Consider the following 57671-nt stretch of genomic DNA (forward strand, 5'->3'; position numbering starts at 1 on the left):
GCAGCCCGAGCCCGAGCCCGAGCCCGAGCCCGAGCCCGCGCCCAGCGAGGACGGACAGCCCTCGCCGGTCGGGATCGCGACCGACGGCCAGCGCCCGCCCGACTACGCCGATGGCTTTCACTTTGGATCCTACGGTCGCGTGGTCGCGGCTGGTGACGCCCGCGGTCGCCCAGGCCGCGACGCTGACATTGTGGGTCGCGGCTCGCGGTTTGACGAGTCGACCTACGCCGAGCTCGAGCTGCGCCGCGAAGATTACTGGAAGCAGACCGGCGCCTACACGCGGGTGGTCGCCACGGTCGCGTTTCGCCACCCGATCTTTCACTACAACGGTGAATTCGACGCTGCGATCGCGCTGCGCAACCTCTATATCGAAGAGACCGATCTCGGCCTGAAGGGCCTGTCGTTCTGGGCCGGGTCCCGCATGTACCGGGGCGACGACATCTACGTGCTCGACTGGTGGCCGCTCGACAACCTCAACACGATCGGTGGCGGCGCCGGGTACCAATTCAAAGGCGGCACCTTCATCAAGGTCCACGCCGGCGTCAACCAACCCCAGACCCGCTTCTACACCCAGCTGGTCCCGCGCCCGCTGCCCCTCAACCAGCCCGGCGCGGCCGAGGTTGCGATCCTCGATCGCCAGCAGATCGTGACCAGCTACAAAGTTGGCCACGTGTTCGACATTGGCCAGAGCGGCGGCGGCGTCAAGCTGGTTGGCTACGGCGAGACCCACCACGTGCGCGCGGGCCAGCGCGAGCTGCTTGGTGAGTTCCGCGAATTCGAGCAGGTCCCACCGGACAACGGCTATGTCGCTGGCGGCGAGCTCAGCTTGTTCACGGGCAAGCGCAGCACCCACCTCAACATGTGGGTCCGCCACGCGTGGGACCTCGCGGCGTACGGCGAGTTCGCCCGACCGACCCAGCTGGCCCCAGACGGCACGGCCAAGGGCGCGCGCGAGCTGATCGTCGCGCTGGGTGGCAACTATGAGGTCAGCTTCTTTGGCCTGATGATGGGCGCGTACTTTCGCCGCTATCGCAACGCCAGCCCGGACCTGGATCTGCATGATCTCAACGAGGGCATCGTGCTGGTCCGGCCGCAATTTTGGTTCGGCGACGTGGCCGGCACCGCGATCGAGGCCAGCTACCAAGCCCAGCAACGCGCGGTCCTGCCGGGCCTCGAGCAAGACGCCAGCGGGCCGCTGTTCGCCAGCTTGTGGCGCGTGGGCGTGATGCCATTTTGGGCCCCCGCCGGGCGGGGCTCGTACGCGCGGCCACACATTCGCGCGTGGTACATGGTCACGATCCGCGACGACGGCGCCCAGTCGCTCTACGCCCTCGACGACGTGTTCTCGCAGCGCGGCGTCGATCACCTGATCGGCTTCGGCGCCGAGTGGTGGTTTGGCAGCACCTCCTACTTCCGTGACTGACATGCAGCGGCCTCGCCTCCTCCCCCCCCTCTCCCGCGCGTTACTGCTGTGCGCCGCCCTGCTGCCGGTTGGCAGCTGCCTGGACTTCCAAGGCTACGAGCAGACCCCCACGCTCACGACCGAGGTCGAGGACTGGCGCGACGAGGTCATCTATCAGGTCCTCGTCGATCGCTTCGCCAACGGCGACAACGCCAACGACTACCGCGTCCAGCTCGGGGCCCCGGCCCGCTATCACGGCGGCGACTGGCAAGGGCTCGAGGATCAGCTGCCCTACTTGCAAGAGCTCGGGGTCACCACGCTGTGGATCTCGCCGGTCGTCAAGAACGTGGAGACCGACGCCAACGTCGACGGCTATCACGGCTATTGGGCCCAAGACTTCACCGAGCTCAACCCCCACTTTGGTGATCTCGTCGCGCTGCGGCGCTTGGTCGACGTCGCCCACGAGCGCGACATGTTGGTGATCATCGACATCGTCGCCAATCACGTTGGCCAGCTATTTTATTACGACATCAACCTCAACGGCCACGCCGACGAGCAGCTGCAAGGCAACGGCGTCGACTCGCCGGTGATGTACATCAACGAGTACGACCCCGACTTCGACGAGCGCGGGATCCAGTCGTTCACCTCGCTGGGCGAGGCCGGCCCGGCGCCAATCATCTTTGGCAATGATCCGGCGACCAACCACATGCCGCCAAACCCAGCGGTGTTTCGCAACCCGGCGATCTACAACCGCAAGGGCCGAACCTTGAACTTCGACGTGGAGGATCAGCTGCTCCACGGCGACTTCCCCGGCGGGCTCAAGGACGTCGACACCAGCCGCTGCGACGTCAAGCAGGCGTTCGTGGATGTGTACGCGCGGATCATCGAGCAGACCAACGCCGACGGGTTCCGCATCGACACGATCAAGCACGTCGAGCACGAGTTTTGGCGCTACTTCTCGCAGCGCGTGCGCCAGCGCCTGGCCGCGAAGGGCAAGCGCAACTTCTTCATGTTTGGCGAGGCGTTCGACGGCCGCGACGATCTTGTTGGTTCGTTCACGCAGAAGCTCGCGCCCGATCCAAGCGAGCACGACTGCGCGGCCGAGGCGACTGGGGCCCCGGCGCTCACGGGTGATCAGCTCGACAGCGCCTTTTACTTTCCGCAGTACTTCCAGGCGGTGCGCGACGTGTTCCAGCAGGGCCAATCCACCGATCGCATCCAGGCGCTGTGGGAGCAGCGCCCGACCACCTGGGGCACCGAGGCGCCCGAAGGTGGGATCGGCATCGCGCCGTCCGACATCCCCGTCAATTTCCTCGACAACCACGACGTGCCGCGGTTTTTGTACGGCGTGAAAGACCTGTCGCTCGAGGTTCAGCGCAGGCTGCTGCGCAACGCGTTGGTGTTTCTCTACACCGCGCCCGGCGTGCCCTGCCTGTACTACGGGACCGAACAAGAGCTGCGCGGCGGCAATGATCCCGCCAACCGCGAGGATCTGTGGGACACCGGCTACGACCGCAGCGGCGGGACGTTTCGGTGGATCGCGCGCCTGGCCAAGATCCGCAAGGCCTACGCGTCCCTGCGGCGCGGCGACGTGGCCGTGACCTGGGCCAGCGCCCGCGTGGGCGACGAAGAAGACGCCGGGCTGTTCGCGTTTGAGCGCACTGGCGGGACCAACAAGAACAGCTACTCGCTAGTTGTGCTCAACTCGAACCAAGTCCACGCCAGCCACACCGGGTTCGAGGGCGCCGCGATGCCCGTGAGCGCGCCGCCTGGGCTCGTGCTCGAGGACGCGCTGTCGGGCAACAGCTTCACGGTCGCGGGCGACGGCACGATCGACGTCACGGTCGAGGCCATGTCGGCGGTGATCTTGGTGCCCGCGGGCGACATCGTGAACCTGGACTGAGCGCGCTCACTCGGTAGCAGCACCGAAGCCAAAGTAGGCCAAGCCGTCTGTGTCCCGCAGCTGAAGCAGGCGCAGGCGGATCAGCTCGCGCTCGGGCGCAGCGAGCCGAGCCACGACGTGGCGCGCCGATTTACAGCGCAGCCATTCGAGCCCGAGAGGGTCGGCGCCAAGGTTGTCGCGCAGCCGCTGCGCCAGCCGAGCCAGCGGGGCCAGCGGGCGCCGGGCGGCCAGCCATGCATACATGCCGAGCCGAAGCGTCACGCCGAAGTCGCCCGCGCCGCATGTCACTTGGGTCACTCGAATTGTTTGGGTGGGTTGGATCTGCAGCGCCACCGGGTCGAGGCCGACGCCGATCGTCAGTAGGTCCAAGGTCAGGTACGCCAACAGGTGCCGGATACCCGAGCCGACCCCACCACCGGCTGGCGTGGGCGCGCTGTGGGGCAGCGCGACGCTGGCCTGGCTCATGAATTCGAGCACCCACGCCGCCGCCGCGCGCGAGGCTTCGGTCTGGGGCTGCGTCGTGGGGTCTGGGTTGTCGAGCTGGGCGCAGCACCAGGCCCGCACCAACACTTGCCTGATTGGCGCAGCCACGCCCGCGAACGCAGCGCTCGTGTGGGCGTTGGGCAACCCCACGCCCGCGAGCGCGCGGCGATGCCAGGCGAGATCGATGCGGCGCACGAGCTCGCTCGTTTCGCTGGAGCCGGTGCGGGCTCGCTCGATCGCGGCCTCGAGCAGCGCCCCGGGGCTCGCCACCGAAGCCATGGGTGGGTCGAGCGCTGGCGGCGGGGCGCCAGCGTCGTGCGCGGTCGAGTACCCTACCCTGGCCCCGATCCGCGGATAGGTGGTGGGCGGCGGCCCAGGATCGTCGGCGAACCACTCGCGGGTGGCCGCAGCCAAGCGATTTAGCTCGCGCTGCTTGTCCGCCCCGGCCCACGCGAGGCGAGCCAGCGGATCCGCCAATTCATAGAAGCGCTCGCGCCCAAGCTCGAGCTGGACGACCCAACCATCGCCCCGCAAGTGCCGGATCGAACCCGAGGTGGACCCGTGCGAGGTGAAGGTGCGCTCGGCGATCTCGCCGACCGACAGCGGCCGCCAGTGCTCGGCCAGCAGCTCCATGATGTTGCGCTGGGCGGGCGAGAGCCGGTCGAGCTGCGCTCGGAAGTAGGGCGCCTGCTGCTCGCTCAGCTGGACCAGCGCAGCGGCCAGGGCCGTGTCGAACGGGTCGAGCGGGTCGAGCGGGTCGAGCGGATCGAGCCAGTCGGGCTGGTCGTGCCCGTCGTGCCCGTCGTGCCCGTCGTGCCCGTCGTGCTCGACCCGCTGCGGGACCAGCTGCTGGAACACCAACGCCATCGCCCGCGGGCTGCCACCAAGCAGCAAGCGCAAGCCCTTCACCCGCGCGAGCCCCAGCGGCCCCGCCAACGTCTGCGCCAGGCTTGGCTGGTGGTGGGCCGTGGCCAGCACAACGAGCAAGTCGCGGCATTGCTCGGCGGACAGCGGCGCGAGCTGCTGAATGTTGAAGGTGCCGTGAAACGGCGCCTCGTACTTGGTGAACGCTGGCAGCAACACCCGCGCGCCCGCGAGGATCGACCAGCTGCGCTCGGTCTGAAGGATGTTGCGCAGGCGCTGCTGGCCGGCCCGCCCGAGCGCGTTGAACAGATCATCGAGATGTTCGAGCACCACGACCATCGAGCGCCCGGCCAGCCGCGCCCGGATCAACGCGACCGCGCGCCGCTCTTGATCGCCGTCGGTCTGGCGCTGCAACGACTCGAGCGCGGGCGCGACCGGTCCCGCGTCGGGATCATCTGGGAACTCGCGCAGCAACAGCGCCAGCAGCTGAACCAACGAGGTTGGGCGTCGCTGCTCGGGCGGCGCGATCACCAAGGCTCGATCGGCCAGCTGCGCCGACCCACGCAGGCGGTGTTCGAGCACGCCCAGCAAGTGACTCTTGCCCGACCCAGGCGGGCCGATCAGCAGATCAAAGCGCGCCTGGCCGCCCGCGACCGCTCCAACGATCGAGTCTTGCAGGTGACGCAGCAGCGGCCCCCGGGCAACGGTCAGCTGCTCGAGCTGCGCCCCGCCGAGCCGGCGCGGCGAGTAGGGTGACGAGCGCAGCACCGTCACAGGCCACGCTCCGCGATCCAGAACCGACGCACGAACTGAAGCATGAATTCCAGCTGTTCGTGCTGGTTGCGACGCAGGTAGAAGTCGTCCTCGAGGATCCGGATCGTTGCCAACACGCGATCGCGTGGGTGGCCGGGGAGCGCCGCACACACGCCCGCCCGGTCGAGGCTGTCTGGACTCGCGGCCACGGTGTCGAGCACCACGCGAGCGAGCGCCGCCGCCTGGTTGTCGAGCTCGCGCTCGAGCCGATCCAGGTAGTGGTTGAGATCCAGCGGATCGCCGGGCGGGGTCATGAGGGTGGCGAGGCAAGCACGGAGATCCACGCGGCTTGGCACCAGCTGTTGGAGTACGCGATCGACGAGCAGCTGGATCACGAACGGGTGCCCCTCGCTGACCTGCACGAGCTCGTTGATGAACGCAGGCTCGAGCGCCTGGTCAGCGTGACGCAGGAGCGCGCAGATCAGCGCCTCGGCGCCGCCTGCCTGCAGCAGCGGGACCGAGCGCTGCGCGACGTCGTTGAGCGGCCGGTTGCGGTAGCCGTGCTCGCGTCGGAGCCGACGCAGGAGCTCGCCAAACCCGATGGAGCCCGTCAGCACCATGCGCACGCGCGGGTGGCTCTGTCTGATCGCGCGCAGGACATCGAGGAGCAACATCGCGTCGCCAGCCTGGCCCGAGTTGATCAGCTGCGCGATGAACAGCGTGACCTCGTCCCACATCAACACCAGGGTCTGATCGTGCTGCTCGAGCTGCTCTTCGAGATCGTCAAACAGGCGCTCGAGCAGCCGCTTCCAGCCAACCCCGCGCAGCTCGAGCTTGATCTTGTGCAGCTCGACGACGCCGAGCTTGGCCAGGAACTCACGCGCGCGCAGGGCCTTGGTCTTCCAGGTGCTCAGCAGCTGCTCGATGTCTTCGAGCAGGACCTGGGCGAACTCCGACGTGGACTCGAGGCCCTCGAGGTTGCGCCGCACGACGACGAAGCCTTCGGGCGCGAGCAGCTCCATGCGGACCATGATCGAGGTCTTCCCGATCCGCCGCGGGGCCAGCAGCGCGAGGCTCTGGACCTGCAGCGTCCGCCAGTAGTCGGCGATGAGCTGGTCCCGCCCGAGGACGTGATCCGGCCGCAGGGCGCCACCCGGGTTGGGCTGCATCGAGCGGGCTGGAAGTGGATCAACATCCTCCGGGATCGACATGTGTCATTTTTAGCGGATACAATCTGTTGCGTCAAGCTGTTGATCAGGGAAATCGCGCGATTGCCACCAGTCGCGACAAGGCGCCGTCCCGCTCGCGCGGTCGGCACCTTCGACTTCGTGAGCGGCCCAGCCCAGCCCAGCCCAACTAAGCCAAGCTAAGCGTCGGCTTCGCCAGTGACCGCTTCGATCAGATCATCGAAGTCCAGCGGCTTCTCCAAGAAGCGCTGGACCAGCCCGGGATCCAAAAAGTTGGCGAGGTCCATGTACGAGTGCCCCGACACCAACATCCGCTCGGTGTCCGGGTACTTGTCCCGGACTTGGCGCAGCAGCCACGCACCGTTTGGCCCCTTCATGGTGAAGTCGACGATCACGGTGTCGTAGATGATGCCCTCGAGCTTGGCCTTGTCGAGGTGCTCGAGCGCAGCCTCGGCCCCGAGCGCGACCTTGACCGTGGCATGGCCATCGAGCAGTCGCATCATCGCCTTTAGAACATCGATGTCGTCATCGACGACGATGACTCGCTTGCGTCCTTCTTCGTCCACAGTTCCTCTGTCCGCGAGTATATGCGATCGAGCCCCGCGCGGGGCACATAGATGAGGGGGGGCGGACTCGCGCCAAGATCGAAGCTTGGCCCTGTGAAGACCCATCGCTCTGGGCGGCCTCCGGGCTCTGCGCGATCGAGCGTACGCCCGACGAGATCGTCCAGAGAAGCCCAAGGGCGTGGATCGCCCACAGTCGACGAGGACGATCTGGGTGATCGTTTTGGGGATGGACTCGACACCGAGGATATGCCGCTCGTGCCGGCGAGCTTGTGGCAGACTCTGTCAGCCCCCTTCCGCATGGTCAGTGTTCAAGCCAAGCAATTGATCAAGCGCTTCGGCGACACGACGGTGCTGTCCGGTGTCGACCTCGACATCCCCGACGGCGAGTTCGCGGTGCTGGTTGGGCCAAGCGGCTGCGGCAAGTCGACGCTGCTGCGCTTGCTCGCCGGGCTCGAGCGCGTCAGCGAAGGCACGATCCACTTCGGTGAGCGCGACGTCACCACGCTCGAGCCACGCGAGCGCGACATCGCCATGGTGTTCCAGTCCTACGCTCTGTACCCGCACATGAGCGTGCGCAAGAACCTCGAGTTCGGGCTGCGCCTGCGCAAGACCGACGCCGCGACCATGGCCGCGCGCGTCGAGGAGGTCGCGAAGATGCTGGACATCTCGCACCTGCTCGAGCGACTGCCGCGCGCGCTCTCGGGTGGGCAACGCCAGCGGGTGGCCATGGGCCGGGCGATCGTCCGCCGACCCGCGCTGTTCTTGTTCGACGAGCCGCTGTCCAACCTCGACCCGGCCTTGCGCGCGCAAGTTCGCGTCGAGATCCGCAGGCTCCACGACCAGCTCGGGGTCACGAGCGTGTACGTGACCCACGATCAGGTCGAGGCCATGACCCTCGCCGATGTCCTGTATGTGCTCGAGGGCGGCGAGGTTCAGCAGCGTGGGCGGCCGATCGACATCTACCGCGAGCCGGCCAACTGCTTCGTCGCCAAGTTCTTGGGCAGCCCGGCGATGAACCTGAGCGAGGTCGAGCTGCGCCGCGAGTCGGTTGCGCAGCAGCCCGAACGCCCGTGGTTCGCGGGACAATTTCCGGTGGCCACGCCCGCCGCGTTCGCGCAGCTCGAGCCTGGGCGCCGAGTGTTCGCGGGGGTTCGGCCCCACGATCTCACCCTCGCAACGGATGGCGCCGGAGATCTCGAGTTGCAGGTGGAGGTCGTCGAGACGCTTGGGCCCGAGCTCACCGTGCACGGCAAGCTGCGCGCGGGGACTAGCCCGAACAGCGGGCCGGACCAGGCCTACGTGGCGGTGCTCCCAGCCGAGCATCGGGTCGCGCGCGGGGACACGCTGGCGCTCAAGGTCGAGCACCTGCACCTGTTCGACGCCGTCACCCAGCGGACCTTGCGATGCTGAAGATCCTCCGCGCATGGACGGCGCCCGTGATCGCGCTGCTCGCCGTGGTGTTGCTCAGCACCCTCGCCCACGCCGAGCAGCCGATTCGGCTGTGGCACGCCTACCGCGGCGCCGAGCAGCAGGCCCTCGAGCAGATCGTCGCTGGCTTCGACGGCCGGGTCGAGCTGCTCGCGGTCCCGTATGACGCGTTCGCGTCCAAGCTCGAGTCCACGGTCCCGCTTGGCAAGGGACCGCACGTGTACATCGATGCCCACGAGCGGCTTGGGGACTACGCCGAGCGGGGCATCGTCGCGGGCGTGCCCTTCGAGCTCGAGCCGGGGGCCTACGCAAGCAAGACCGTCGCCGCGGTCACGATCAACGGACAGCTGCTCGCGGTCCCGCTCTCGCAAAAGTGCCTGGCGCTGTACATCAACACGGATCTGGTGGGTACCGCGCCCACCACCCTCGAGGAGATCGCCGCGCTCGCGCCTGCCCTGCCAGCCGGCTCGTTCGCGCTCGCCTACGAAGCGCGCGGCGCCTACGCCCACGCCGCCGTGCTCGCGGCCTTTGGCGGCGCGCTGCTCGACGTCGAGACCAACGACTTTGGCTTTGAAGGCCCGGCCGCCGCGCGCTCGCTGGAGTTCGTGGCTTCGCTGATCTCGACGGGCGTCGTGCCCGAGGACGCCGACGGGGCGCTCGTCACCAACTTGTTCGCGGCTGGCCAAGCGGCGACTGCGATCAGCGGACCCTGGCTCGCGGCCGACCTTGGCGACGCGGTCCCCTATCGCGTCACGCTGCTGCCCACGATCGCCGCTGGCGAGCAAGGGGCGGGCGAGCGAATGCGTCCGTTGTTGACCGTCGAGGCCGTGATGCTCTCGCCCAAGGGCGCGGCGGATCCCGACGCGCTGCGCTTGGTTCAGCACCTGAGCAGCGCAGCTTCGGCGCAGGTCCGGGCCGAGGTCGCGCGCAGCGTGAGCGCCCGCGCGGATCTGCCAACCAGCGAGGATCCAGTGCTCGCCGCCTTCGCTGCCCAAGCCAAGCTGGCCGAGCCCACCCCCTCGACCGCAGCGATGCGCGCGGTGTGGGAGCCAGCCAACCGCGCGATCCGCAAATACCTGCGTGGGGACGTCAGCGCCGACGCGGCCCTGGCCGAAGCGCGCCGTCGCTTCGATGACGTTCGCCGCCCGCCGCCACCGCCCGCGGATCCGGCCCCCCTGTTGATCGCGCTGGGACTGCTCAGCTTGGTTGGCGCGGGCTTGCTGGTCCACCGGGCCCGCACCCGCGACGGCTGGGCGGCCCTCCAGCGCTCGCTGCCTGCGTACCGCTACGTCGCGTTTGGGGTGATCGCGGTCGGGATCCTCGTGATCCTGCCGATCGTGTTTGGGGCCGGCGCCGCGCTGTTCGCTGGCAAGCCGCACGACATGTACTTCGTGGGGCTGGCCAACTTCCGCGAGATCCTGACCGCGCGCGGCGGCCCGCTGCTCTCGACTGGTTCGTTTTATGTGGTCCTGGCCGTGACGGTGCTGTGGACGATCGTCAACGTCGGGTTTCACCTGGGCATTGGGGTGGCGTTGGGCTTGGTGCTGTCGCGCCCGGTCATGCGCCTGCGGGGGCTGTATCGGGTGCTGCTCATCGTCCCGTGGGCGGTGCCGAGCTACGTGACCGCGCTGGCCTGGCGCGGCATGTTTCACCGGCAATTTGGCGCCGTCACGGGCTTGATCCACGCGATCAACGATCTACTCGGCACCAGCATTGAACCAATCGCGTGGTTCGCCCGGTTCTCGACCGCGTTCGCGGCCAACGTCGCGACCAACGTGTGGCTGGGCTTTCCGTTCATGATGGTCGTGACCCTGGGCGCGCTCGCGGCCGTGCCCAAGGACGTGCTCGAGGCCGCCGAGGTCGACGGGGCCTCGCGCTGGCAACGGCTCAGTCGGGTGACCTTGCCGATCATCGCCCCGAGCATGGTCCCGGCCGTCACGCTTGGCGCGATCTGGACCTTCAACATGTTCAACGTGGTGTTCTTGGTCTCGGGCGGCGACCCCGACGGGACCACCGACATCTTGGTGTCCGAGGCCTACCGCTGGGCGTTCACCCGTGAGGCCCAGTATGGCTACGCGGCTGCCTACGCGGTGCTGATCTTCTTGCTGCTGCTGGCGACCAGCCGCGTGACCGACCGGCTGATGAACCGAGGGCGACCGCAATGACCCGCCGCGCGGACCTGCTCGAGTCACTCGCGGCCCACGCCGTCGTCATCCTCGCGGTGTGCTTCTCGCTGTATCCGATCTTGTGGGTCGTGAGCCTGGCGTTCTCCGGCTCGACCAGCCTCGAGCCGCAGGTGCTGCCGATCCCAGTCGAGCCCACGCTCGAGCCCATGCGCGAGGTCGTTGGCGCGACCCGAACCGGGCCCGACGGCGCAGAGATCTGGCTGTTTGGCCGCCAGCTGCTCAACTCGGTGGTGGTGTCGATCGCAACCGCGGTCGTTGGCGTCAGCATTGCAATCCCAACCGCCTACGCGTTCGCGCGCTTCGAGTTTGTCGGCCGCCGCGAGGGCATGCGCTTGCTGCTGGCCACCCAGATGTTCCCCGCCGTGGCCAGCGCGGTGCCGCTGTTCATGATCCTCGAGACCCTCGAGCTGCTCAACACCCGGACGGGCCTGGTCCTGTGCTACGCGAGCACTTCGGTTCCGTTCGCCGTGTTTCAGCTGCGCAGCGCGTTCGAGGCGATCCCGATCGATCTAGAAGAGGCCGCGATGGTCGACGGCGCGACCCGCTTCGAGGCGTTCGTGCGGGTCGTGCTGCCGGTCGCGCGTCCGGCGATCGCGGTGACCTTCTTGTTCGCGTTCATGACCGCGTACAATGAATTCATCCTCGCGGCGACGCTGCTCGACGACGAGCTGGCGTTCACGCTGCCGGTCGTGCTGCAGCGCTTCATTGGGGAGTACGACGCCCGCTGGGATCTGTTCGCGGCTGGGGCGATCGTGGTGTCGCTGCCGGTGATGTTGCTGTTCTACCAGGTCCAGCGGCACATGGTCGCCGGGCTGGGCGCGGGCGGGGTCAAGGGTTAACCCGGTGCTGTTCCACTCCACGACCTTCGCGGCCTTCTTCGCCCTCGTGTGGGTCCTGTACTGGGCGCTGCACCGGCACACTCGACCCAAGCTGATCCTGCTCACGCTCGCGAGCTGGGCGTTCTACTCTGCGTGGGACTGGCGATTCACCGGGCTGTTGTTGCTATCGACTGGCGTTGACTATGTGTGTGGCCGCCAGCTGGCCCGCCCGAACAGCCGCCGCGGCCGCTGGCTGGGGCTGAGCCTGGCGGTCAACCTGGGGATCCTCGCCACATTCAAATACTTGGACTTCTTCGCGGCGTCCATGGCCACGGCGCTTACCAGCCTTGGCCTGCAGGCGGACTGGGCGTCCCTGCACATCATCTTGCCCGTGGGGATCAGCTTCTACACGTTTCAGACCCTTGGCTACACGATCGACGTCTACCGCGGTCGCGCGCAGCCGTCCGACGATCCCTGGCAGTTCGCGGCCTACGTCGCGTTCTTTCCTCAGCTGGTCGCCGGCCCGATCGAGCGCGCGTCTTCGCTGTTGCCGCAGCTTGCCGCGAGACCGCGCCTGACCGCCGCCGACCAGCTCGAGGGGGCGCGGCGGTTCGTGATCGGGCTGTGGAAGAAGATGATCCTGGCCGACAACCTCGCGGTGTACGTCGACTGGGTGTTCGTGATCCCGGCCGACCAGGTCGCGCCGCACCAAGTGTGCCTGGGCGTGCTCGCGTTCGCCGGTCAGATCTGGGCCGACTTCTCTGGCTACACGGACATGGCGCTGGGCATCGCGCGAATGCTGGGCATTCGGCTGGCCGAGAATTTTGACGCGCCCTACTTTGCTCGGGGCCCGCGCGACTTCTGGCGGCGCTGGCACATCAGCCTGTCGACCTGGCTGCGCGACTATCTGTACATTCCGCTGGGCGGCAACCGGCGTGGACCGGCGCGCACGCAGATCAACCTGGCCATCACGATGCTGCTTGGCGGGCTGTGGCACGGCGCGGCCTGGACCTTCGTGGCCTGGGGCGCCTTTCATGGTCTGTGGCTGGCGCTCGAGCGCGGGGTGTCGGGCTTGCGCGCGTCGCTGGGGCGCGAGCGCAGCTCCAACTTCGTATGGGTCTCGCTCGGCGTCGCCGCGACCTTCGTGATGGTCTGCCTGGCCTGGCTATTGTTTCGGGCGCCGAGCCTGGGGGTCGCGTGGGGGTTCGTGCGCGTCGCGATCCAAGGCGCGGCCAACCCCGCGAGTTGGCGTGACCCCGCGCTGTTGATCGACGCCGCGTTCGTGCTCCACTTCTTGGGCCCGATCCTGATCCTCCAAGCGGTTCGCCGGGCGCTGCCGCAACCTGGCACCGAGACGGCCCAGGCCCACGCGCGGACCCGCAGCTACGTCGGCTGGATGATCGCCGTGTACGCCCTGATCGCCCTGTTCGCCGAGCCCCACGCCCAGCCCGACGCGCCGTTCATCTACTTCCAGTTCTGAACAAAGCCCGATGCCCGCCTCGCCAACACCCAGCGCCGCGCCGCCCAGCGCCGACTCGGACCGGACCCGCTCGCTGCTGGCGGCCGTGGCAACCCTCGCGGCCCTCGCCTGCGCGAGCCTGGTCCCGCTCGAGCCGCTGACCAAGAACCTCGCGGGTGAGCGGGTCGCCTACCGACACGAGACCTACGAGCTCGACCCGCGCTTCGTCGCCGACGCCGGTCCGCGCTCCCGCCACGCCAGCAACGCCCAGGGCCTGCGCGGCGATGTGATCGTGGGTCGGGATCTCGAGCTGCTAACGCTTGGGGGCAGCACGGTCGAGTGCAGCTTGCTCGACGAGCCGGACGCCCTCACGGCACGGATCGCCCAGGCCGCCGCGCCGCAGGTTCAGCACCCACTGCGCGCCGCCGCGCTCGCGCAGGCAGGACTGCCGCTGTCGGAGCTCTTGACCGAGCTCGAGCAGTTCACAGCGGACCGCCGCCGCCCCGATCTGATCGTTGGCATGTTTGGCGCCAACGAGGCCCAGGCCTTCTTCAACCACGCGCCGTGGGTGTCGCAGGCCAAGGGCGCGGCGTGGGATGTGTGGCTCGATCCGGCCTCGCCGTTCGGAACCCAGGGCCGGTCGCAGACCTATCGCGGCTGGTACCAACCGGGCAACCACGGTGGCTTCTTGAGCGCGCCGCGAGCCGCCTACGCGGACCCGCGCGGCTGGGTTGACGAGCTCCACCCCGGTCACGTCCCGCTGCTGCGGGCCGCCCTCGCCGACTATGTCACCAGCTTGGCGGCCCTCGAGCGGCTCACCCATGACCGCGGCGCCAAGCTGGTGCTGGTGACCCAGCCGATCGCGCCGTGGTCGGCTCCGGCTGACGGCCGCGGCTGGGCGCCGTTTGTCTACGCCGAGCAAGGCCAGGGCTTCTTGCCTTCGCCGGATCTGACCGGGAAGCTCGTCGAGGCCTTCAACGCACAGACCCGTGGTTTCGCGGCCGAGCGCGGGCTCGTGCTCGTGGATCTCGCCGTCGAGCTACAAGGCTGCGCGGCCTGTTTCTACGATCAGTGGCACTTCAGCGACACGGGGGCCGCGAGGGCGGGTGCCGCGATCGCGGCGGTCGCAGCAGCAGAGCTCCCCAACAAGCCCTGAACAGCTCGCGCTCAGTGCCACTCGGCCAGCGGCAGCTCGCTCGCGTCGGCACCAAACGGACCGGCCTCGCCCGCGTGCCAGCGCCGCGAAGCCTCCTCGCGGATTCGCCTGAGCAATTGATCAATGCGACCCACATCGGGGTATTGCGGCAACTTGGTCGCCCGCCGTGCGTCCTCGAGTTCGGCGGCCAGCTCCTGGGCCCGCTGAATCACCTTTGCCAGCTCGACCTCTTGCCGCTTGATCGCTAGCAATTCCAGGCGCAGATCCCCGGTCATCTCGAATTGCGCGGTCCCGGTCCGAAGCCAGTTGGTCGCCGTCGCAAGCAGGCGCAGCAGGTTGTAGGCGTTCTTGGGCCGAAGCTCGCGGGGCAGATCAAAGCGATGCTGCTCCGACTGGGCGAACCCGACCAGCGCCGCATAGTCACGATCGCCCAGCAGGCCCTGGTCGAACATCGAGCTGTACAGCTGCTTGATGTAGTCCTTGGCCCGCCGCGTCTTGTCGGCCTCGGTGTGCCCTTCGATCTTGGCCTCGACCGCGAGCTTCGCCGCCGCCTGGTCGAGCGAGAGCGAGGGATCCTGAGCGAGCCACGCCAACAGCAGCCGGCGGTGCTCGGCGAGGCGCAGCCCTTGCTCGAGCCGCGTCAGCTGCGACAGCGCGTAGCGGCCAAAGGTGCCGTAGATCTCTGATGACACGAACGCGTCGCGGATCTCCAGCGTCCACTCGCCCATCGGATCGGTCGCCGTCGCGCCGTTGAGCAGCAGCGTCTCGAGCGTGTTGGGATCGGCGCGAATCGCCTGCCGCAGGGCCTTGCCGACCTCCCACAGGTTCTCGCTGCCATCGGCGCTGACCAGGTCCGTCGGTGGATCGACGAGCGCCGTGGTCCACACAAACGGCAACACGAACACGCCGCGGCGGTCCGTGTCCGAGCCTTGCTCCGCCAGGCCCCACGCGCGCGAGCCCACGACGGTCTCCAAGATCGCGTTGCCGCGCAGGGCTTGCCACGCCGCCTCGCGGCGGACCGCGAACTCGAGCTGCCCGGCCTTGCGCGGCGTCAGCTCCTCGCGGGCGTAGCGGACGTTGCCAACGCCCACGACGTGAACCGTGACGGCCGACCCCTCGATCGCCTTGACCCGCCCGACCGCGCCCTGGGTGACGACGCGCCCCTGGAATTCACGGTCGACCCGCGTCGTGACTTCGGTGCCGTGGGGCAGTGGAACCCGGAGCGGGTCAATGTCTTCGAGGCCTTTGATGCGGATCTTCATGAGTCACCGACGCCTCGCTGTTTCTCACACTTCACGCAGGGTCCGCAAACGCGGACGCCCGTGGCGCCCCTGCGTGCGCTTCGGATACAGTGCCAGTCTCATGTCCCAGCTTCGATCGCTCGCCGTATTGCCCGTGGCCGCTGTCCTGCTCACGCCCTCGCTCGCCAGCGCCGCGACCTTGCAGGTTGGCCCCGACAAGACCTACCAGACGGTCAACGCCGCGATCGCGGCCGCGCAGCCCGGCGACGTCATCGAGATCGACGAAGGCATGTACGTCAACGACATCTCGACGATCAACACCAACGATCTGACGATCCGGGGCATGGGCGCGGGCGCCCACCTCCACGCGACCCAGCTGCTGCCCAACAAGAAGGGCATCTTTGCGATCAACGTTGGCGTGGGCCCGATCACCGTCGAGAACATCGAGTTCTCGGGCGCCGCGATCAGCCCCAACGACGGCGACAACGGGGCCGGAATCCGGGCCCAGGGCACCGAGCTGACCGTGCGCGGCTGTCATTTTCACGACAACCAAAACGGGATCCTCAGCGGCGGCAGCCCCAACGCGTTGATGACGATCGAGCACTCGGAATTTGGCTATAACGGCAACCCGGGCTCGGGCCAAGAGCACAACGTCTACATTAGTGGTGACACGGCGATGCTGGTGTTCGCCTACAACTATTCGCACCACTCGTTCTCGGGCCACACGCTCAAGACCCGGGCCAAAGAGAATCACGTACTCTATAACCGGATCATGGACGAGGGCGACGGCAGTTCGTCCTACATCATCGACGTGCCCCAGGGCGGGCCAACCTACATCATCGGCAACCTGCTGCACCAGGGGCCCAACGCAGAGAACAAGGGCACGGTCATCTCCTACAAGCGCGAGGGCCAGACCAACGACGATCTGCGCCTGTATCTGGCCCACAACACCCTCGTCAACGAGAGCGGCAATCAAAACACCGCGTTCGTTCGGGTTGGCGTGGCCGACATGGTCGTCATGCAGAACAACCTGATGATCGGGCCCGGCAACCCGATCATGTTCGACAACGCGCCGGCCCCCGTGACCGACGAAGGCAACCTGCAGACCGACATGCCGATGCTCGTTGACCTCGCCGGATACAACTATGAGCTGCTCGAGGGGTCGCCCGCGATCGACGTGGGTGTCAGGGTTCTCGCCGAGCTGCTGCCCGAGTCGCACTATGTCCACGTCGCGGGCAACGAAGATCGGCCGGTCGTTGGCGCGCCAGACATCGGCGCCTACGAGTTTGGCGAGGCGCCCGGCGACGGCGACGGCGACGGCGATCCAACCGGAGACGGGGATGGCGACTCGGGCGACGGCGACTCGGGCGATGGCGAGTCGGGCGACGGCGATGGCGATCCAGCTGGCGACGGCGACGGCGACCCGACCGGCGGCGACGAAGCGGGAGACAGCGAGTCGGGCGCAGGTGAGTCCGGGACCGGCGGCGAGGCTGGCGTCGACACCACCGAGGGCTGCAGCTGCAGCGCGCCGGATCGGGGCGCGGACCTGGGCTTTGGGGCGCTCGCGCTGTTGGCCCTGCTCGGGGTGCGCCCGCGCCGACGGGACTGAAGCTCAGTCCCAGCGATCCAGCTTGTAGGTCTGCGCGACGCCGCCCTTGTCCGTCACGCGAAACACGTGGCCCCACGAGGCGCCCTCTTGCAGCGCGATCCCGCTGGCCTGCTCGCCGCCCTTGCCGTGGACAACGGCCGCTTTGGTGTAGGCCTCGAGCGTCTTGCGAATCTCGCGATAGTCGCTCTTCAAGAACTCGGGGAAAAAGCCCGCGCCCGATTCATATTTGAGATCCTTCGCGCCCTCGAGCACGAAGATCACCAAATTCCCATGATGCCTGTGCTTGCCGTCGCCGCCCCACATCGCGGGAGACAGCGTGATCGCGCTGACCTCGTGATGGGTGTTGGGCTTCAAATTCCACCGCGCCGGGGGCGAGCCGTTCACGTACACGTACCAAGTCACGGGGTTGCGCTTGTCCGGGCTGTCCCACTGAATGATCGGCGGCGCCTCGGGGTTCTTCGCGGTCACCAAGCCCAGGTACGCGCACGTGGCCGACGGGACCCGGTATTCGATCCGCGCCGCGTTTGGCACTACCCGCTTGGAGAATTTCTCCCAGGTCATGACCTGCGCAGGGACGTCGAGCTCCATCTCGGTGGGCTTGAGCTTGGCCTTGAGGTGCGAGAACACCCCCTGCTTCTCGTTGCTGCGCGGCGCCGAGCTGGGCACCCACAGCGGCTGCAGATCCGCGAGGGTGGCGAAGCGCCGCTCGAGCGCGCCCGCGCTGCGCAGCTCCGCGACGATCTTTTCGGCCCGCTCGATGTTCTGCTTGCCCGGCGCCGCGGTTGGCCGCTGGTATTGCAATGGGTGCATCTTGGCGTCGAATTTGGCCTTGACCACGTCGAAGGGCAGCTGCTCCGCGAGGTCCTCGAGCAGGGTCCCGATCATCGAGCTGCGCACGTGGCAAAACCCAGGGGGGGCGGTTGCGACGGCCAGCCAGACCACGTTGTCGCGCGCGGCCGCCGAGCCGACCGCCTGCCTGCGCTGGTGCAGGCCGAGCAGCCAATTGGCTACGCTTATGCACTTCTCCGAGCGGTACAGCCCGCCCGTGCTCAGCAGCGCCGCCGCCTTCTTGACCAGCTTCAGCGGAAATTCCTCGAGCCCGGCGCGGAGCAGCCGGTAGTCCTCGCGCCTCTCGGCCGCGATCTCCGAAGCCCTGCGGAGCCGCCCCGTGGGAAACACGAGCTCGCTCGCAGGGGTGACCGCCAGGTGCTTCCAATCACCGGTCGTCGGCTTACCCCAGACAGGTTCGCTCGTCACGAACACCCCCGTGATCGGGGCGCGGGTGGTGTGCTCGGCGAGCGCCCGCACGGCCGCGTCGTAGACCCCGAGCGACTGCGTGGCGCCCCACAACGCCGACGCGACCTTGCCCGCATCGTCGACCGTGACCAGCCCGCCGTAGCGCTCGAAGAAGCTGCGACAGCTGGCGCAGGTGTTTTGCTGCTGGTACGAAGCCGGCAGCGCGTCCAAGAACACGTCGAACAGCTCGGTGGTCGCCGTCGTGAACAGCGGCGGCGGCTTGCCATTCTCGTTGGTGGCCTTGGTGGCCTTGGTCGCCTTGGTCGCCGCCTCGAAGCGCGTGCGCACGGACGCGAGGAACTCGGTGTAGTGACGATCATCGCCGTCACCGCTCGCAGCACCCGACCCCATCAACTGATCCGACATGGTCGACAGTGAACGCCGACGGCCGCCAGCGTGTCAACTCGTCAATCCAGAGTCCCCACCACGCGCGCAATCGTACATACTCGCGCCAGCGATGCCAACGGCACCACCACGACCGCAGCTCGACGCCTCGCGGGTCGCCGCGCTCGCCCACCAGCTGTGGGGCCTGACGCCGACCCGGGGTGGTCCGCACGATCTTGGCAGCTACGACGACAGCAACTATGCGATCACGTCGAGCACCGACGCGGGTGAGCGCGCCCATGTCATCAAGCTCAGCGTCGAACCCCGCGAGATCATCGACCTGCAGTGTGCGGTGCTCGGTCACCTCGCCACGCGCCCGTCGGCGGGGCTGGTTCCGCAGATCATCCCCAGCCGCGATGGCCAGGCTTTCGTGGCGATCCGCGACGACGCCGGCCAGGCCTGCATCATGCGGGTGCTGAGCTTCATTCCCGGCAAGCTGTGGTCGGAGCTGTCTGACCCAACGCCCGCGCTGCGCCGGGCGCTGGGCCAGGCGCTCGCCCAGATCAACCGTGATCTCGAGGACTTCGAGCACCCGGCCATGTACCGCTCGAGCCCGTGGAACCTGACCCAGGCCGAGTGGATCGCCGACGAGCTGGGCGCGATCGAGCCCGGGCCCAAGCGCGCGCTGATCGTCGATGCGCTCGCGCAGTTTCGGGCGCGGGTGATCCCCCGGTTGCCCGAGCTCGGCTGTCAGCTGATCCACGGCGACGCCAACGATCAAAACCTGGTCGTCGCGGACCACGAGCTGCGCGGCATCTTCGACTTCGGCGACGTCGGCGTGGCCCCGACGATCTGCGAGCTGGCGATCGCGGCGGCCTATACAGGGATGGTCACCGATCCCATCCAGGCGATCGCCGAGCTCTGCGTTGGCTACCACGAGCGTCGCCCCCTCAGCTCGATCGAGCTGGACCTGTTGTTCGATCTGGTCCGGGCCCGGCTGGCCGTCAGCGTGACCTGCTCGGCGCTGGTCCGCGCGCGCGAGCCCGACAACGCCCACAGCTTCAGCTCCGAAGCCCAGGCCTGGTCGCTGCTTGGCAAGTTGACCGAGTTCGGCCGCCGGGCGGTGACCAAGTACTGGACCAGCGCGTGCGGGCTGCCAGCGCCGGTCCGGGTCCCGGGCGCCCGCTCGCGGCCGCGGCTGCTGGCCCAGCGTCGGGTTCGGCTTGGCGCCGCGCTGAGCCTGGCCTACGACAGCCCGCTGTACATCCGCCGCGGCGAGGGCACGTGGCTGTTCGACGAGCACGACAACGCCTACCTCGACTGCGTCAACAACATCAGCCACGTCGGCCACTGCCACCCGCGCGTGGTCGCAGAGGCGACCCGACAGATCGCCACGCTCAACACCAACACCCGCTACTTGCACGAGGGCATCCTCCACTATGCCGAGCAGCTGACCGCGACCTTGCCTGGCGAGCTGAGCGTGGTGTTCTTGGTTTGCTCGGGCACCGAGGCCAACGAGCTCGCGCTGCGGATCGCCCGGGCCCACACCGGCGCCAACGAGGTCGTGGTCGTTGACGGGGCCTACCACGGCAACAGCTCGACGATGGTCGACATCAGCCCCTACAAGTTCGACGGCCCCGGCGGTCGCGGCCGCCCCGACTGGGTCCACGTGCTCGACACGCCCGACCCCCTGCATGGCCGCCACGGCGACAACGGGCCGGCCTACGCCCGGGGGATCGCCGCGGCCGCCGACCGGGCGCGGGCGCGCGGCGATGGACTCGCGGCCTTCATCTGCGAGTCGGTGCTCGGCTGCGCGGGTCAGATCGTGCCGGCCCCGGGCTTCTTGGCGGCCGCCTACCAGCAGGCTCGCGCTGCCGGGGCCGTGTGTATCGCCGACGAGATCCAAGTTGGGTTTGGCCGGGTCGGCGACGCGATGTGGGCGTTCCAGTCCGAGGGCGTGGTGCCCGACATCCTGACCCTGGGCAAGCCGATCGCCAACGGCCACCCAGTCGGCGCCGTGGTCACGACGCCCGCGCTCGCGGCCAGCTTTGCGGGCGGCATGGAGTACTTCAACAGCTTCGGGGGCAACCCGGTCTCGTGCGCGATCGCCCTGGCTGTCCTCAACGTCATCCGCGAAGAGGGGCTGATCGACAACGCGCGGGTGACCGGCGCGTGGCTGCGGCGGGCGCTCGAGCGCATCGAGGATCCCGGCGTCGCGCAGGTTCGCGGGCGCGGCCTGTTTCTTGGGATCGAGCTGGTCGACTCCAGCACACGCAAGCGCCCCGACGCCGCGCGGGCCAAGGCGCTCGTCGAGTTCGCCCAGGGCCGCGGCGTGCTGCTGAGCGTCGACGGGCCGGGCCACAACGTGGTCAAGATCAAGCCACCGCTCTGCTTTGGGCCGACCGAGGCCAAGATCCTGGTCGCAACCATCACCGCGGGGATGGCCATGACGGCCACGCCCCCCACACAGACCTGAGACTTCGCCGACTGCAGCCGCTTTGTGCCCGGAGGGACCCTCACGGGTCGTGCGCGCTGCCTCATCAGCACATCGAACCCAGCACCCGCTCAGGCTGCGAGGCGATGTCCATGCAGAGGTCTACATGCTCGACGGTCTGAGGCGGAGCCTCGCTAACTCTTCATGGCTCCCGCGGGTCGAGGACTCGGCCCAAGAGCAGCAGGGTGCGGGTCGGCCGATCGTGGATCATGACAATGAACGGCTCGTCGGCCGAGAACGCGTAGGCGGGATCGGCTGTCGCGGTCGAGGCCGCGACGGCGCCCGACCCAGGCGCGGCCTCGAGCCCGTGCTCGTCCACTGCGATCACGCTGTCATGAAAGACCGCGTCGAGCACACCGATCCCCTCGCCCACGATCCCCGTGAACGCGCCCGGATCGTTGAACGGCGCAGGCATGTTCAGCTGGTCCGCGAGCACCGAGGTCAGGGGTAGCGCGCTGCGCAGCTGAAACCGCGGCACCTGGGTGTCGACCTGCTCCCAGTTCAAGTCCTCGAGCAGGGCGGTCACGCCAGCGGCGTCGAGCCCCGCCTCGAACGCCTCGAGCTCGCCCTCGGGGACCACCAACACCAGCTCGAGCGCGACCCCACGCAGGGGGATCGCGAGCGCCGCAAAGTCCGGGCCGCGAGTGTAGCGGGCCTCGAGCGCCGGGTTGCTCATCATGTCGACCGCGACCTCGCTCCCGTCGCCCAGCCTGAACGGGTGCTTGGCGGTCTTGTCCATGGCAAACGGCGCCATCCATGGCGCCTCGAGAACCAGCGCGTTGGCGACCACCGCCGTGGTCCGTTCATCGAGCGCCCCGTCGGGCACCACCGCAGAGAGCTCCCCGTTGGTGCGCTCGGAGAGCCACGCGTTGATCGCTTGGCGCTCGGTGTCGGCCGCTTGATCCGATGAAAAGTCGGCCAGGTTGATACCAGCGCCGTAGTTGACCCCGAGCAGGTCGAGGTAGTCCGTCTCGACCGCGGCGCCAAGCTCCTGCTCGAGCCAAAACCCATTGACCGTACGGAGCACCAAGGGGCTCAGCGGATCGGCCGATCCCTCGATCGCGTCGATGTTGCGCTCTGCCAGCTCGAGTTCCTGCCAATTCAGCGCGACGTGCTGGCGGTCATCGGCCAGCGAAAACCGAAGGGCCGCCTGCATCTGCGCCTTTGCGACCCCGCTGCTGCCGCCGTAGAGCATGCCAAACATATGCTGCAGGCTGTACGCGGACACACAGAAGCTCTGGTTTGCCGGGTCCGTGCGCAGCGCATGGTACAGGTCCAGCGCCAGCTCGAGTTGATCGCCTGCGAGCGCGGCCATCTCCTCGGGGGTGGGCATCGGGTGAATGTCGCGGGGCAGCTCCGATTGGACGATGTTCCAGCCCGCCCCATCGTCGCCATCGTCACCATCGTCACCGTGGGTTTCCTCCCCGCCCCCGGCCTCGCCCTCGAGCTCCGTGCCTGGGCACGCGCACAGCAACGCGGCGCCAAGCAGCGCACCGACCCACCCAATCCTTCGCATCTCTCAAACATGCGACACCATTGTCGCTCTGACCACGATCGTGACCAGCAGACTCTGCGCGGGGCATTATGCCCCCGTCACCTCGTGCACGAAGCCAGCGACCGTTTCGATGATTTGATCCCCATTGAATGCATGAATGGTGTTGTGGTTGCCACGCTCGAACAATTGCAAGCTCGCCCGCGCCCCACCCCACTCGGCCAGCTGCACGGCGTGATCGGGGCGCACGAGCACGTCACCTTGGGCGTGCAACACCAACATTCGCCCGCGGAACGCCTGGACCTTGGCGCGGTGGTTCAACAGCGCGTCGACGGCCGCCTGCAGCTGCGCATCGTCAACGCCGAGCTCCTCGGCACGAAGGCGCAGCGCCAAGCGCTCGCGGACGTCCGCGATCCCGCTCTCGATCACCAGGCCCGCGACGGGTCGATGCGCCGCGACGTGCAGCGCGTAGATCGTCCCGACCGAGCGCCCGTACACGACCAACGCCCCTGGATCGACTCCTAGCGCGTCCGTGATCGCCAGCGCGTCGTCGAGCATCGAGGCCAGCGCCGGGCTGCCGCTCGAGCCCCCATACCCGCGATACTCGCCAAGCACGACGTTGAGCCCAGCGTCGACGAGCCCCGGCGTGAACCCGGGCAGCCAATCTGCAACGACCTCACCGTTGCCGTGAAAGTGCAATAACCACGGCCCGTGCTCGTGGGTGGCGCTGCGATGACAATGCAGGGCCACCCCAGCATTCAAGACCACGAAGGGATCCTCCAGCCGCGCACGCCGGGGAAAAAAGCAGCGGGCCGCGACGACCGGATGATCCAGGATCTCCTTGGGAGTCACCGCCCCACTCTACCGGGCAGCTCACTTCAAGATACGGAGCAAGTTGGTGTAGTCGTCGGTGAACAGCGGCGCCGCGGGCGAAGGCTCGACCACGACGCCGCCGTCACGCAGCGGCGCTGCCCCCAGGATCGCCAGGTTGCGGGTCACGACCACTTGGTCCGTACCCGACAGCCAATAGTCGCGGTCGCTCGACTCTGGCGGCGAATCGGACACCCACACCGCCGTCATGCCGTGCTCGGCGGCCAGCTTTTGCACGACCGGGATGATGTCGATGTAGCGGTTGGTCGCTTGAAACACGATCGCCCCGTCAGGCGCAAGGTGCTTGACGTACACGGCCATGGCCTCGCGGGTGATCAAGTGCATCGGGATCGAGTCGCCAGAGAAGGCGTCGATCGCCAGGACATCGTAGCCGCGCGGCGGCTCGCGCTCGAGCGAGAGCCGTCCATCACCCACGACGACCTCCACTGTGCCGGGCATGTCTTGCAAGAACGTGAATTCGGCCCGCGCGACGTCGACGACCTGCGGATCGAGCTCGTAGAACACCATGGTGTCGCCCTCGCGCCCGTACACGGCCAGCGCCCCGGCCCCCAGTCCGATCACGCCAATCTTGCGCGGGCCACTGTTTGACAAGCTTGCGAACAACCGGCCATAGCCGCTGGTCGGCCCGAAGTAGCTCGAAGGCAGGCGCCGGGCGTCGGGTGCCCACAGCTGCCCGCCGTGCTGGATCCCGCCGTGGTACATGGTCCGATAGGGCGCCGGCTCGACGTACTCGCGGGTCCGAATCACGCCATAGAAATTTCGCACCATCACGCGGGTGTCAACGCTGTAGCGCCACATCGCCATGCCCACGGTGATCACGGTGGCAACCGCGACACCAAGGGCGACCACGCGCAGGCCAACGTGCATGGACCACACCCGCGTGATCCCCAGCGCGCTTAGCAAGATCAAGATGATCCCCAGCTCGTAGTAGCCCGGCAGGCTCAGCGGCGCGATCACGCCGATCAGCACCGAGCCCAGCGCGCCGCCGACCGAGATCATCAAGTAGAAGGTTGTCAGGTAGCGCGGCGCCGGCTTGGCCAGCGCGAGCTCGCCGTGCGCGAACATGCAGCCGACGAACAACCCCGCAGCATAGAGCGCGACGCCCAGCACCAGCCCGTGCGAGTCGACGGCCCAGCCCATGATCGGGAGCAAGATCCCGAGCGACACCAAGAACACCGGGCGCACGTACCAGCGCGGGTGATCAAAGGCCAACACGAAGGTGATCAGGTACAAGGCCAGCGGCAGCACCCACAAGAACGGCACCGCCGCGATGTTCTGGGTGATGTGATTGGTGACCGCGAGCAACAGGCACGATCCCGTCGCCGACAGCACCAACCACTCGAACAGCTGCTTGGGCTTTGGCGGCCTGCTTGGCGCGCCCACGTCGGCGACAGCTTGGGGTGTGTCGGGGCGCGCCGACCCTGCCCGATCCGGGCGCAGGCTCGCGTAGGCCGTCGCCCCGCACAGGATCACGAACACCACGTACACCCCCGACCAGCCGATCGTCTGGGTTTGGTTGGAGACCCACGGCTCGATCAGCGAGGGATAGGCGACCAATGCCAACAGTGACGCGAAGTTTGAGAGCGCGAACAACCGATAGGGCACGCGGGCCTGGTAGCGACGCCAATACCACGCTTGGATCAGCGGGCTGGTGCTCGACAACATCAGGTACGGCAGCCCGATCGTCGCGACCAAGAGCCCGAGGATCAGCACGGTCGGATCTTCGGCCCCGGTTGGCTTCCAGCGCTCGCCCGGGGCGATCGGCAGCCACGCGAGCGAGACCAACAACAGCCCAACGTGGACGATCAGCTGGCGCCGCGCGCTGAGCTTGCGGATCGCAAAGTCGGCGTAGGCGTAGCCGGCGAGCAAGATCGACTGGAAGAACACAAGACACGTCGCCCACACCGCGGCCGACCCCCCGAACCACGGCAGGATCTGCTTGGCGATCACCGGCTGGACCAAGAACAGCAGGAACGCGGACAAAAATATGGTCGCGGCGTGGGGGCTCATGCGGGCGCATGATAGTGGCCCGAGCCGCAAGTCATGACCCCCACAGAGACCTTTGGACTTCGCTGACTGCAGCCGCTTCGCGTCTGGTCTTTCTAGACCCCCACATGCGCTCTACCTTCGCCGACTGCAGCCGCTGGCGGCGTTTGTTCGCGCTTCCTGTGTCCACGGAACGCGCAGCACGCGGAGAACTCTAGCCCCAAATCAAGCGCTGAATTGGAAAAGGTGAATGATTTGGGGCTAGTACGAGCCGACAGGCGAGCGTTTGGGGTGAGCGAAGGGGGCTCCGCCGCCGAAGCGAGGGGGCTTTTGAAAGCCCCCTTGAAGACATAGTAGGCCCGAGTCGAGCGCGCAGCGCTTGATTCGGGTCTAGCAAGTCGTGATCCCCGCGGAGCGCCGCGGGGGCTGTGCTCACTGCGCGTCGCTGCGCAGGATCATGATCGGTGCCGAGAACACCGGCTCGCCCAGGTCGTCTTCGTACGTCAGGTGGTCGAACGTGGCGACCACCGCGGTCAGCGAGACCATGCCGGCCGAAGACGCGGGCAAGAGCACCGGCCCGAACGCATCCTCGTCCGAGGGCACGACCCCGTTGTAGCCCACTTCGCACATGGGATTGTCGATGAGGCAGCCGGGGAACGGCGCGTCGTAGTAGACGTGGACGTGCTCGCGCATGGTCTGGGGCGGCCCGATCTCGATGCCGCCCAGGGTGACGACCTCGGCCTCGATGACCTGCGAGTCGAGACCAAAGACATCGCCGGGCCACGGCTTGCGCAGCGCGACGTGCTCGCGGCCATCGTCGACCCACACGATCCGGCGGGCTTGTGCCGTCTCGTTGTCGTAGTCGGTCCCATCGTTGAGCCGGGCCTGGACGACGATCCGGTGGGCCCCGGGCGTGTTGGGGATGTCGATGTTGGCCAGCACCCCTGCGCTGATATCACCGCTGTCGATCACCGCGGCCTCCTGGCCGTTGATGAACACGACCAAGTGGCCCTCGCCAGGTACGGGCTCGTTGGAGGCCGACCGGCTGCGCAAGATCAAGTTGGCACCCGAGACGCTGAGGATGTCTGTGTTTGCGTTGCCGAAGAGATATTTTTCTTCGGACTCGGGGTTTTGGATCTGCAGCACGGGCAGCTTGACGGCCTCGCACACCTTCTGCAGACACTCTTGCTCCCCCGGGCAGTCGAGGTCATCGACGCAGGCATAGATGCCGCCAGTTGCGGGATCCGGCGTGTTGGTGAGGCAACCAGCCAGCGAGATGCACGCGAGCAGACCAGTGGGGATGAACAAGCGATGTTGCGAGCGCATTAGAAGCTTCCCTGCAAGGTGAGGCCGCCACCCGTCCGGCTCCACATGGGCGAGACCGACAGCCGCGCCGCGGGACCGGCCGCGTTCTTGGCTTTTTTGTTCTTGGACAGACCCACGGCCAGCAGCGCCGCGCCGGTGATCGCCAGCGCCCCGCCGGCGCCGATCATCACGAGCTCGAGAGTTTGGTTGCGGCTGGCCCGGGTGGCGATCTCATCGGCCTCCGCGAAGGTCAGACGCTCGGGGTTGCCGTTCAACACATCGCCCAACTTGCCGTTGTCACCGGCAACGGCGATCCCAAATCCAAGCCCGCCGCCAAGCCCAACGGCCACACCCACGCCGAGCAGCGCCCCGCCGGCGATCACCAGCTTGCGACCGGGATTCTCGTCGAGCTCGGGCTCCAAGATCGGCTCGGGCTCCGGGTTGGGATCGGGCCGGTTCTTCTCCTCTTCGATCCGGCGCTCGAGATCTTCGACCGTGGACTCCACCACCGCACGGTCGCCGCTGTCCTCGGCCGTGCGCAGGTAGGTCTGGTAGTGGCGCACCGCCTCCTCCAGCTTGCCCAGGCGCTCGTAGCACTTGGCGATGTTGAACTGGAAGTCGGGCGAAGCGTAGAGCGTGGCGGCCTCTTGGAACGCCTCGAGCGCCTCTTCGAACTTCGCGTCGTTGTAGAGCTCCGTGCCGCGGCGGTAGGCCTCTACGGCGCGCTCGGGCGGGCCGGACGCCGGCTCTTCTTCGGGGGGCGGCGACGACTTCGCCTTGGCCGGAGCCGCGAAGGTGATCGCTGGCGCCAGGGTGAGGAGTCCACACAAAACGGGGGAGAGGATGCGGGCGAGCCTTTTCACGCGGAACGCCGAGCATAACAGCATCGAGCGCGAGCCGCCTACCCCGCCAGCGGGTCCCCCGCGACGAGCCGGGCCAGCCGATCGAGATCATGGCCACCCGCGCCCCGCGAGCGCGCCTGCTCCAGCGCGGCGCGGGCCGCTTCGTGCTCGCCGACCGCGACCAACAGCTCGGCGAGGCGGCGCAGGTTGTCCTCGTTCGGAGCGACCAACGCGACTTGACGGGCCAGCTCGAGCGTGCGGGGCTCATGAGGCGCGAACTGGATCAGATGATCCAGCGCGTGCGCCCCGGCGCCCTCGGGCAGCGCGGCCAAGCGTCGCTCGTGCTCGCTACGGGCCGCGGCGATCCACTTTTGCGCCTCGGCGTCGCTGCCTTGGCGGGCCAGGATCTCTGCGAGCGCGTCCATGAATTCTGGGTGGCCCGTCCGCTCGATCACGTCGCGGTAGATCAGCTCGGCCTCCTCGGTTCGGCCCAGAGCGGCGAGCGCCTCTGCGCGGTGCTCGGCCACCAACCACCAGCCGGGGAACGCCTGCTCCGCCGCGTCGTAGCTGATCAGCGCGGCCTCGGGCCGCTCACGGGCCCACTCGACCAGGCCCAGCTGCAGCAGCACCCACGCCGCGCCCTGGCCTGCGCCGAGCTCCGCCCGCGCCGATGTGAAGCCCGCGAGCGCGGCGTCGTACTCACCGCGGCGTCGGGCCAGCAGCGCGAGCCGGGCAGCGGTCACCGCCGCGTCGGCACCCAGCTCGCGCGCCTGCTCGTAGGCTTGGCGGGCGCCGTCTAGATCGCCGCGCTGGGCCGCCAGCTCACCGCGCGCCGTGGCCAGCTGAATGTTCATGGCCTGGGTCCGAACCGGCGCCGCCTCGACCTTGGCAATGCCCCGCTCGGCCTGGGCCAGCCGGTGGAGCGACAGATCCAGCTCGAGCCTGGTGAGCACCGGTCCGCCGCCTGCGGGCGCGACCGCGAACCCAGCGTCGAGGGCCCGATCCGCCGCCGCCCAGTCGTCGATCGAGCCGGTCAGCCGCGCGCGGCGAACCAGCAGCTGGGCGACCAGCTCGTGGTCCGCCCACCCGTCGCGCTGCTCGGCCAGCTCGCGGGCGTCGTCGAGCTGACGATCGATCGCGCGCAACGCCCCGACGTACGTCCCCTGCTGGTCTGCCGCCTGCACGGCCGCCGCAGGCTCGGCCTCACCGCGCTGCTCGGCGCCGCGCTGACAGCCCGACACCGCCAACAACGAGATGGCGGCGAGCCAGACACGACCCTTGTTTGCTGTCACGGTCATCAGCTTGGCGGGGTCCGGCGCCCACGAGCCGGGCGCCGAACCGTACTACAGCATGAGCTGGCTGCTCAGCCCCCTTGCCGGCTGCTCAGCCCCCTTGCCGGCTGCTCAGCCCCCTTGCCGGCTGCTCAGCCCCCTTGATAGGGCGCGAGGTACGGGAACGCGGTCTCGAACGGCAAGTCGTTCGCGGTCGGGTTGAGCGCGCCGACCAAGGTCGTTGCATCCTGTCCGGTCGCGGTCAGATCCAGCAGCACGACCGCCAAGGTCACGTCGATCACGGGGTCGGTCAGCAAGCGCCCATTGGGGAACCCTGCCGCCGCGCCAAGATCGATCTTGAGCGTGTCCGGCACGACCAGCGGCGCGGCCTGAGCCACGCAGTCAGCCGGCGCACAGGCGACCAGGCCCGCGCCCATCAGGTCATCGTCGAGGGCGGCGTGCAGCCCCTCGACCGACATCGTGATCTGCTCGACGAAGTCACCGTTGGCGTCGGCGGCCGGGTTGGCCTCGTTGTAGGCCTGCTTGTCAACGATCACCGCGGTGCCGATCGCCGGCATGCCGATCCGGTCGACGCGGGTGTACTCGGCCGGGGTCTCCTCGGCGAACACGTAGGGATCGCCGTCGTCACCGGGCGCGTCGTCGCCGTTGCAGGCGGGCGCGAGCAGCAGCAAGGACACCAGCCCAGCGACGGGCCACCAGATGTTGCGGTTTGACTGGTTCGAGATGGTCATGATCAGCGCCTCCCCGTTGTCGCCCACACGGCGATCGACTCACTGCTCAGCGCGGCCTGGTCGAACTCGACCACGATCGCGCCGGTGTTCTTGGCGGCCACGAAGTCGCGGGCTGGATCAAAGCCCAAGGTCCCGGTCATCAAGGTGTCCTTGAAGCCCTGGAGATCGAAAAAGAAGGGATCATCGCGGAACCCCCCAAACACCTGCACGCCAGCGTCGTCGTCGCTGACGACCTCGTCGACTGGCCCGACCAGCGCGCCCTCGTAGCCCGGGATGCCCGTGACCTGCACGCCCCACTCGCCCGCCGCGTTCTCGCCAAAGCGGGCCCAGATCTCGTGATCGGGGGCGTTGTCGCCGTTGGTGTCGATGTGAAAGCCGTACAGCACGTCGGGGTCGTAGCTCGGCGTCTCCGACTTCAGCTTGTAGCCATCGAAGGTCAGGATCAGCGTCATCCGCCCGCCCTCGTGGAAAGCGTAGAGGTCGCCAATGTCCGCCGACTTGTCGCTGAACGAGGTCGTGTCGGCCTCGTCATGGTCCGCCGCAACGACGACCGTTGACACGATCGCACCGCTCGCGATCACGCCTGCCCAGATCAATTGCCTTGTTGTGAGTCGCATATCGGTGCCCGCTAAATAACACATCCAGAGTTTGCGCAACGTGGGATGACACAGCACCCGCCCGCGAATTCAGCGCCAGCGTGGCGCAGGACTATCGCAGGGGCGGCAGGGGGCAGCCCACGGCCGCGGTCTCGGCCACCGCTGGCGACCGACCGGCGAGCACGGCCTCGAGCGCGTCAACGAGCTCGTCGGTGCTCGCCTCGGCCCGGGCCTGGCCGTAATCAACGTACCAATCATCAATCCGACCACGGTAACGACGATCCCCGGTGGCGTCGAATACCGCGACACTCGGCGTGACCTCGGCCCCGGCCCGCGCGACCGAGGTCTGCTCGGGATCGCGCAGGGCTGTGCCGGGCAGCCCGTACGCCTGCATGTGCTCACGGATCACCGTGGGGGTCTCGTCGGGGTCGACGTAGATCAGCCACAGGTCCACGGGGGCCGCGGCGAACCGGGCGCCGATCCGAGCGAGCTTGGGCGCGTAGCGATTGGAGATCGGGCAGTCGGTTCGCAAGAACACCAGCACGTCCGCGCGGCCGTTCGGCGCCAGCGGATCGAGCACCTGACCGTCGAGATCCAACGTGCCCAACGACGCGGCGCTCGAGGACGGAGCGAGCTTCGCCTGCTCCGGCACGCCGCCGCGTTCACAACCGAGTGTCATCGCTACCACCCACGCGGGCACCAGCCAGGGTCGTGCGCGCAGCCGCATGTTCGAGACACTATCGCGTCCGACCGGGATGGGACAGCAGCGAGAGCGCCGTCAGGCGAGCGGACGGGCAAACGTCGCACAAGTGGGGTATACCCACGCGCCGATGCCACAAACCAGCACCCAAGTGATCCTGGTCAATCGCCCGACTGGGCTGCCCACGTCGAGCGACTTCGAGATCCGCAGTCAGCCCGTGCCGGAGCCGGCAGCCGGCGAGCTCGTCGTCGCCAACCTCTACATCTCGCTGGATCCGGCCATGCGCGGGTGGATGCGAGACGCCCGCTCCTACGTGCCACCCGTCGGCCTTGGCGAGGTCATGCGGGCCGGCGCCGTGGGCCGCGTGCTCGCCTCGCGCGATCCCAATTTTGCCGAGGGCGACCACGTCAGCGGTCTGCTCGGGGTCCAGTCGATCGCCTGCGTGCCGGGCAAGGGCTTGCGCAAGGTCGACCCCAAGCTCGCGCCGCTGTCGGCCTATTTGGGGGTCTTGGGCATGCCAGCGATGACCGCCTACTTCGGCTTGCTCGAGGTCGGGGCGCTCGCGGCGGACGACACGGTGCTGGTCTCGGGCGCGGCCGGAGCCGTCGGATCCATGGTTGGCCAGATCGCCAAGCTCAAGGGCGCCCGCGCCGTCGGGCTCGCCGGCGGCCCCGAGAAGTGCCAACACTTGGTGAACGAGCTCGGCTTCGACGCCGCGATTGACTACAAGCACGACGACGTCAAGGCGAAGATCAAAGCAACCTGCCCCGATCGCGTGAACGTGTACTTTGACAACGTCGGCGGCGAGCTGCTGAACATCGCGCTGACCCAGCTGGCCATGCGCGCGCGCGTGGTCATCTGCGGCGCGATCTCGCAGTACAACCACCTCGAGAAGATCGAGGGCCCCTCCAACTATATGTCGCTGTTGGTGTCCCGCGCGCGCATGGAGGGCTTTGTCGTGTTCGACTACGCCAAGCGCTACGACGAGGCGTCCCAGCAGCTGGGCGCGTGGCTGAGCGCCGGCAAGCTGAGCTATCGCGAGACCGTGATCGAGGGGCTCGACAACTTCGCCGATAGCTTCGCCAAGCTGTTCACCGGGGACAAGCTCGGCAAGCTGGTGCTCAAAGTCGGCTGAAGGTCTGGCTGAAAGTTCGCCTCGCACGACCCAGTCAGAGTCTCGTCGCAGCGAGACACTGATTGGGTCGTGCTTTTGGGGTCTGCGGGGGTCAGGTGCCCGCTCACCGAGGCGATGTTCTCGAGTCGAGCGCGCAGCGCTTGATTCCGACAGGCGAGCGTTTGGGGTGAGCGAAGGGGGCTCCGCCGAAGCGAGGGGGCTTTTCGAAAGCCCCCTTGAAGACATAGTAGGCCCGAGTCGAGCGCGCAGCGCTTGATTCGGGCCTAGGAGCCCGCCTCGGTCTTGGGCGCGGTCCGGACCGCGCGAATTCCCGTGTCGTGGCTGCGATCTTGGTAGCCGAGCAGACCCGAGCCAAAGCAGCGATCCGCGATCCGGCCCGACGTCACCTTGGTGTACCAAGAGCCACCGCGAAACCCGATGCCAAGGTGGTCCGCGCCCGGCCAGCTGTTGGCTTGGTTGGGGCTGCCGGTCCCGTCGAGATCTCCGGTTCCGTGGTCGCCCGTGAAGCTGCGGCCCGTGTCGACGCCGGCCGAGATCACGTACTCCCACAGGTTCCCGCTCAGGCCCATGATCTCGTAGTGAGAGGCGCCGGTCTCTTCGCGCCAGGTGAAGGTCTGATCGGTGTCGATCACCCCGGGCATGTGCACCGCCTCGGCCGAGCACTGGTAGCGAGAGGCTCGAAACGCGTCATCGGGCACCGGCCCCTGGCCCCCGTCGCCGCCTTGAAACGGCTGCATCGCGTTGCCAAGGTTGCAGTTGCCCTGGACGATCGGCCGGTCGCTCTCGTGACCCAGGATCACCAGCGACTGCACCAACGTGGTCGAGCCCCAGGCGTACTCCCCAGCGACAGGCGCGATCGGGCCCCGCGCGGCTTTTTCATACTCGAACTCGGTCATGGGCCGCAGCCCCGCCCACCAGATATAGGCTTTGGCGTCCGCCCACGAGGCCCAATTGTTCGCGCGCTCGGGTCGGGTGCACACCCGCGGCGACCCCCAAGTCTTGAACACGGTGTAGCGATAGTCACCCTGGCCGCCGTAGGGAAACCGAATGGTGATTTGATGGCCCTGCAGATGGTTGATGAAGTCGCAGTACTCGCCCTGCGTCAGCTGATGCTTGAGCACGTAGTAGCCCACGCTGCCCTTCGGGAACGCGGCGGGGATGTCGGCGTGTTCGCCCATCTGCCCGGTGTTGTCCCACGTCAGCATGCCGGGCTCGTCCCCCACTGCGATCGCGGCTTCGGAGCGGATGACATAGCTGCGATCCCTGCCATCGTCATCGTCATCGCCGGCCTCGTAGAAGCAGCAGTATGGCCCGTCTGCGCCCTGTGGGTCACCCACACGAAACTCGCTGGGCGCCACGTACACCATCTCGAGCGCCCCGATCCAGACCTTGAGCGCCTCGCCGTCGCACGCTGTCGTCGTGCGTAGGCGAACCCCACGCAGCCCGAGCGGGCCTCGCCCGTCGCGGTCGCGGTAGATGAACACGCCGACCCCGTCCTCGCTGGGCACGATCACCGTGCCCTCGGGCGCGCCGTGGTCCGCCGCAAGCGTGGACACGTTCATGTGTTGCCACGCCGTGAAGCTGGTGACGCGCTGCTTGCCCTCGCTGCTGGGGTTCAAGAACGCGAAGTCCTCGTCGACCTCGACCTGTTGACCGCCCGACGCGACCCGCCGTTGGTGCAGCCGAAGCGCCTGGATGGGCGGTGGTGGATCGCCGAATGTGTCCTGGAGCTTGGCGTCGAGGCCCGCGAGCAGCTGCGCGGGTGAGGGCGGCCCGCCGCCAGGCAGGGGGATCCCGGCCAGCGTCGGCCCCTCGCCCCCGGAGCCCGGCAACACCGAAGGTGGCTTGGGCAGCTTGGCGAGCAGCGACTTCACCCCCGCTAGCTCGGCGCGAACCGTGGCCGCGATCTCTGCCGTCTTGGCGCGCACGCTGCCCTTGGCGTGGAGCCGCTCGACCGCGTCCTCGACCGACTCGACCTCCTCTGTCTTGCCAGGCTTGACCTTCAAGAACAGCCACGCGGCGCTCCAGTGCTCGCCCGCGCGAAACGCCTCGCGCCAGTCCAGATCAAAGCTGACGTCGTAGGTGCCACCGGGGTGTTCGATCACCCGAACGTTGGAGACCACGAGCCGCCGGGTCTGGGACTGGGAAGGCGGGGGAAGCTGCGTCGCGGATACGTCCATGTGCCCGCAGTATCGCATGATTGTTGGGGGCTCGACATCGTCGGCCCGGTCCCGCAGCGGGGGGGGTGATCGCAGCAGCGCTACATTGATCCGAGGTCACGAACCCTCACGGAAGATCCGCGCGGCGCCCCGTCATCGAGCACCGGGCCCGGGGCCGAGTTGTCGCGGGTCAGATCCCCGCCAATTGCGAGCTCGAGCTCCCCGCGAGCCTCCCAGTATTCGGTGAGCGCATCGACGTATTCGCGCCGCGACCGAAACAGGTCCGCGCGAGCCTCGAGCAGCTGGTAGGTGCCGATCTGCATGCCGTTGTAGCGCTCGAGCGAGAGCGCGACGATCGACTCGACCCGGGGCAGGACCGTGCCCCGGTAGTACTCGACCTTGCGGCGCGCCGTGACCAGTCGCTCACGCCCCACCCGAATCTCGGATCGTGCGTCGATCGCCAGACCTTGGGCATAGTGCTGGGCCTGACGCAGCGTAGCCTGAAGCCGAGCGAAGTCCGCGTGGCCCGGGTTGAAGATCGGCAGCTCCAACGACAGGCTTGGGCCAATCACCCACTCGTGGCCCACGTCGTCCCCGACCTCGTTGCGAGCCTCGACGCCAGCTTCGAGCTGCGGCACCACGCCCGCGCGGCGCAGCCTGATCGCCGCCTGCATCGAGGCAACCTCGAAGCGCGCCGCCGACAGATCGAGCCGGTCGCGAATTCCCCGCTGCTCGAGATCGCTGAGCGTGGCCTCGGATGCGGGGATCTCGGCGAGCGAATGCGCGAGCGTCCACGCGAGGTCCCCGCCCCACAGGCCGAGCTCGCGGTTCAGCTGCTCACGGGCGACGACGAGCTCGAGCTCGGCGTCCGCGAGCGCGAGGCGGGCCTCGTCGAACGCAGCCGCGAACAGCTCACGATCGAGGGGGGCGATGTTCCCCGCTTCGAACTGCCGCGCAGACAGCTCGTCGGAGACCTCCGCAGCCTGGGTCAACCCACGCTGGATCTCCAGTCGCGCCGCGGCGGCCTGAACCCCCACATACGCGAGCTTCACGTCCCGACTGAGCACCAGCGCCTGCTGCCCAACCTGCACGACCGTCTGTCCGAGCCGCGCCTTCGCAATCCGCCGTTTGGCCGGGATCAAGAACACGCTGAGCAGGCTCTGCGACAGCGAGAGGCCCCCGCCGAACCCGTTGCCGAGCGACGAGATCACGAAGTCGCCAGCGATCACGGGGTTCTCGAGCAGGCCCGCCTCGACGAGGTCGGCCTGGGCGATCCCGAGCGCTTCGAGCTTGGCCTGAAATCGACGGTTGTTGAGCAGCGCGAGCCGCAGCGCGTCGTCGAGACTCAGCGGATGCTCGAGCAGCTCGGCGACCCGCGCCTGCACGCGCTCGCGGCTGTCTTTGACGACCTCCAAGGAGATCGCGTCGTCGACTCCGACCCGCGTCGCGACCATGTCGCTGACCTCCGCGCGGGCCTTCGTCGGCTGCAGCGCCGCGCAGCCCGTCGACAGCGACGCCGCGAGGACCACACTCATCACCCCCCTCATGGCTCGACCTCCTCGCTGTCAGCGGGGGTCGCCGCCGTGGTCTTCTTGTGCCCGCCGTGCCCGCCGTGTCCCCCATCGGACTTCAGGGTCTCGCCTGCGAACGCCGAGCGCGTGAACGGATCGGCTGACGGCTGGTAGGCCGGGATCGCCGAGCTGGCGTCGGTCGCGTCGGCGCCAGGCGGCTCCGGAGGCAAGCCCATGCGACAGCCCGCTGACAACATCACCCCCATCAGCGTGGCGCCGATGAAGCTTCGACTACGCGTTGATTCCGTCACGTTTCATTTCCTCTGTGGTTGCAAGATCAGCGACCGTGCCAGGCGGGTGTTTGTACCAACCGGGATCCTGGTTATCGTCCCCAACGTCATGGTCGCGGACCTTCAATAGCGTGAACATGCCGCCCATGGTGATGTAGTCGAAAGGCCCCTTCGCGCCGACCATGGGAAAGCTGTTGGGCGGCACTGGCATGTCCATCTCGCCCATCTCACCCATGCCGTCCATGCCCATGCTCATGTAGCCCGGGACCAAGTGCTGGGCTCGCTTGTCGAGGTCTCCCGGCTCGACGCCGATCATGTTGGGGAGCTCGTGCCCCATCTGGTTCATCACGTGATGGGTCATGTGGCAGTGCATCGCCCAATCGCCCGGTGCGTCGGCCACAAACTCGACGTCCCGCGTGGACCCAACAGCGACCAACACCGTGGTCTCTGGCCACTGGGCCGAGGTTGGCAGGCGCCCGCCGTCTGTCGCCACGACCTTGAAGTAGTAGCCGTGCAGATGAATCGGATGATGATCCATTGCGCTGAGGTTGCCGAAGCGGATTCGGACCCGATCCCCCTTGCGACAGACCAGCGGCGCCGTGCCCGGAAACGCCTTGGCGTTCATGGTCAAGACGTTGAAGTCCGACATCTCGTTGGGGTCGGGCCGCTTGGCCCCCGGCACCAACTTCCATTCGCTCAACATGATGACGAAGTCACGGTCAACCTGGTATTCGCGGGGTGGATTGCGTGGGTGAACGACGATCATCCCCATCATCCCCATGGCCATCTGCGTCATCTCATCGTGATGAGAGTGATACATGAAGGTCCCCGACTGCTTGAAGGTCCACTCGTAGCGAAAGGTCTCGCCAGGTGCGATCGCGCGTTGGCTGAGCCCGCCAACGCCGTCCATTCCGCTCGGCAAGAACACGCCGTGCCAGTGAACGGTCGTCGGCGCCGAGAGGCGGTTCGTCACGTAGACCCGGACCCGGTCGCCTTCGACCGCCTCGATCGTCGGCCCATGAACCGAGCCATTGTAGCCCCAACATCGCGCCCGAACTCCGGGCGCGAACTCGTGGTCGACCTCCTCCGCGATCAGGTGGTAGACCTTCACGCCTTCGACTACGGACCAACTCAACGTGGACCCGCCGGGGGTCAAGGTGGGCTTGTAGTCGCGGCCCGGCGCGCCTGGTGCGAGTGGTCGCGGCTCCCGACCTCCGCTGTAGGTGCTGTCCCAATTGTGGCCTGGTGCAGCTTGGGCCTCTCGGCTTGCGAGCAGTGCGGCGCCACCGGTGAGGGCGGCCCCTGCGAAGACGGCCTGGCGGCGCGTCAGCTTGGGTCGTGTCATGGCGGCGCTGCTCTTCAAGGGCCGTGCCATGCCCCATCGGCGCCCAACGGCGGGCTGGAGGGCTCGCCGCGGCGAACTGTGACTTCCACGGTTACAGTGTGTCGTTGCGAGTCACATTACCTTCAGTCCCAAGATGTGTTGTAACTGCCTCAACCCAGTTCGCGGCGTTGGGCGCCCCGAACATGGGAGCGGCGTGCGACTTGCCGGCGCCGAGCCAAACTGGAATTCCTCGTACGAGGGCGCTTCCATGAACCGATCGATCACCACACGCATTGTTCCCCCCTTGCTTTTCGCGTTGTCCGCTTGTGGTCAGAGCCAGGTGGGCGCGGATGGTGTCGCTGAAGCGGAGACCGGTACAACGGACGGCGACGGCGACGGCGACGGCGACGGCGACGGCGACAGCAACAGCGTCGGCGACGGCGAGCCGATGGGGGTTCCGATCCCGGTGCTCGGAAACGGCTCACACGAGCTCGGGTCCGTCGACGTGACGATCATCTCTACCCCTGCCGACGGCCTGAATTTGCCTTCAACCTCGACGGGAATCTCCTCGACTGGCTCGACACCGACTACCCGCCCGGGATCCTCATGGGCATGACCTTCGACGCCCAAGGGGACATGTGGGTTGCGGACGCGGCAGCCAATCAAATCCGCAGGTTCCCAGCCTCACGCGCGACGTCAGACTACATCAATGATGGCATGTCGGAGCGACAGTCATCACGACAATGTGAGCGCGACATCCAGCACATTATGCTATCCTCAGCTGCCGTGAAAACCAATTCCATTGTCGCTGTACTCGCCGCCTTGGCCGGAACCTCGCTCGCCGTGGGTTGCGACAAGACCGAATCCGAGGTCACCGATGTCCCCACGACCCCGGCGGAGCCCGCGGACGTCGCGGGTGAGCATGCCTGCGGGGACCATGAGGAGGGCGCGTGTGGTGGCACCGCGGACAGTGCGGGCGGCGACGCTGGGCTCGCTACGGCGCGGACCTTCGAGGTCGAGCCCGGCGGCTTCGCAGAGGCGAACTTCAAGATGGATAAGGGCTCGACAATAACGGTGACCTTCAGCAGGGGCACGAGCGACTTCGCATGGAACGTGCACAGCCATGATCACTCGGGTGGTACCCAAAACCACCAAGAGGGGGTGGCTCGCGCAGGAACAGTGGAGTTCAGCGCGCCCGCTGACGGTGTGTTCTCGGTGCTCTGGAAGAACACCGCGACAGCAGCAACCCCGCTCGACGTGTCCATTGACCTCGGCGAAGGTGCCACGATCCACTCTTGGATGCCGGCACAGTAGCCGATCGGCGGGACATCCCGCTGGAATTGACGACCAACGTGACGAAGATGAAGCGAAACATACTGATTTCTCTGGTGGTGTTCCCCATGCTGATGGCCGGCTGCAACGACGCTCCCGAAACCGAAGGCGGAGCTGGTACTGAGACCGAAACCGGCGACGGTGACGGTGACGGTGACGGTGACGGCGACGGCGACGGCGACGGCGACGGCGACGGCGACGGCGACGGCGACGGCACGGGCGATTCGATCAACCCGGTCATCCTCGAAGACATCAACCCCGATGAGAACATCGTCGAGATCAACCTGGTCGCAGAGGTGGCGGAGGTCGAATACGAAGATGGCGCCGCGACCACGGCGTGGACCTACAACGGCGTGATCGGGCCCGCGATCGAGGCCAACGTCGGCGACACGCTAATTGTCCACTTCACCAACAACCTCCCCGACGGCAACGACACCACGGTCCACTGGCACGGCCTCGAAGTCCCAGCGAACATGGATGGGAGCATGATCGCCCAGGAGCCGGTGCCAGCCGGCGGCGAGTTCACCTACGAGTTCGAGCTGCTGCGCGCCTCCACGCACTGGTTTCACCCACACATCCGCGGCAATCAGCAAGTCGAGCTCGGGCTCCAGGGCCTGCTCATCGTCCACGACCCTGAGCAGGATCAGGCGCTCGAGCTCCCCGACCGCGAGCACTGGTTTGTCCTCGACGACGTGCTGCTCGAAGGGGGCCAGGTCGCGCCCCCCTACCCCGAAGATCCGCTCGAGAACGCAATGACCCAGATCAACGGACGCACGGGCAACACCTTGCTCGTCAACGGCAAGGTCGGACAGGAACTCGACGTTCAGATCGGCCGCCCGCAGCGGATTCGAATGGTCAACACCTCGAATACCCGGTTCATGCGGCTGTCGGTTCCCGGCCACACCCTCTATCGTATCGGCGGCGACGCCGGGCTACTCGAACAGGCCATCGCGCTCCCCCCAATCGAACAGGTCGAGGTCGAGGGTCAGATGATCTCCGATCCAGATCTGTCAAAGGGCTTGGTCTTGACGCCCGGGGAGCGAGCCGACGTGGTGTTCATACCCGAAGGCAGCGACGGCGACAGCGTGACGCTCGAGTGGCACGACATGGCGCGCGGGCGCCACACGGCCATGTACAACCCCAACAACATGAACATGATCATGTACGGGGATGACGACACCGACGGCGAGCTGCCGCCAGAGTCGCTCATGACCTTCAACCTGGTCGATCTCGGCCCGGTCGATGGCGCCGCGCCGCCCGACGCCCTCGACGTGATCACGCCGATCATGCACGAGGGAGTCCCGCAAGAGGACGTCATCCGCATCATGTTCGGTCACAACATGCCCGACGTCGATGGCAACATCAACCTCTTCGCGGCCATGATGATGGTCAACATGCAGATGGTAGGCGTGCCCTTTGCCAACTTTACCCCGGACATGGCGCCGACCGTCGAGCCCAACGAGGTTCGCATCATCGAGGTCATCAACAACACCGCCGGGGTCCACAACTTCCACTTGCATGGATTCTTCTTTCAGCCGATCGAGACCGTCTTGATCGATGATCAACAGATGACGGTGGACGTGATCCCGGCCGAATACCTCGAGAACAAAGACACGATTATTTTGCCGGGCCGTCCCGGCGGAATGGGGACGAGCCGATCGATCACGCGCCTGGCCGTGACCTTCTCGGACGAGGGCCGTGAGGGTCAGATCTTCGCTGCGGGCAAGCAGCCCGGTCCGGACTCGTCCGGCGGCTGGCTGTACCACTGCCACCTGCTCGAGCACTCCGATCGCGGCATGGCGGGGTTCCTCCAAGTGGCCCCCCCACCCTGAGCGGCCGGACACAGATCGAGCGGCCCAACCGCCGTGGTGGTAAGACATCCGCGTGACGCGAGAACACCACGCGGCCAACCTCGAGCGTCCAAACGACGACGCGCTGGCGTCGGACCGCTCGCCGATCGCCGACAACCAAGCTTCGCTCGGTCGGCGGATCACCGCGTCGCTGGCTCTGCTGGTCATGATCGCGGGCTTGCTCAGCGCTGGCGTGCTGGTGCTGCATGTCCGCGTGACGGCGGCGCTCGAGGAGACCCATGCAGACGGGCTCGCCGCGCAAGAAGCCCTTGGCCTCACGCTCGCCGTCCGCGAGCACTACCTGCACGAGACCCACACCGTGATCCAGGGCGACCGCGGCCAGGTCGCCCACCACCACGACTGGATCGATGATATCGAGCGGCGCGTCGATCAGCTGCTGCCACGGGTGCCAAGCTCCGAGCGCAGCACCCTGGACGAGCTGCGCGAGACCAGCCAGGCGATCGACGAGCTGTATCGCAGCCGCCTGCTGCCGGCCGCGCTCGCCGGTGACCGCGAGACCGTCCGCCAGCACCAGCGCGAGTCGGAGCTGTTGTTGCGCGGCGCGACCGAGGCCGCCGACGCGATCGTTGACGCCCTCGATCGTCGCGCCGAGCAGACCCGGCGCGAGGCGCTCGAGCTGTCGCGCCTGGCGATCGTCGTTGGGGTCGCGGGGGTTTTGCTGCTCGGCGTCGCCGCGCTGGTGATCGCGGTTCGCTTGCGCCGGGCCGTGCTCGCCCCGCTCGCGCGTCTGAGCGCCGCCGCGCGTCGGTTTGGCGCCGGCGAGTTCGACTTTCGCGTGGGCACCCAGGGCCTCGACACCAGCGAGCTGTCGGCGCTCGGCGGTGCCCTCGATCACATGGCCGTCGAGCTCGAAGCGCGTGAGCAGGAGCTGCTGCGTACCGAGCGGATCGCCGCGATCGGGCAGTTGACCGCCGGCATCGCGCACGAGATCAACAACCCGATCGGCGTCATCCGGGGCTACCTCAAGACCATGATCCCAGCCGTGCCCACGCTCGGGCCCGACGATCAGCAAGAGCTGCTCGAAGAGCTGAAGATCCTCGACGAGGAGGCCGCAGCGTGCCAACGCATCGTCGAGGATCTGCTCGGCTTTGCGCGCGAGCCCGCGCTGGAGTGGCAGCGCGTGCAGATCAGCGAGCTGGTCGACGACGCGGTCCGACGCTTCACCTCGACATTGGCCCACGACCCACCGCCGCAGATCGAGATCGATGTCGACGCGGCCACGCTCGAGCTCGACCCCGTGCGCATGCACCAAGTCCTGGCCAACTTGCTGCGCAACGCCGTCGATGCCAGCCCAAGCTCGGGCGCGAAGCTGCAGCTGCGTGGCCGCGTCCACCCCAACCACTACACGCTCGAGGTCACCGACAACGGCCCGGGGATCGCGGCCGACAAGCGCGAGCGGGTGTTCGAGCCGTTCTTCTCGGAGCGACGTAGTGGCAGCGGGCTCGGCCTCGCCGTCAGCCGTGGCATCGTAGAGGCCCACGGCGGTCGGATCTACGCTGCCCAACCCAGCGCGGGCCAAGGCGCTCGCATCACTCTGGAGATCATGAAATGAGCGCTCTACCCCGCGTGCTGGTCGTCGACGATCGGCCCAACATGCTGCGCCTGGTCCAGAAGATCCTGCGCAGCGACGCGCAGGTCCTGACCGCAGACGACGGCGGCGCCGCGATCGAGCTGCTCGAGCGCGAAGCCGTCGCCGTGGTCCTGTCGGATCTGAAGATGGGCGAAGTCGACGGCCTCGCCGTGCTCGAGGCCTGCAAGCGGATCCAGCCTGGCGCGGTGTTCGTGTTGATGACGGCCTACGCCACGGTCGGGACCGCGATCCAAGCGATGCGGATGGGCGCCTACGACTACCTCTCCAAGCCCTTCGAGCCCGAGGATCTGCGCGCGGTGATCCTGCGCGCGCTCGGTCGCGCTCGCCAAGCCCAAGCCGCTGACGGCCAGGCGGCGGCGCCCGACACCCAGACCATCCTGCCCGGCGTCTACGGTCGCAGCCCAGCCATGTTGGCGCTCGCCACAATGGTCCAGCGGATCGCCCCGACCGACGCGACCGCGCTGATCCTGGGCGAGACCGGCACCGGAAAGGAGCGGGTCGCTCGGGCTCTGCACGCGCTCTCCCCCCGGTCCAGCCGGCGCTTCGTCGCGGTCAACTGCGCGGCGATCCCCGGCGACCTGCTCGAGAGTGAGCTGTTCGGTCACGCCCGCGGCGCGTTCTCGGGGGCGACGCGGGATCGCCCCGGCTTGTTCGAGGACGCCGAGGGCGGCTCCGTGTTTCTCGATGAGATCGGCGACATGCCAGCCAGCTTGCAGGCCAAGCTGACCCGCGCGTTCCAAGAGCGCAGCGTTCGTCGGGTTGGGGAGACCCACGAGCGCAAGATCGACGTGCGCCTGATCGCCGCCACCCACCGCGACATCGAGGGCATGGTCGCGAGCGGGACCTTTCGCGAAGACCTGTGGTATCGCCTCAACGTCGCGCCCTTGCGGCTGCCCCCCCTGCGCGAGCGCAGCGGCGATGTCGAGCTGCTCGCGCGGGTGTTCTTGACCAAGCAAGCCGACAAGCGCGCCAGCCTTGCGACCGCGTTCAGCCCGGCGGCCCTCGACTTGCTGCGCGCGTCGGCGTGGCCGGGCAACGTTCGCCAGCTCGAGGCCGCGATCGAGCGCGCCGCGATCCTTGCAACGGGGCCGGTGATCGACGTTGACGATCTTCCCCCCGAGCTGCGCGTCCACGCGGCGTTCAACCCGGACCTGGGTGAGGACGGCGAGCTGGTCGCGCTGACCTGGCAGCAAGCGGCCGATCGCGCCCGTGACCACATGGCGCCGAACTACCTGCGGGCGGTGCTGAGCGCCGCGCAGGGCAACGTCACGGCCGCGGCCGCGCGCGCGGGCATCGAGCGCGAGAGCTTCTACCGGCTGCTGCGCAAGTATGGGGTCCGGGCCGACAACTTCCGGGACTGAGCGCCCCATCTGACCGCGAAGCGCAGCCCACGGCCCAGTTGCCTGTCGGGAGGCTGTGGGCGGCCAGGCAACGCAAGACCGGGCCAACAGAGTATGCTCCCGCCGTGGCAACGGCCCCCACGCAGTCTAGCGCCGCGAGCAGCCTCAACGTCGCGTACGTCGAGGGCCTCGATCACCTGCGTGGCTTCGCCGCGTTCATGGTCCTGTTCCACCATGGTTTTTGGGTCTCGCTGGGCATGCACTACCCGCCCGCGGTCACGTGGAACAACTGGCCCAAGACCAACAACCCGCTGTTCGCCCCGCTGATCGAGACCCACGTGTTCGTGACGGTGTTCTTCATCGTCAGCGGGTTCATCTTCACGCTGGTCGCGTTCGACAAGCAGCTGTCCTACGCCAAGTACATGCGCAACCGGGTGCTGCGGGTCATGCCCGTGTTCCTGACCGCGCTGTTCTTTGGGATCGCGCTGTTCCCCGATCGCTTCGAGTGGGACGGGTTCTTGGCGACCGTGACGATCTTCGGCGACATGCCGGGCGCGGCGCTGCGCCTGCACCCGGTCACCACCGCGTTTTGGACCGTCGCCGTCGAGTTTCAGTTCTATCTGATCTTCCCGTTCTTGATCGCGATCATGAACGGCCAGGGCAGCAAGCCGCTGGTGTGGATGATCGCCCTGATGCTCGGGCTGCGCACCGTCGGCTTCTTCTTGGGCGACAGCATCCGCGACCTTCACTACTGGCACTTGATCCCCGGCCGGCTCGACGCGTTCTTGGTTGGCATGCTCGGCGCGCGGCTGTACATGCGCTGGCACAACGATCCGCGCGCGGCCAAGCTCGGCCCTAGCAGCCCGTTTTGGCGCGGCGTCGTCACGGCCCTGCGCGAGCACCCGTGGGCCAGCTTTGCCGCCGGCCTGTTCGTGCTGCTTGGCTGGGAGTGGTTCTTGAACCAAAGCGGCGGCTACCCCAAGCAGGCGTGGTGGAAGATCTGGGCCCCAACCTGGGAGTCGCTGGTGTGCCTGTTCGTGGTCCTGACCTACCTTGGGGTCGCCAGCAAGCTGTGGGCGCCGCTCAAGCGCGTGTTCGCGTTCTGCGGGGACATGAGCTTCTCCACCTATATCTGTCACTTCATGATCGTGGGCTTGGTCATTGGTGACCCGCTCGACCGCGGCCGGATGCCGGGCCTGATGCTGCCGCTCACGCAGTGGTTTCCCGGCATCCACCCCATGCTGGACGCAACCCTGAACACCCTGCTCTTGGTGTTTCCGGCTGCGATCGCGCTGTCGCTGCTGTTCTTCCACGGCGTCGAGCGCCCGTTCATGCGCCTGCGGATCCGCTACGTCGAATCCCGCGCGGGCGAGCCATGAGCCGCTGTGCCATGAGGCGTCCATGAAACTGGGCCCCGACGTGACCCCCCGTCGGCGGCAGCCGCCCTCGCAGCTGGAGTACAAGCGCTACCTCGCGTTCGTGCTCGTGGTCGCGGTGATCGGGATCGCGCTGCGCGGGTCGGCCGTGTACGTGGGCCTGATGAGCGACGACTTCATGCAGCTGGGCATGCTGTCGGGCACCTACCCAGGCTCCCACTACGCACCCTTTGATCTCTACGCGTTCTTGCGTCGCGGCGAGCTGATGGTCGCCCACGTGGAGCAGGGCACGGCGCCGTGGTGGTCGGTGCCCGAGCTCCACGGCACGGTGTTTCGGCCGCTCGCTAGCGTGCTCATGTGGCTCGACCACGCGATCGCGCCCGGCAAGGTCGTGATCTGGCACGTCCACTCGATGCTGTGGTTTGGCGCCTCGATCGTCGCGCTTGGCCTCGCAACCAGGCGCTTGCTGCCGCGGTCCGTGGCCATGCTGGCGGTGGTCCTGTATGCGTGTGACGCCGGCATGGTCTCGCCGCTGGCGTGGCTGGCCAATCGCTGCGTGCTGATCTGCGCGACCTTTGGGTTCTTGACGGTCTGGGCCCACGTGCAGTGGCGCGACCCCGATCCCCACACCCCAACCTGGATGCATCGTCGCGGGGGGCTGCTCGTGGGTGTGCTCATGGCCGCCTGCATCAGCGCGGGCGAGTACGGGCTGGGGATCGTGGCCTATCTTGGCGCGTGGGAGCTATTCGTTGGGCACGGCCAGGCCAGGCAGCGGCTGCGCGGCTTGGTGCCCGCGCTGATCCCCGTGCTGCTGTACTTGCTCGCCCACAAGCTGCTCGGCTACGGCACCTTCGGCGCCGAGGTCTACGCGGATCCATTCCACACCCCAAGCGGCTACGCCAAGTGGGCCACCACGCGCATTCCACAATTGATCGCCTCGGCGTTCTGGTCGATCCCGGCCGCGACGATCCACGTGTTTCGCTTTGGCCTGTCCGCGCAGCTCGAGCAGACCTTTGTCCCACCCGATCCAACGATGCAGGACTACCACAGCGCCCACGTGCAGCTGGCGTGGTGGGGGATCGCGGCCGCGATCGTCGTGTTGCTGCTCGCCCGTCACGCCTGGTACGCGGATGAACGCAAGGCCCTGCGCGCCCTCGGTGTGGGCGCCGTGCTCGGGATGCTGCCGGTCGCCGTGGCGCCGCCGCACTCGCGCCTGCTGATCATCGCGCAGCTTGGGGTCTGTGCCATCGTCGCCGCGGCGCTCGTCGCCTGCGTGCGTCTGTTGCTCGGGCGCGCTGGCGTCGCTCCTCTGCAGTCTGGCGCCGGTTCCCCGGTCTGGCCCACGCGGCTGCGCGGGCTGCTGCTGATCCCCTTCGCCGGGCTGCTCGCGTGGCTGCACACGATCGGCGACGTGCGCTGGGGCAACGAATACCTGCGGCATCTCGACGAGCTGCAGGCCGCCAACGTCGCCGCGTTCACGGCCGGCGACCTGCTCTCACAGCCGCTCGAGGGCCGCGACGTCGTGATCCTCAACGGCCCCAGCCAGTCTGTCGGCCTCTACGGCGAGTACGTGTTGCAGAGCCTGGGCCAACCAATGCCCGCGACCTGGCGACCGCTCGCGCTGGGTTGCGACTTTCCAATGGTCGCGACCCGCCCAGCCGACGACACGCTGGAATTGTTCGTCGTGCAAGGCTCGTGGATGCACACCGCTGGTGAGCTGTTCTTTCGCCGCGAGGATCAGCCCCTGTGGGCCGGCGACGTGCTCGAGTACCCCAGCTTGCGCGTAGAGATCCTCGCCGACGACAACGGCCACCCGAGCCGCGTCCTGTTTCGCTTCGACCGCTCCCTCGACGATCCCTCGTTCGTGTTCGTGGTTGCGACCAAGCAAGGCTTGCAGCGCTGGCCCGTCCCGGCTCGCGGCGGACGCAACGTCGTTCCCCTGCCGCGGCTGCCGAAGGCCCCGCCAAAGTAACACCGACCTACAGTTGACGTACGCTCGTGGCGCATGGGACTGCTCGTCGACGGCAAGTGGAAAACCGATTGGTATCAACCCGACGACGAGGGTCGTTTCGTCCGCGACGAGGCGACCTTTCGTCACCAAGTGCGAGCCGACGGCAGCACCCCCTTCGCACCCGCCGCTGACCGCTATCACCTCTTTGTCTCGTGGGCCTGCCCGTGGGCGCACCGGGTGATCATCATGCGTGCGCTCAAAGGTCTCGAGCACGCGATCGACATGTCGGTCGTCGATCACTTCATGGGCGACCAAGGCTGGCGCTTCAACCCGCAGATCGAGGGCGCGACCACCGACAAGGTCCTCGGCTCCCAGTACCTGCGCGAGGTCTACACCGCCGCCGACGACGCGTTCACCGGCCGCGTGACCGTGCCGGTTCTGTGGGACAAGCCGTCTGGCACGATCGTCAACAACGAGTCCCGCGAGATCCTGCGCATGCTCGACCACGAGTTTCGCGGCGTCGCCACCCGCGACGTCGACCTCGCCCCGCCGCACCTGCTCGAGGAGGTCGAGCGGGTCATCGACGCCATCTACAACCCGATCAACAACGGCGTCTACAGGGCTGGCTTCGCAACCACCCAACAGGCCTACGACGAAGCCGTCTCCCAGCTCTTCAAGGCCCTCGACCACTTCGAAGCCGTGCTTGGCGACCAGCCCTGGCTAGCCGGCCCGCAGATCACAGAAGCCGACATCTGCATGTTCACCACGTTGATCCGCTTCGACCTGGTCTACCACACCCACTTCAAGTGCAACCGCAAGCGCATCATCGACTACCCCAATTTATGGGCCTTCGTCCGCGAGATCTACCAGCTCCCCGGCGTCGCCCAGACCTGCAACTTCACCCACATCAAGAGCCACTATTACGCGAGTCACGAGACCATCAACCCCCACCGAATCATCCCCATCGGGCCCAACCTAGAAGACCTCCACCGCCCCCACAATCGCCACGCCAACGCCAGCGCCCACACGACAATCTTCGGGTAATCGACCACCTAAATGGAGAGGTACCCACCCCACTCCAGGCGCCCAGACGAGAGCCCCCTTCGAGGAGGCCACACATCCCCCTGACAACATACGCCCCTTGAGAGCGAGCGAAGCGGGGATCATTTGCAGCCTGAGCGTGTGCGGGGTTCGATGTGCTGATCGGGCAGCGCGCACGACCCGTGAGGGTCTCTCCGGGCACAATAAGAGGGCGTTGCGAGTGCGTCACCGAAGCCACAGCCCGACCTCGTCGACAGCGACCCATGACAACGCAAATTCGCGTCTTGAGCCCTCCGTGCCCGGAGGGACCCTCACGGGTCGTGCGCGCTGCCCGATCAGCACATCGAACCACCGAAATCGGGTGTCAAGGTCACTAGCTCACCGTCCGCGCCGCACCAGTGACCGCAGCGCCTTGATCGAAAATGGCTTCTCCAGGCGCCGAACCTCCGCGCCCCCCGGCAACCGCAGATCCTTCCGAGAGAAGTCCCCCCCGGTCATGAACACCAGCTTTCCAAGCACGTCCGGCCGCTCCACCTCGAGCCGCCGATAGACATCCAAGCCCGACAACTCCGGCAACACCATGTCGCACAAGATCAGATCCCACTCCTCGTTCAAGATCCGCTCGAGCGCCTCACGCCCATTCGACACTGTCGTCACGTCATGCTGCGCGAGCGCGTCGCACACCATCTCGCGGATCAGCGGCTCATCATCGACAACGAGCACCCGCACCGCAGGGACCACGCGGTGTCCATCCGACTCCTCGTGGCTGACCCGCGCCGAAACGCTTGGCACGTCTTCGAGCGCCGACCCCAGCCGCACACGAAAGATCGTGCCGCGATCAACCTCGCTCTCCACCACGATCTCGCCGCCCATCGCCGCCACGATGCTGTGCGAGATCGCCAACCCAATCCCGGTACCTTCGCCGGCCGGCTTGGTCGTGAAGAAGGGCTCGAAGATCCGCTCGCGGACCCGCTCGGGCATGCCACAGCCGGTATCGGAGATCGCTATCTCGACCCGGCCATCTTCGAGATCGCGGGTGTCGACCTTGACCAGGTTGTCGCGCGGCGAGCCTGACTCGATCGCCTGGCCCGCGTTGACCAACAGGTTCAGGAACACCTGCCCAAGCCGGGCCTCACCGCCGCGGGCGTAGCCGGCCGAGCGATACTCACGCTCGACCCGGGCCCGGTGACGGATCTGCACGTCGGCGATCTCGATCGCCGAGTCCAGCAGCGCGTGAACGTCGACGACCTGTCCGTCCTCGTCGTCGGCGCGCCCAAACCGACCAAGATCCCGCACGATCCGACGAACCCGCTCGGTGCCCTCTTGCGCGCGCCCAAGCAGCTCGCGGACACGGGCCCGCGAGGCCGCGACCGCGGCCATGTCGTGGCCGGGCAGCTCGCGCATGCGCACCTGTTTGTCGAACTCGTCGATCAGCAGGCCCAGGTTGCCGATCACCCACGACAGCGGGTTGTTGATCTCGTGGGCGACGCCAACGGTGAGCGTGCCGACCGTGGCGAGGCGATCGGCAAGAAACATCTGGCTCTGGATCCGCCGCTGCCCGCTGACGTCCCGAATGATCGTGATGACTGTGGGCGCGCCGTCGAAGCTCGCGGTGATCGACACGACCTCGCCCACGAAGGTCTCGCCGTCCGGCCGCACGAGCTGCATGTCACGCGGCGGCGCTGGCTCACCGCTACGCAGCATCTCTTCGATCCGGGCCCGGATCGACGCGACCTCGCTGGGGAGCACGTAGTTGAAGATCGAGGTGCCGATCACCTGCTCGGCGTCGGTCAGGCCGAGCTGCCGAACCGCGGCCGGGTTGACGTACACATAGCGGCCCTCGCGATGGACGATGATCGCGTCGGGCGTTGCCTGCAGGACCGAGCGCAAGGTCAGCTCTGATGCCCGCAGGCGGTCGAACACCGCGCGCGGCGGCTCGGTCCCACCTTTGATCCCGGTGCGTGCGACCTCGATTCGGAGCTTGATCGCCGCGGCGCTCACTGGCGCGGTCACGCAGTCGTTCGCGCCAGCGCCGAGCGCCGCCCGAGCGCCGTCGAGCCCGCCGCTCGCGACCATCGCGATGATCCAGCAGCGTGGCTGTTCGCGCCGAACCATCTCGACGCCTTCGAGCCCGGCGCCGTTGGTCTGATCACAAGCGATGATCGCCAACTCAGCCAAGTCGGCGCTCAGCGGCGACGCGTTCGTGGTCGCCAGCTCTTTGACTTCATGTTCGTCACGCAGCGCGCGAGCGAGCACGCTTCGACGCGCCGTGTCGGAGTCGACGATGACTACCCTCATTGTCGCGCGCGCCCTTGGACCACGTGGTCCGACAATACCACCGCCGGTGCCCCACGGCCCCGGCGCGAAGCCGCGCATGCGTCTGGCGTGCGATGGAAGCGCCCGCCGACCCCGGTCGCCAACCAGCTCGCCAACCAGCTCGCCAACCAACCTCTACGGGTACGTGCAGATCCCGACACCCGGCTGCTCTGGAATCTCCTTGCACGTTGACCCAGGCGAGCAGCTGTCGTTGAGCGGATCGCAGACTAGCGCGCAGTGATCCGGGTCCATCGCGCCCTCGAGGATCAGCCCGCACACCGGGTTGGTACCGAGCGGGCCCGCCGGGCAGTCCGCGTCAATGGCACATGGTGCCGAGCAAAGGTCGCCCGTGATCCCGTTGATCGACACCGGGATGCTGGGCATGGCGCACATGTTTGGATCCCATGGATCCGCGCCGCCGCCAGTTGTCGTTGGATCGCCGTCGCCGTCACCGTCGCCGTCGCCGTCCCCACCCCCGAGCGTGCACTCGCCGTTCTCGCAGACGAGCCCCGGAGCGCACTGACCGTTGTTGCAAGGACAGCCAAAGTCGCCGGGCGGACAGCTCGTGTCAGCGTCACCATCGCCGCTGGGATCACCGTCGCCGTCGCCGCTGGTGGTGGTCGGATCGCCGTCACCGTCACCGTCACCGTCACCGTCACCGTCACCGTTGCCAGAGCTCTCGGTCTCTTCTTCTTGGCCATTGTCCGCCGAGCCATTGAAGGTCGCTTGTGTCGAGAACGACCCGAATGACAGGCCACCATCGTCGTCACCGCTCGTACAGCTGAGCGCGGGCAACGAGAACAAGATTGAAGTGACACTGAGTTGAATGACGCGCTTTGACATGACCAAGTCCGCTCCAGGTAGGTTGGATCTCACACACAGTACCACCTGGACCACCGGGTGTTCAGTCGATCTCGCAGCACCATTTTCTGCGACGACACCCCAAGCGGAACTACGTAAGCCACCTCAACGGCGCGGAGGCGCCCAAATCCAGCCGTCTTCGAGCCACAGGTCACCCAATTCATCGACGGCTCGGGCGAGCCGCTCGGGCTGCGCGACGTGGTCGTGGGCGGGCGCTTCGGCCGGTCCAGATGCCGAACCACCGCATTCGACCGCGTCGGGTTCCAGCAAGTCGTCCGGTCCGGTCCAGCCCTCGCGGGCCCAAAAGTAAGCAGTAAAAGCGGACACCACCGCGTGGAACACGTGAACATTGCGAACGACGAGATCGGGCCAGACCCGGTCGAACTCGAGGCCCTCGACGAGCCGGCCAAGCGCCTCGAGCACGGCCGTTCGCCGCTCCCAAGTCTGCGGATCCGAGCCGTGACGGGTCCGTCGCTCCTGGCGAGGCCCAAACAGCCGAATCAAGGTCGCGCGCGGGTGAACCTCGAGCAAGTTCTCGTTGAGGCGCAACCGCGGGGACAGGGCCCGGCGCAGGTACGCTGCCCGGGCGGCGAGTGGCCCCATGCCCTGTCCCAGCGACTCGCGCGGCGCGAGCGTGGCGCGCTCGAGCAGCAGCTCCGTCGCACGCTGGGTGTAGGGCGTGATGGCGGGCTTACCTGGGTCGCTGCGGCCCGTGCGGATCACCAGATAGCCGCCGTGCCGCCGCATCCACGCGACGACCGGAACCGTGCAGGCCTCGATCCCGGGACACTGCAATTGACAGCGGACGCAGGGCGGCAGCGTCAGCGGCGCGTCGATCGCCGTGACCGTGTGCTCATCAACCCACCGGTCGACCCAGCGCAGCAACACCTCGTCACGAAACGGCGCCTCGGCGTCGTCCCCCTCTTCGACCTCACCGCCGCCGCGCTGGCCCCAGCGCGCGCGCGCCTCGGCCAGCGTGATCTTCGGCGCGCCGACACCGTCGAGCTCGAGTCGGGCGACGGCGGTGGTCTTGCCTCGTCCGCCGCCCAAGCTCACGCCAACGAACCGGCGAAATCCCGCTCGGGCGCCGGTTGTTGGACGCGGTGCCGCGGGTGTCAGCGGTGAGCTCACTCGTGGACCGAGGGCATTCGCTCGGCCAAGAAGCGCAGGTAGGCGATCGCAGCCGGGAGCTCCAGCGCAGGCAGCTGCTCGACGAGATCTTTGGCCTTGCTGCGCAGGGTCTCTGTGGGCCCCTCGCCGCGACGCCCAACCGGCTTTTCTAGCGGGACGTCGGGCTCGGTTGGCTGGTCGGGGCTTCCCCACGGCGGGTTCTCGCCAAGCGCGATGTCCTTCGTGCGCAACCAACTATTGATGTAGATGTGCAGCAAGGTCGCGCGATAGCTAAACCAGCGATCTCGCTCGACGGGGTACGACAACAACACGTCTTTGAACCGGCGAAACGCGCCCTTGCCATCGATCGCGAGGACCAACCGGTCGCGCAGCGCCTTGTCTTCGACGGAGGCGACGAAGCGCTCCATCCAGCGGTACTGCTCGCGCGAAGAGGCGGGATCGAGGTGGACGAAGCCCGCGGGGTTGCGCCGGATCGACAGGCGCTTTTCATCGTCCTCGGGCCGGCTGTCGACGATCGTCGCGACTTGGCCAGTCTCGAGATCGAGGTAGCTGTGGGTCTCGGGGGCGTTGTGCTCGAAAGCGGTCTCGAGCGCAGACCAATCAGGTTTGGATGCAGAGGGATCGACACGCATGTTTAATCTTCTTCTTCCTCGAATTGCCGAGCGGACGAACCCAAGTTGGTCAGACAGGGGCCTGAGTGCCGGCTCACAGAGCCAGCGGGGGGATGCTCGGTGTTGTGGTCAGCCGCTGGTCAGGCGGCGGGTCGGTGCTGCGCGGATCAGTCCGCGCCCGGCCAGCATAGATCCTGTCCAAGAGGGCGGGCAAGCACGCTCGCGCCAAAACCGCTGAGTTCGACCGATTTTGGAGCGAAGTCCGCCGCTCGACCCAAGGGCCACGACCTCTGAACAAGTGGCGCGGTCGCCCTCAGAGCGAGCGGCGCAAGCTGGATAGCTCGCGGTGCAGTGCCAGCGCCGAGAGCCGGCCACCTCGCTCGAGCTTGCGCAGCAGATGTTCGAGCTTGGCCTTGGCCTGCATCCACTCGCGCGCCTGCGCAGGTGTCGGACCGTCGCTGTCAGGCTGGCCAAGCGGCTCGCCGGGACCGTAGAGCGACCCGGGACCGAGCTCGGCTCCGCCGCCCAGCTCACCCTCGGCTCCCTCCGCGTGCAGTTGCTCGAGTCGCTCGATCTGCTCGTCGTGGTCCTCGAGCTCGAGCTCGGCGCGCTCGAGCTGGGCCCGCAAGCTGGCGACTTCGGCCTCGAGCAGCTCGACGGGCCGGGCACGCACGTGCTCGAGTTCACCGCGGACGCGCTCGAGCTCCCAGCGCAGTGACTGCTCGCGCGCCAGGGCTTCGTCGAGCCGCGGGCCATCCCCGCCAACGAGCTCGCCCAGCTCTGGAGCGGGCCCACCCGCGAGCGCCCCGATCAGCGCCCCAACTTTGTCCAGCGCCCCAACTTTGTCAGCGTCCGTCCGCGACTGATTCGCCTCGCGGAGCGCGTCGCCCAAGCTCGCAATCCGATCTTCGGCCTGCTCGAGCTGTTCGAGCTGCGCCTGACGCTCGATCGCGTGCATGTCCGTTCGGCGCTGAGCCTCGGCGAGCTGGGCGCGAAGGGCCGCGATCTCCTCGGTCTCGGCCCGCGCGCTGCCGGGCCCCGCGATCTCACGCGGTCCGTCGGGCGTCGCGCTGGGGAGCTCGACGAAGGTCACCCCCTCGCCCGGCGAGCTCCCGCCAATGACCGCGATGAACGCTTCGAACCGAGGAGTGGGCGTGCCCAGCGTGTTGTCGACCTCGATCCCGACTTCGGGATCCGCCTCGCCCCCGCTGCCCCCATCGCCGTCGCCATCGCCGTCGCCGTCGCCAAGCTCGAGGATGGGGCCAAAATCATAGAACGCGACCATGCCCGGCCGCGTGAGCCCATAGATGCGTCCGTCCCCGAACAGCTCCTCGACCAGCCCGGCCAGCTGTTCGTAGGTCTCGTCTTCGTCGTGACCGCAGCTGCGGGTCAGGATCACGCTGCGGGTTGGGTCGTCCTCGGCGCGCTCGCCAAGGATCTCCAGCAAGGCCTCGATCGAGCCTGGGTCGGTGTCGTCGAGGTTGAGCAGGGCGACCTTCCAGTCTTCCTCGCTCGCGAGCTCGACCGCGTCGTCGAGCCCGATGAACACGGTCCCGCTGTGCGCGCGGGCGAAGCTGGCCGCCCGCCGATCATTATGAAGGGCGACCCACGCACTGGCGTCGCCGCCGTCGCCCGGGATCAGCTCCGCCAGCAGGACCGCGAGCGGCCCCTCGATGCCCGCGTGCAGCACCCCCTCGAGTTCGCGGTCGCAGACAATCCGATTACGCCCGCGCCACAGCTGCTCGAGGAACTGATAGCGCGCGGCCCAACGACGCTCGTCGCCCATGGCGCATGAGTCATACCCGGCCCTATCTCGCGAGGCAATGATCGGGCGAGCCCGGCCCTGGACCCCCGTTGCTGGGGTGTGGACGCGATGCTAAGCATGGCGACCTGCGGGCCAGGAGCCGCGCTCGCCATGCAACCCAAGCTTCGCGCCAAGATAGAAAGCATCGCCGAGCGTCACGAGGAGCTCAGCGAAATGATCTGCGACCCCGGGATCATGGCTGACAAGCGGCGCTTCCTCGAGCTGTCGCGCGAGCACGTCGACCTGAGCGCCGTCGCCATGGCGTTCGCGCGCCTGCTCGAGTTCGAGCAGCAGCTCGAACAAGCCCGCGAGCTGCTCGACGACCCCGACATGCGCGAGCTCGCCCAGGACGACATCCGCGAGCTCGAGCAGAGCGTGTCGGACACCACCGCCGAGCTGATGAAGCGGCTCACGCCCAAGGATCCAAACGACGGCAAGAACTCGATCCTCGAGATCCGCGCCGGACCCGGGGGCGACGAGGCCGGCCTGTTCGTCGCGGATCTGTGGCGCATGTACAACCGCTACGCGGAGCGCCACAACCTCACGATCGACCAGGTCGAGTTCTCGGAGAACTCGGCGGGCGGCTTCAAAGAGGTCAGCGGCCGGGTCTGCGGTCGTGACGTCTACGCCAAGCTCAAGTACGAGCGCGGCGTGCATCGGGTCCAGCGGGTCCCAGCGACCGAGTCACAGGGCCGGATTCACACCTCGACCGCGACCGTCGCCGTGATGCCCGAGGCCGAAGAGATCGACATCCACATCGATCCAAGCGACCTCGAATTCACGGCGATGCGCTCGAGCGGCTCGGGCGGCCAGCACGTCAACACCACCGACTCCGCGGTCCGCGTGGTCCACGGTCCAACCGGCATCGCGGTCCGCTGTGACCAAGAAAAGTCGCAGATCAAGAACCGCGAGCTGGCCCTGCAGCGGCTGCGCTCGAAGCTGCTCGAGATCGAGATCGAGAAGGCCGAGACCGAGCGCGCCGCCAATCGCCGCCAGCAGATCGGCACCGGCGATCGCTCCGAGAAGATCCGCACCTACAACTATCCGCAGGACCGTGTCACCGACCACCGCATTGGCGTGACCCGGCACAACCTCTCGGGCTTCATGGACGGCGACATCGACGACATCCTCGCCAGCCTGCGCCAAGACGAAGAGGCCGCGCGCATGAGCGAGATGGCCGGGGGCTGACGTTGAAGCAGTCGGTCAACGTCGAGATCGCTGGGCAGACGCTGTCGATCCGCAGCGACGAGGGCCCCGAGTATGTCCAAGAGCTGGCCGACTACGTCGACGCCCACCTGCGCGAGCTGAGCGGGAGCCGGCGCAGCTTCTCGCTGCAGCGCGTCGCGCTGCTGGTCGCGATGCAGATCGCCGACGAGTTGTTTCGTGAGAAGGATCTGCGCCAGCGCTACCGGGCCCGCGTCGAAGCCCGGCTCGCGGGGCTCGAGGCCGCGTTCGCGGCCCACGAGGCCCAGCTAAACGCGCTCGAGTCCGGTGATCCGAGCGCCTCATGACCCCCACAGCCGCCTTCGCACCTCGGGGTCACTCGCTTCGCTCGCTCCCAAGGGGCCGTTTGTTCGCAGGGGCATGATTGGCCCCCTAGAAGGGGGCTCTCGTCTGGGCACCTGGAGCTGGGTGGGGGGCTCTTCATTTACGTGGTCGATTATGACCCCCACAGCCGCCTTCGCACTTCGCGGTCACTCGCTTCGCTCGCTCCCAAGGGGCCGTTTGTTCGCAGGGGCATGATTGGCCCCCTAGAAGGGGGCTCTCGTCTGGGCACCTGGAGCTGGGTGGGGGGCTCTTCATTTACGTGGTCGATTATGACCCCCACAGCCGCCTTCGCACTTCGCGGTCACTCGCTTCGCTCGCTCCCAAGGGGCCGTTTGTTCGCAGGGGCATGATTGGCCCCCTAGAAGGGGGCTCTCGTCTGACCACCTGGCGTTGGGTGGGTGCCTCTCCATTTACGTGGTCGATTATGACCCCCACAGCCGCCTTCGCACCTCGGGGTCACTCGCTTCGCTCGCTCCCAACGGGCCGTTTGTTCGCATCCGCATGTGTGGCCCCCTCGAAGGGGGCCCTTGTCTGGGCACCTGGAGCTGGGTGGGGGGCTCTCCATTTACGTGGTCGGCTATGACACCCATGGGAGCTTGGACTTCGCCGACCGCAGCCGCTGGCGCGTCGGGTCACTTCGCTCCTCGGGCGATGTCCGGGGCGACTGGCGGATGAACATCCCGTAGACTCCAGCAAATGCCCGCCCCCAGCGAGCAACCTCAGTCTCCCGCACTCCGGGTCCTGATCGAGCGCGGCTTCTTCGAGGCTGCGTCCGATCTCGCAGCGATCGACGCCGCGATGCAGGCCGGGATGGTGACCTTTTACAACGGCTACGATCCAACCGCGGCGTCGTTGCACGCGGGCAGCCTGCTGACGATCATGGCCGCCCGGCACCTGCAGCGTCACGGTCACCGACCGCTGATGCTGCTTGGTGGCGCGACCGCCCGGGTCGGAGATCCTTCGGGCCGCAGCGAGACCCGCAAGATGCTCGACGATCAGCAGATCGGCAGCAACCTCGCTTCGCTGCAGCGGCAGTTCGCCCGGTTTCTGCACTTCGACAGCGGCGCGCCCAACGACGCGCAGGTGATCGACAACAACGACTGGCTGTCGGGCCTGCGCTACATCGAGTTCATCCGTGACATCGGCCGGCACTTCACGGTCAACCGCATGATCGCGGCCAAGACCTACCGCGAGCGGCTCGAGTCCGAGCAACCGCTGTCGTTCCTCGAGTTCAACTACCAGCTGCTGCAGGCCTACGACTTCCTGCACCTGCACCGCGAGTTCGACTGCAGCCTGCAAGTGGGCGGCGCGGATCAGTGGGGCAACATGATCTCGGGCGTCGAGCTGATCCGTCGGGTCGGCGCGGAGCAAGACGAGAGCGATCGGCCCGACACGGCCCACTGCCTGACCTACCCGCTGCTGATCACCGCCGACGGCAGCAAGATGGGCAAGACCGCCAAGGGCGCGGTGTGGCT

Annotated in this window: 44 protein-coding genes (1 of these 44 running past the window's edge); 21 read left to right on the forward strand and 23 right to left on the reverse strand. The window is 67.5% G+C overall.

The features are described from left to right. Positions 1–1423 (forward strand): carbohydrate porin (locus tag DB30_RS15025; RefSeq protein WP_146658994.1); only part of this gene is annotated, 1423 nt, incomplete at its 5' end. A gap of 1 nt (position 1424) precedes the next feature. Beyond that, positions 1425–3305: an alpha-amylase family glycosyl hydrolase gene (locus DB30_RS15030; RefSeq protein ID WP_240480239.1), complete on the forward strand. Its 1881-nt coding sequence runs from the start codon at positions 1425–1427 to the stop codon at positions 3303–3305. Between the two features lie 6 nt (positions 3306–3311). On the opposite strand, the gene DB30_RS15035 is transcribed toward DB30_RS15030, so the two are convergent. The 3 genes from DB30_RS15035 to DB30_RS15045 all read right to left on the reverse strand — a co-directional run bounded on the left by DB30_RS15035 (position 3312) and on the right by DB30_RS15045 (position 7158). Then, complete coding sequence (locus tag DB30_RS15035; protein ID WP_146658995.1) at positions 3312–5420, reverse strand: AAA family ATPase; 2109 nt, start codon at positions 5418–5420, stop codon at positions 3312–3314. A 2-nt stretch (positions 5421–5422) separates the two neighbouring features. Next, a complete protein-coding gene (locus DB30_RS15040) occupies positions 5423–6616 on the reverse strand; it encodes an ATP-binding protein (RefSeq protein WP_146658998.1) in 1194 nt (397 codons plus the stop codon). Between the two features lie 155 nt (positions 6617–6771). Continuing rightward, positions 6772–7158 carry a response regulator gene (locus DB30_RS15045; RefSeq protein ID WP_052549392.1) on the reverse strand — a complete coding sequence of 129 codons (387 nt, stop codon included), beginning with the start codon at positions 7156–7158 and terminating at the stop codon, positions 6772–6774. 297 nt (positions 7159–7455) lie between these two features. Here DB30_RS15045 and DB30_RS15050 point away from each other — a divergent pair, with 297 nt between their 5' ends. The 5 genes from DB30_RS15050 to DB30_RS15070 are packed head-to-tail and all read left to right on the forward strand — an operon-like array spanning position 7456 to position 14205. Beyond that, a complete protein-coding gene (locus DB30_RS15050) occupies positions 7456–8568 on the forward strand; it encodes an ABC transporter ATP-binding protein (protein WP_052549510.1) in 1113 nt (370 codons plus the stop codon). Continuing rightward, positions 8562–10751 carry an extracellular solute-binding protein gene (locus DB30_RS15055; RefSeq protein WP_146659001.1) on the forward strand — a complete coding sequence of 730 codons (2190 nt, stop codon included), beginning with the start codon at positions 8562–8564 and terminating at the stop codon, positions 10749–10751. The genes DB30_RS15050 and DB30_RS15055 overlap by 7 nt, the downstream gene beginning before the upstream one ends. After that, positions 10748–11611 (forward strand): sugar ABC transporter permease, encoded by an 864-nt coding sequence (locus DB30_RS15060; protein WP_052549394.1) that lies wholly within the window; start codon positions 10748–10750, stop codon positions 11609–11611. The genes DB30_RS15055 and DB30_RS15060 overlap by 4 nt, the downstream gene beginning before the upstream one ends. Positions 11612–11615: 4 nt before the next feature. Beyond that, positions 11616–13070 (forward strand): MBOAT family O-acyltransferase, encoded by a 1455-nt coding sequence (locus tag DB30_RS15065; protein WP_052549395.1) that lies wholly within the window; start codon positions 11616–11618, stop codon positions 13068–13070. Between the two features lie 10 nt (positions 13071–13080). Then, complete coding sequence (locus DB30_RS15070; RefSeq protein WP_052549397.1) at positions 13081–14205, forward strand: hypothetical protein; 1125 nt, start codon at positions 13081–13083, stop codon at positions 14203–14205. 11 nt (positions 14206–14216) lie between these two features. On the opposite strand, the gene DB30_RS15075 is transcribed toward DB30_RS15070, so the two are convergent. Continuing rightward, a complete protein-coding gene (locus tag DB30_RS15075; RefSeq protein ID WP_052549399.1) occupies positions 14217–15467 on the reverse strand; it encodes a DNA polymerase beta superfamily protein in 1251 nt (416 codons plus the stop codon). A 100-nt stretch (positions 15468–15567) separates the two neighbouring features. Between DB30_RS15075 and DB30_RS41450 the strand changes: the two genes are divergently transcribed. Beyond that, positions 15568–17055, forward strand: a complete 1488-nt coding sequence (locus tag DB30_RS41450) for a choice-of-anchor Q domain-containing protein (RefSeq protein WP_153258330.1) — start codon at positions 15568–15570, stop codon at positions 17053–17055. 3 nt (positions 17056–17058) lie between these two features. Here the strand turns inward: DB30_RS41450 and DB30_RS15085 are convergent, their stop codons facing one another. Continuing rightward, positions 17059–18717 (reverse strand): hypothetical protein, encoded by a 1659-nt coding sequence (locus tag DB30_RS15085; protein WP_052549403.1) that lies wholly within the window; start codon positions 18715–18717, stop codon positions 17059–17061. 91 nt (positions 18718–18808) lie between these two features. On the opposite strand from DB30_RS15085, the gene DB30_RS15090 reads away from it, so the two are divergent. Then, complete coding sequence (locus tag DB30_RS15090) at positions 18809–21151, forward strand: aminotransferase class III-fold pyridoxal phosphate-dependent enzyme (RefSeq protein WP_052549405.1); 2343 nt, start codon at positions 18809–18811, stop codon at positions 21149–21151. A gap of 160 nt (positions 21152–21311) precedes the next feature. Here the strand turns inward: DB30_RS15090 and DB30_RS15095 are convergent, their stop codons facing one another. The 9 genes from DB30_RS15095 to DB30_RS15135 form a co-directional block, all read right to left on the reverse strand. Next, positions 21312–22685: a serpin family protein gene (locus tag DB30_RS15095; RefSeq protein WP_052549407.1), complete on the reverse strand. Its 1374-nt coding sequence runs from the start codon at positions 22683–22685 to the stop codon at positions 21312–21314. Between the two features lie 66 nt (positions 22686–22751). Beyond that, positions 22752–23513: an alpha/beta hydrolase gene (locus DB30_RS15100; RefSeq protein ID WP_052549409.1), complete on the reverse strand. Its 762-nt coding sequence runs from the start codon at positions 23511–23513 to the stop codon at positions 22752–22754. A gap of 21 nt (positions 23514–23534) precedes the next feature. Further along, a complete protein-coding gene (locus DB30_RS15105; RefSeq protein ID WP_052549411.1) occupies positions 23535–25562 on the reverse strand; it encodes a fused MFS/spermidine synthase in 2028 nt (675 codons plus the stop codon). Positions 25563–25970: 408 nt separating this feature from the next. Then, on the reverse strand, positions 25971–26864 hold the full coding sequence (locus tag DB30_RS15110) for a hypothetical protein (protein ID WP_052549413.1): 894 nt from the start codon (positions 26862–26864) through the stop codon (positions 25971–25973). Continuing rightward, positions 26864–27706 (reverse strand): hypothetical protein, encoded by an 843-nt coding sequence (locus tag DB30_RS15115; protein ID WP_146659005.1) that lies wholly within the window; start codon positions 27704–27706, stop codon positions 26864–26866. Before DB30_RS15115 ends, DB30_RS15110 begins: the two co-directional genes overlap by 1 nt. 38 nt (positions 27707–27744) lie before the next feature. Then, positions 27745–28977, reverse strand: coding sequence for a tetratricopeptide repeat protein (locus DB30_RS15120; protein ID WP_146659008.1), 1233 nt, complete (start codon positions 28975–28977; stop codon positions 27745–27747). Positions 28978–29108: 131 nt separating this feature from the next. Then, on the reverse strand, positions 29109–29708 hold the full coding sequence (locus tag DB30_RS42775) for a DUF4331 family protein (RefSeq protein ID WP_146659010.1): 600 nt from the start codon (positions 29706–29708) through the stop codon (positions 29109–29111). A gap of 2 nt (positions 29709–29710) precedes the next feature. Then, a complete protein-coding gene (locus tag DB30_RS42780) occupies positions 29711–30325 on the reverse strand; it encodes a DUF4331 family protein (RefSeq protein ID WP_205632987.1) in 615 nt (204 codons plus the stop codon). A gap of 91 nt (positions 30326–30416) precedes the next feature. Continuing rightward, positions 30417–31031, reverse strand: coding sequence for a redoxin family protein (locus tag DB30_RS15135; protein ID WP_052549424.1), 615 nt, complete (start codon positions 31029–31031; stop codon positions 30417–30419). A gap of 103 nt (positions 31032–31134) precedes the next feature. Between DB30_RS15135 and DB30_RS15140 the strand changes: the two genes are divergently transcribed. After that, entirely contained in the window at positions 31135–32139 is a 1005-nt protein-coding gene (locus tag DB30_RS15140) for an NADP-dependent oxidoreductase (RefSeq protein ID WP_052549426.1), read from the forward strand. Between the two features lie 263 nt (positions 32140–32402). Here the strand turns inward: DB30_RS15140 and DB30_RS15145 are convergent, their stop codons facing one another. The 4 genes from DB30_RS15145 to DB30_RS15160 form a co-directional block, all read right to left on the reverse strand. Continuing rightward, on the reverse strand, positions 32403–34319 hold the full coding sequence (locus DB30_RS15145; RefSeq protein ID WP_052549428.1) for an SUMF1/EgtB/PvdO family nonheme iron enzyme: 1917 nt from the start codon (positions 34317–34319) through the stop codon (positions 32403–32405). 80 nt (positions 34320–34399) lie between these two features. Next, on the reverse strand, positions 34400–35833 hold the full coding sequence (locus DB30_RS15150) for a TolC family protein (RefSeq protein WP_165703776.1): 1434 nt from the start codon (positions 35831–35833) through the stop codon (positions 34400–34402). A gap of 8 nt (positions 35834–35841) precedes the next feature. Beyond that, the gene (locus DB30_RS15155; RefSeq protein ID WP_146659016.1) at positions 35842–36120 is read right to left on the reverse strand and encodes a hypothetical protein; all 279 of its coding nucleotides are present in this window, start codon (positions 36118–36120) and stop codon (positions 35842–35844) included. After that, the gene (locus DB30_RS15160; protein ID WP_146659018.1) at positions 36101–37444 is read right to left on the reverse strand and encodes a multicopper oxidase family protein; all 1344 of its coding nucleotides are present in this window, start codon (positions 37442–37444) and stop codon (positions 36101–36103) included. Before DB30_RS15160 ends, DB30_RS15155 begins: the two co-directional genes overlap by 20 nt. A 319-nt stretch (positions 37445–37763) precedes the next feature. On the opposite strand from DB30_RS15160, the gene DB30_RS15165 reads away from it, so the two are divergent. The 8 genes from DB30_RS15165 to DB30_RS15200 all read left to right on the forward strand — a co-directional run bounded on the left by DB30_RS15165 (position 37764) and on the right by DB30_RS15200 (position 47928). Beyond that, positions 37764–38039 (forward strand): hypothetical protein, encoded by a 276-nt coding sequence (locus tag DB30_RS15165; protein ID WP_153258332.1) that lies wholly within the window; start codon positions 37764–37766, stop codon positions 38037–38039. Then, on the forward strand, positions 38036–38737 hold the full coding sequence (locus DB30_RS15170) for an emp24/gp25L/p24 family protein (RefSeq protein ID WP_146659022.1): 702 nt from the start codon (positions 38036–38038) through the stop codon (positions 38735–38737). The genes DB30_RS15165 and DB30_RS15170 overlap by 4 nt, the downstream gene beginning before the upstream one ends. Before the next feature lie 47 nt (positions 38738–38784). Continuing rightward, on the forward strand, positions 38785–40587 hold the full coding sequence (locus DB30_RS15175; protein ID WP_146659023.1) for a multicopper oxidase family protein: 1803 nt from the start codon (positions 38785–38787) through the stop codon (positions 40585–40587). A 52-nt stretch (positions 40588–40639) separates the two neighbouring features. Continuing rightward, positions 40640–42178, forward strand: coding sequence for a sensor histidine kinase (locus DB30_RS15180; RefSeq protein WP_052549440.1), 1539 nt, complete (start codon positions 40640–40642; stop codon positions 42176–42178). Then, the gene (locus DB30_RS15185; protein WP_052549442.1) at positions 42175–43578 is read left to right on the forward strand and encodes a sigma-54-dependent transcriptional regulator; all 1404 of its coding nucleotides are present in this window, start codon (positions 42175–42177) and stop codon (positions 43576–43578) included. The genes DB30_RS15180 and DB30_RS15185 overlap by 4 nt, the downstream gene beginning before the upstream one ends. 104 nt (positions 43579–43682) lie before the next feature. After that, a complete protein-coding gene (locus DB30_RS15190; protein WP_052549444.1) occupies positions 43683–44936 on the forward strand; it encodes an acyltransferase family protein in 1254 nt (417 codons plus the stop codon). Between the two features lie 22 nt (positions 44937–44958). After that, entirely contained in the window at positions 44959–46905 is a 1947-nt protein-coding gene (locus tag DB30_RS15195; protein ID WP_052549447.1) for a hypothetical protein, read from the forward strand. A gap of 33 nt (positions 46906–46938) precedes the next feature. Then, positions 46939–47928, forward strand: coding sequence for a glutathione S-transferase family protein (locus tag DB30_RS15200; RefSeq protein WP_052549449.1), 990 nt, complete (start codon positions 46939–46941; stop codon positions 47926–47928). A 375-nt stretch (positions 47929–48303) separates the two neighbouring features. On the opposite strand, the gene DB30_RS15205 is transcribed toward DB30_RS15200, so the two are convergent. The 5 genes from DB30_RS15205 to DB30_RS15230 all read right to left on the reverse strand — a co-directional run bounded on the left by DB30_RS15205 (position 48304) and on the right by DB30_RS15230 (position 54630). Next, positions 48304–50223, reverse strand: a complete 1920-nt coding sequence (locus tag DB30_RS15205; protein ID WP_165703777.1) for an ATP-binding protein — start codon at positions 50221–50223, stop codon at positions 48304–48306. A gap of 153 nt (positions 50224–50376) precedes the next feature. Further along, on the reverse strand, positions 50377–51084 hold the full coding sequence (locus tag DB30_RS41455; protein ID WP_205632989.1) for a hypothetical protein: 708 nt from the start codon (positions 51082–51084) through the stop codon (positions 50377–50379). A gap of 123 nt (positions 51085–51207) precedes the next feature. Beyond that, positions 51208–52233 carry a DUF429 domain-containing protein gene (locus DB30_RS15220; protein ID WP_146659027.1) on the reverse strand — a complete coding sequence of 342 codons (1026 nt, stop codon included), beginning with the start codon at positions 52231–52233 and terminating at the stop codon, positions 51208–51210. Continuing rightward, on the reverse strand, positions 52230–52865 hold the full coding sequence (locus DB30_RS15225) for a UPF0158 family protein (RefSeq protein ID WP_052549456.1): 636 nt from the start codon (positions 52863–52865) through the stop codon (positions 52230–52232). Before DB30_RS15225 ends, DB30_RS15220 begins: the two co-directional genes overlap by 4 nt. 292 nt (positions 52866–53157) lie before the next feature. Next, positions 53158–54630 carry a hypothetical protein gene (locus tag DB30_RS15230; RefSeq protein WP_052549457.1) on the reverse strand — a complete coding sequence of 491 codons (1473 nt, stop codon included), beginning with the start codon at positions 54628–54630 and terminating at the stop codon, positions 53158–53160. Positions 54631–54759: 129 nt separating this feature from the next. On the opposite strand from DB30_RS15230, the gene prfA reads away from it, so the two are divergent. From prfA to tyrS, 3 genes are all read left to right on the forward strand, one after another. After that, the gene (prfA, locus tag DB30_RS15235; protein ID WP_052549519.1) at positions 54760–55836 is read left to right on the forward strand and encodes a peptide chain release factor 1; all 1077 of its coding nucleotides are present in this window, start codon (positions 54760–54762) and stop codon (positions 55834–55836) included. A gap of 2 nt (positions 55837–55838) precedes the next feature. Next, the gene (locus tag DB30_RS15240) at positions 55839–56159 is read left to right on the forward strand and encodes a cell division protein ZapA (RefSeq protein WP_052549459.1); all 321 of its coding nucleotides are present in this window, start codon (positions 55839–55841) and stop codon (positions 56157–56159) included. Between the two features lie 733 nt (positions 56160–56892). Next, positions 56893–57671, forward strand: the 5' portion of a protein-coding gene (gene tyrS / locus DB30_RS15245) for a tyrosine--tRNA ligase (protein WP_146659033.1). The gene runs 505 nt beyond the window's last position; the window shows 779 of its 1284 coding nt (coding positions 1–779); it begins with the start codon at positions 56893–56895; the stop codon falls past the right edge of the window.

The organism is Enhygromyxa salina (assembly GCF_000737335.2).
Lineage (GTDB): Bacteria > Myxococcota_A > Polyangia > Nannocystales > Nannocystaceae > Plesiocystis > Plesiocystis salina_C.

Bases quoted from the DNA above. Each gene is read 5' to 3' on its own strand.
- DB30_RS15030 (WP_240480239.1), top strand. From the start codon at position 1,425: ATGCAGCGGCCTCGCCTCCTCCCCCCCCTCTCCCGCGCGTTACTGCTG.
- DB30_RS15040 (WP_146658998.1), bottom strand. From the start codon at position 6,616: ATGTCGATCCCGGAGGATGTTGATCCACTTCCAGCCCGCTCGATGCAG.
- DB30_RS15050 (WP_052549510.1), top strand. From the start codon at position 7,456: ATGGTCAGTGTTCAAGCCAAGCAATTGATCAAGCGCTTCGGCGACACG.
- DB30_RS15055 (WP_146659001.1), top strand. From the start codon at position 8,562: ATGCTGAAGATCCTCCGCGCATGGACGGCGCCCGTGATCGCGCTGCTC.
- DB30_RS15060 (WP_052549394.1), top strand. From the start codon at position 10,748: ATGACCCGCCGCGCGGACCTGCTCGAGTCACTCGCGGCCCACGCCGTC.
- DB30_RS15070 (WP_052549397.1), top strand. From the start codon at position 13,081: ATGCCCGCCTCGCCAACACCCAGCGCCGCGCCGCCCAGCGCCGACTCG.
- DB30_RS15075 (WP_052549399.1), bottom strand. From the start codon at position 15,467: ATGAAGATCCGCATCAAAGGCCTCGAAGACATTGACCCGCTCCGGGTT.
- DB30_RS41450 (WP_153258330.1), top strand. From the start codon at position 15,568: ATGTCCCAGCTTCGATCGCTCGCCGTATTGCCCGTGGCCGCTGTCCTG.
- DB30_RS15085 (WP_052549403.1), bottom strand. From the start codon at position 18,717: ATGTCGGATCAGTTGATGGGGTCGGGTGCTGCGAGCGGTGACGGCGAT.
- DB30_RS15090 (WP_052549405.1), top strand. From the start codon at position 18,809: ATGCCAACGGCACCACCACGACCGCAGCTCGACGCCTCGCGGGTCGCC.
- DB30_RS15095 (WP_052549407.1), bottom strand. From the start codon at position 22,685: ATGCGAAGGATTGGGTGGGTCGGTGCGCTGCTTGGCGCCGCGTTGCTG.
- DB30_RS15105 (WP_052549411.1), bottom strand. From the start codon at position 25,562: ATGAGCCCCCACGCCGCGACCATATTTTTGTCCGCGTTCCTGCTGTTC.
- DB30_RS15110 (WP_052549413.1), bottom strand. From the start codon at position 26,864: ATGCGCTCGCAACATCGCTTGTTCATCCCCACTGGTCTGCTCGCGTGC.
- DB30_RS42775 (WP_146659010.1), bottom strand. From the start codon at position 29,708: ATGACCATCTCGAACCAGTCAAACCGCAACATCTGGTGGCCCGTCGCT.
- DB30_RS42780 (WP_205632987.1), bottom strand. From the start codon at position 30,325: ATGCGACTCACAACAAGGCAATTGATCTGGGCAGGCGTGATCGCGAGC.
- DB30_RS15135 (WP_052549424.1), bottom strand. From the start codon at position 31,031: ATGCGGCTGCGCGCACGACCCTGGCTGGTGCCCGCGTGGGTGGTAGCG.
- DB30_RS15140 (WP_052549426.1), top strand. From the start codon at position 31,135: ATGCCACAAACCAGCACCCAAGTGATCCTGGTCAATCGCCCGACTGGG.
- DB30_RS15145 (WP_052549428.1), bottom strand. From the start codon at position 34,319: ATGGACGTATCCGCGACGCAGCTTCCCCCGCCTTCCCAGTCCCAGACC.
- DB30_RS15150 (WP_165703776.1), bottom strand. From the start codon at position 35,833: ATGAGTGTGGTCCTCGCGGCGTCGCTGTCGACGGGCTGCGCGGCGCTG.
- DB30_RS15160 (WP_146659018.1), bottom strand. From the start codon at position 37,444: ATGACACGACCCAAGCTGACGCGCCGCCAGGCCGTCTTCGCAGGGGCC.
- DB30_RS15170 (WP_146659022.1), top strand. From the start codon at position 38,036: ATGACCTTCGACGCCCAAGGGGACATGTGGGTTGCGGACGCGGCAGCC.
- DB30_RS15175 (WP_146659023.1), top strand. From the start codon at position 38,785: ATGAAGCGAAACATACTGATTTCTCTGGTGGTGTTCCCCATGCTGATG.
- DB30_RS15185 (WP_052549442.1), top strand. From the start codon at position 42,175: ATGAGCGCTCTACCCCGCGTGCTGGTCGTCGACGATCGGCCCAACATG.
- DB30_RS15195 (WP_052549447.1), top strand. From the start codon at position 44,959: ATGAAACTGGGCCCCGACGTGACCCCCCGTCGGCGGCAGCCGCCCTCG.
- DB30_RS15200 (WP_052549449.1), top strand. From the start codon at position 46,939: ATGGGACTGCTCGTCGACGGCAAGTGGAAAACCGATTGGTATCAACCC.
- DB30_RS15205 (WP_165703777.1), bottom strand. From the start codon at position 50,223: ATGAGGGTAGTCATCGTCGACTCCGACACGGCGCGTCGAAGCGTGCTC.
- DB30_RS41455 (WP_205632989.1), bottom strand. From the start codon at position 51,084: ATGTCAAAGCGCGTCATTCAACTCAGTGTCACTTCAATCTTGTTCTCG.
- DB30_RS15225 (WP_052549456.1), bottom strand. From the start codon at position 52,865: ATGCGTGTCGATCCCTCTGCATCCAAACCTGATTGGTCTGCGCTCGAG.
- DB30_RS15230 (WP_052549457.1), bottom strand. From the start codon at position 54,630: ATGGGCGACGAGCGTCGTTGGGCCGCGCGCTATCAGTTCCTCGAGCAG.
- prfA (WP_052549519.1), top strand. From the start codon at position 54,760: ATGCAACCCAAGCTTCGCGCCAAGATAGAAAGCATCGCCGAGCGTCAC.